We start from the raw sequence: 56,506 nt of genomic DNA, 5'->3' as shown, positions 1-56,506 counted from the left end.
TCTCGCGCGGGAACTCGGTCTTCTCCAGCAGCAGCACGCGCAGGCCGTGGCGGGCCAAGTGGAACGCGGCGGACGAGCCGCCCGGCCCGGCGCCGACGACGATGACATCCGCATCGTTCCCGGTGTCGGTCACAGCCGTCACACCTCCTAAGCCCGTTCTTCTTGCTTCCGTCTTGGCTCGTGAAAGTCTTCACAAAGTCACTCGGGGGAAGTCTAGAACCGAGAGGTCGCCGACTGTCAGTTAGGTGACCCTAATTTCTCACCCAGACCCGTCACCTAGATCGTCGCTTCGGACGACAGCATCCCTGATCGATGGGCGTTTCGCCGGACTAATAGAGATCATGGACCTGGGTTATCCACAGGAAATTTCTCCGGATCGACAGCTGGCGACGGCGTGACGATCCTCGGTCATCATGAACGCCGGACAGCCGGACCGCGACCGGCTCGATGAACACGCCACGGCCCAGCGCGGACTTTTCACCCGCGCACAGGCCATGACCTGCGGATACAGCGCCTATCGGATCCGGACGAGGATCCGTGACGGCGACTGGGTGACCGTCGTGCGCGACGTCTTCACCGACCGCGGGCGGGACCTCACTCCGATGCTGCGCGACACGGCCGCGCTCCTGTCCCTGCCGGGCGCGGTGCTCGCCGGGCCGTCGGCCGCCCGCTGGCACGGCATCCCGGTGCCGAGCGACGAGACCGTCGTGGCCCATCCGCAGCGGATCCGCCGGCGCGGGATACAGGTGCTGCACGAGGAGCCGGACCTCGCGGACGTCTGCACGGTCGACGGCGCCGCGGCCACCACCGTGCCGCGCACCGTCTACGACTGCGCCCGCCTGATGCCCGACGCCGTGGCCCGGGCGGTCCTGGCCACGGCCCTGGAGGAGAGCTGGACCACAGTCCCCGAGCTGGCCGGGCGCATCCGGGCCGCGACCGGCCGGCACGGCACGCCGCGGCTGATCCGGCTGCTCCGGCTGGCGGCCCACGGCGAGGAGCAGGCGGCATTGCGCCTGGTCAGGAACCTGCTGCAGCAGGCCGGCATCTGGGGCTGGATCGAGCAGGTGCCGATCGAGGACCGCTGGGGCCTCATCGGGCTCGGCGACGTCGTGTTCCCCGAGGTGAAGCTTCTGCTGGAGCTCAAGCGCGGCGACCTGATGCCGGAGGCGGCGCGGGAGGAGCGCCGCACCCGGCTGGCCGCCGCGGGCTGGAGCGTGTCGGAAATCACCTGGCACGACCTCACCACACATCCCGACGAGTTCGTCGCCGAGCTGCGGGCCAGCCTCGACCGGCTGGGCTCGTTCAGGTGGTAGCGATGTCAGATCCGGAAGCCGCGGTGCATCGCCACCACGCCACCGGTCAGGTTGCGCCAGGCCACCTTGCGCCAGCCGTTCGCGCCGACGCGCGCCGCCAGGCCCTCCTGGTCGGGCCACGCGCGGATCGACTCGGCGAGGTAGACGTAGGCGTCGGGGTTGCTCGACACCCGCTTCGCGACCTGCGGCAACACCTTCAGGGCGGGGCCCATGTAGGCGGAGCGGAAGGGCCGCCAGGTCGGGTGGCTGAACTCGCAGATCACCAGCCGGCCACCCGGCTTGGTGACCCGGGCCATCTCGCGCAGGGCGGCGTCGGGGTCCTGGATGTTGCGCAGCGCGAAGGAGATCGTCACCGCGTCGAAGGTCTCGTCCGCGAACGGCAGCCGCAACGCGTCGGCGGCCAGCAGCGGCACCGTCGGGCGCTTCTGCCGGCCGGCCTGCAGCATGCCCACCGAAAGGTCGGCGCCGACCGCGAAGGCGCCCGACTTGGCCAGCTCCAGCGTCGACACGCCGGTGCCGGCGCCCAGGTCCAGCACCCGCTCGCCCGGCTTGAGACCGAGGGCCAGCCGGGTCTCGCGGCGCCAGATGCGGTCCTGGCCGCCGGAGAGCACGGTGTTGGTGAGGTCGTAGCGGCGGGCGACGCCGTCGAACATGGCCGCGACCTCGTGCGGCTCCTTCTCCAGCGAGGCGCGCGTCATGAGTTCACCGGCGTCAGCGGGAGAGCGCGGCCGGTGCCGCCGCCGGGCAGGGCGATCGACGAGAAGTGCGACTGCACCCGGTCGTCGGTCGGGTCGTCCTCCGGCGTCCAGTGGACGCGCATGTGGCGGTATTCCGTGTCCCGCTGCGCGGGGATGCGGTCGGCGTCGCGGATCATCTGCACCAGCTCGGTGAGGCGGGAACGGTGACGGGCACCAGCCGAGGAGATCACGTTCTCCTCCAGCATGATCGAGCCGAGGTCGTCGACGCCGAGGTGCAGCGAGACCTGGCCGACGTCCTTGCCGGTCGTCAGCCAGGACGACTGGAGGTGGGCCACGTTGTCGAAGAACAGCCGGGCGACGGCGACCAGGCGGAGGTATTCCAGGCTGGTGGCCTGCGTGCGGCCCTTCAGGTGGTTGTTCTCCGGCTGGTAGGTCCACGGGATGAAGGAGCGGAAGCTGCCCGCGTAGCCACCGGCGACCGCCTTGTCCTGCACGTCCCGGATCATCCGCAGGTGCTCGATGCGCTCGGCGTTGGTCTCGCCGGTGCCCATCATCATGGTCGCCGTCGACGAGATGCCCAGCCGGTGCGCGGTCTCCATGACCTCCAGCCAGCGCTCGCCCGACTCCTTGAGCGGCGCGATCGCCTTCCGGGGGCGGGCGGGCAGCATCTCGGCGCCCGCGCCGGCGATGGAGGCCAGGCCGGCGACCTTGATCCGGTTGATCGCGTCCTCGATGGAGACGCCCGACACCTTGGCCATGTGCAGCACCTCGGACGGGCCGATGGAGTGGATGACCAGGTCCGGGTAGGCGGTGTGGACGGCGGAGAAGAGCTCCTCGTAGTACTCGACGCCGTAGTCGGGGTGGTGGCCGCCCTGCAGCATCACCTGCGTGGCGCCGAGGTCGACCGCCTCGGCGCAGCGGCGCAGGATCTCCTCGGTGCCGTGCGTCCAGCCCTCGGCGTGCTTCGGCGCCCGGAAGAACGCGCAGAACTTGCACGCCGTCACGCAGACGTTCGTGTAGTTGATGTTGCGGTCGATGATGTAGGTGACGATGTTGTCCGGGTAACGCCGGCGGCGCACGGCGTCGGCGGCCTCGCCGAGCTCGTGGAACGGTGCGTCGGTGTAGAGCAGCAGCGCCTCCTCCGGGCTGATCCGGCCGCCGTCGGCCGCACGCTGGAGGATCTCGCTGATCGCCGGTGTCTCCGTCACATCCCAGAGCGTACCCAGCGGGTGAGCCCCGTCGACCGGGCGTGCCTAGGATCACGGGAGTGACTGACATGCAGTATCGCCGCCTCGGCCGGTCCGGGCTCACCGTCTCGGTCGTCGGGATCGGGTGCAACAACTTCGGCGGGCGGATCGACGCCGACCGCGCGAACGAGGTCGTCAGCGCCGCGTTCGAGCACGGCGTGACGCTGTTCGACACCGCCGACGTCTACGGCAGCTCCCCCGGCGACTCGGAGCGGGTCCTCGGCGCCGCCCTCGGCAGCCGCCGCGACGAGGTGATCGTGGCGACGAAGTTCGGCATGGACGTCCGCGGCGCCTACGGGCCGGACTGGGGCGCCCGCGGCGGCCGGCGCTACATCGCCCGCGCCGTCGAGTCGTCGCTGCGCAACCTGGGCACCGACTACATCGACCTCTACCAGCTGCACGCGCCCGACCCGGCCACACCGATCGAGGAAACGCTCGACGCGCTCGACGACCTGGTCCGGGCGGGCAAGGTGCGGTATATCGGGCACTCCAACTTCACCGGCTGGCAGACCGCGGACGCGGCCTGGACCGCCGAGACCCGGCACCTGACGCCGTTCGTCAGCGCCCAGAACCGCTACTCCCTGCTGCACCGCACGCCCGAGCAGGACCTGGTGCCGGCGCTGGAGAAGTTCGGGCTGGGCCTGCTGCCGTACTTCCCACTGGCGATGGGGCTGCTCACCGGGAAGTACCGCCGGGGTGAGTCGGCGCCGGTCGGCTCCCGCCTCGACCGGGTCGGCTTCGCCAAGGTCCTGGCCGACGCTCCCTGGAACGCGATCGAGGGCCTGGAGGGGTTCGCCCGGGAGCGCGGCATCGACCTGCTGACGCTGGCCATCGGGGCGCTGGCCGCCAAGCCCACCGTCGCCAGCGTGATCGCCGGGGCCACCTCGGCCGAGCAGGTCAAGGCCAACGTGGCGGCCGGGTCCTGGCAGCCGTCGGCGGAGGACCGGTCCGCCCTGGACGACCTGCTCGACAACGCCTGAGCGACGGCCGCACCGCTCCACCAGGGGTGGTGCGGCCGCCAGGGATCACAGGGGCAGGTCCAAGGTGCCGACGATTGCGGTCATCGTCGGAGTGTCCGAGCCCCTCTCCGGCTCCACCGTGATGCCGAACTGGGGTTCCAGCTTGTCGATGTAGAAACGGCCGCTGCCCAGGGACGACAGGCCGACCGGCTTCGCGCCGGACGAAGAGTTGATCATCCACAGCTGGTAGGCCTTGCCGTCGTCCGGTTTGCGCATGTCCTCAAGGACCGCCACCGCGGCGTTGCGAGACGGCGAGAGCACCATCGTCACGCGGCCGCCGGCCATCTCCTTGGTGATCAGGCGAGCGTCGGCGGCGGCCAGCACCGCGTCGACCTGGGCGTTCTGCACGCGCATGTCGGAGACGCGCTGCTGGGACAGCGCCCAGGTGCCGAAGCCGACCCCCGTCGCCACGACCGCGGCGGCCACGCTCGCCACCGCCCAGCGGCGGACGAAGCCGGCCGTCGCGCGGGAACGGGAGGTGGGCGCCGCGCCGGGACGGGCCTGCGGGGTGACCGCGATCTGGGCCAGGACGTTGTCGCGGAGCCGGGGCGGGGGCGTCTCGGCGACCGGGTGGGTCAGCCAGGCGGCGGTCTCCCGCAGCTCGACCACCTCGGCCGCGCAGGAGGCGCAGCCCCGCAGGTGCCGGTCGAAGGCCGCGCGCTCGATGTCGTCGACGGCGTCGAGCGCATAGGCGCCGGCCAGGGCGTGGATGTCGACGGTCTCGGGCATCATGCCACCCCCAGGCAGTCCCGCATGCGGATCAGACCGTCCCGCATGCGCGTCTTGATCGTCGGGAGCGCGGTACCGAGCAGGTCGGCGACCTCGCGATAGCTGTTGCCCCCGTAGTACGCCAGCGTGATCGCCTCCCGCTGGAGGTCGGTCAGGCCGTCGAGACAGCGGCGCACCTGCTGCTGCTCGATGCGCGCCGTGGCGGTCTCGACCACGTCGTCGTACGGCGTCTCGGCGCTCACCGACGCCACCCGCCGGACCCGCTCGATCCCGGCCTGCTCGGAGCGCACCCGGTCGACGGCCCGCCGGTGGGCGATCGTGAAGACCCAGGCCGTGGCGCTGCCCTTGGCCGGGTCGAACTTCGGCGCGGTCCGCCACACCTCGACCATGACCTCCTGCGCGACCTCCTCCGACTGGGCGGGGTCGCGCAGCACCCGGCGGATCAGCCCGAACACGCGGGCGGACACCAGGTCGTAGAGCGCGGCGAAGGCCCGCTCGTCGCCGCGGGCGACCCGGGCCAGCAACTCGTCGGCGTCGACGCGCGCCTGCGGGATCGGTACCGCGACCAGCCGCTGCGTGGGCAGCTCCTCGTGTTCGGGTCTCATGTCGCTCATTCGAGGCCGCCGCCCGGGCGGATGGGTCTCATGCGTCGAAGTCGACCACAACACGTTCCGTGATCGGCATCGCCTGACAGGTCAGGACATATCCGGCGGTCAATTCGTCGGGCTCCAGCGCGAAGTTGCGGGCCATCTCGACCCGGCCCTCCACGAGCTTGGCCCGGCACGTCGAGCAGACCCCGCCCTTGCACGCATACGGGAGCTCGGGGCGCTGCTTGAGCGCGGCGTCGAGGATGCGCTCGTCCTGGGCCATGGTGAAGGTCGACTGCCGCCCGTCGAGCAGGATCGTCACCTCGGCGCCGTCGACCGGCTCCTCGACGGTGGTGCGGGCGGCCGGCGGCTCCTCGGTGACGTGGAACAGCTCGGTGTGCACGGCCTCGTCGGCGACCCCGCGGACGCTGAGCGCGACGCGCGCGTCGAGCACCATGCCGTACGGCCCGCACAGGAACCACTCGTCGACCGTGCCCGGCGGGAGCAGCGCGTCGAGGATGCGCCCGACGCGGTCCTCGTCGAGCCGTCCGGACAGCAGCGGCGACTCCTGCGCCTCGCGCGAGAGCACATGGATGACGTGGAGGCGCTCACGGTACCGGTCCTTGAGGTCGGCCAACTCCTCCGCGAACATCACGGTGCCGGCCGCCCGGTTGCCGTAGACGAGCGTGAACCGACTGGAAGGCTCCACCGCCAGCGCCGTAGCCAGCAGAGAGAGCGCCGGCGTGATCCCGGACCCGGCCACGACCGCGGCGTAGTGCCGCACCCGCTCGGCGGCGAACGCGCTGGTGAAGTGGCCGAGTGGCGGCATGACGTCGACCTCGTCGCCCGGGGCGAGCTCGGTCGCGGCGTACGTGGAGAACGCCCCGCCCTGGATCCGCTTGATCCCGACGCGCAGGACCCCGTCCGCAGCGAGCTGGGCGGGCGTGGAGCAGATCGAATACGACCGGCGGACGTCCTCGCGGCGCACCGTGAGGTGCTGCCCGGCCCGGAACTCGAAGACCGGCCGCAGCTTCTCGGGCACGTCGAAGGTCACCGCGACGGCGTCGTCGGTGAGTCGCTCGACGTCGACGACGGCCAGCCGGTGGAACTTCGGCCGCTTCTTGACCGGGCGAACGATGGGCGAAACGGTCATAAGGTCTTCACCGCGTCGAAGGGCTCGGAGCAGGAGCGGCACCGCCACAGCGACTTGCACGCCGTCGAGCCGAACCGGGACAGCTCCTCGGTGTCGGCCGAGCCGCACCGCGGGCAGCGCATGGTCAGCGTCAATGACACGGTCCGCCCCGGCGGCGCGATGCCGGCCTCGGCCAGCTTGGACCGGCCGGCGTCGGTGATCCAGTCGGTGCTCCAGGCCGGCGACAGCACCGTATTGACCGAAATGTCGGAAAATCCAGCCTCGCGCAGGGCGGAAGCGATGTCCGCCCGGATCGCGTCCATGGCCGGGCACCCGGAATAGGTGGGCGTGATGGTCACCGACACCCGCGAACCGTCGGTGTCGACGGCCCGCACGATCCCCAGGTCACCGATGGTGACCGCCCGCAGCTCCGGATCGGGAACCGCGCGCACCACGTCGGCAGCGGTCACCACGTCACCCCCGGATGCGCCCGGTGCAGCACCTGCATGTCGGCGAGCAGTCGCGACAGCGCCTCGGTGTGCACGCCGGAACGACCGCCGGTCGGCGCCCAGCCGTCGGCCGGCCGGGCCAACCCAGCCTCCGTCAGCACCTCGTCGATCACCGAGAGCCACGGCGCGCGCAGCTCGGGGTACCACTCGAACAGCTCATGGCTGTAAGGCCAGACGGCGTCGAGCGCCGTCCGCATCCGCCGCCGCGACTCCTCGGTGCCGTCGCCGAGCCGCACGACCCAGAGCGACGCATGATCGACGTGGTAGGCCGACTCCTTCCGCGCCTTCCCCGCGATACCCGCCAACCGCTCATCCGACGAGGACGCCAGCGACTCGTAGAGCAACCGCTGGTACACCGAGAGCAACAACAGCTTGGCCATCGTGACGGCGAAGTCCCCGTTGGCCAGCTCGACCAGCTGCACGTTGCGGAACTCGCGATCGTCGCGCAGGAACGCCAGCTCGTCCTCGCCCCGCCCGCGCCCCTCCAGCTCGCCGGCGTAGGTGAGCAGCAGACGGGCGGCGCCGAGCTGGTCGAGCGCGATGTTGGCCAGCGCGATGTCCTCTTCCATGTCGGGCGCGCGCGAGCACCACTCGGCCAGCCGCTGCGCCGCGATCAGCGCGTCGTCGCCGAGCCCGAGCGCCTTCTCGAAGGTGGTCATGCGTCCTCCGCTCCGGCCACCTGCCTGCGAACTGAGCCCCTGGTGCCCGGCCCCTCCGCTTCGCTCCGGACCGGTCATATGTGCTCGGCGCCTTCCGGCACGATGTAGAACGTCGGGTGGCGGTACACCTTGTCGGCGGCCGGCTCGAAGAACGCGTCCTTCTCGTCCGGGCTGCTCGCGGTGATCGCCGCGGCCGGCACGACCCAGATCGACACGCCCTCCTGGCGGCGCGTGTAGACGTCGCGGGCGTTGCGCAGCGCGAGCTCGGCGTCGGGCGCGTGCAGGCTGCCGACGTGGGCGTGCGCCAGCCCGCGGCGCGGCCGGACGAAGACCTCCCACAGGGGCTCAGACATTGATTACCGCCTTTTTCGCCGCATGCGCCGCGGCCGCCTCGCGCACCCAGGCGCCCTCGTCGTGGGCCTGGCGCCGGTGCTCGATCCGCTGCCGGTTGCACGGCCCGTTGCCCTTGATCACGCGCACGAGCTCGTCGTAGTCGGGCTGGGTGAAGTCGTGTGCGCCGCGTTCGGCGTTCCAGCGCAGGCCGGGATCGGGGATCCGCAGGTCGAGCACGGTCGCCTGCTGCACGCACATGTCCACGAACCGCTGGCGCAGCTCGTCGTTGGAGAACCGCTTGATCTTCCAGGCCATCGACTGCTCGGAGTGGGTCGAGTCGGTGTCGGGCGGGCCGAACATCGCCAACGATGGATACCACCAGCGGTCCACCGCGTCCTGGGCCATCGCCTTCTGGGCCGGCGTGCCGTGGGAGAGGGTGTGAAGGATCTCGTACCCCTGGCGCTGGTGGAACGACTCCTCCTTGCAAATGCGGATCATGGCGCGCGCATACGGCCCGTAGGAGCAGCGGCACAGCGGCACCTGGTTGACGATCGCGGCCCCGTCGACGAGCCAGCCGATCGCGCCGACGTCCGCCCAGGTCAGAGTCGGATAATTGAAGATCGAGCTGTACTTCTGGCGCCCCTCGATCAGCATCTCGACCAGCTCTTGGCGGGAGATGCCGAGCGTCTCGGCGGCCGCATAGAGATACAGCCCGTGGCCGGCCTCGTCCTGGACCTTGGCCAGCAGGATCGCCTTGCGCTTGAGCGACGGCGCCCGGGAGATCCAGTTGCCCTCGGGCTGCATCCCGATGATCTCCGAGTGCGCGTGCTGCGCGATCTGCCGGATCAGCGTCTTGCGATAGGCCTCCGGCATCCAGTCCCGCGGCTCGACCTTCTGGTCGGCGGCGACGATCGCGTCGAAGTAGCCCTGCAGGTCACCGCGGTCCGAGACGCCCTGGTCGGCGGCCTGCCGGAGGTCGCGCTCGGCGCTGTCGACCTGCTCGAGGAGCGGGGCGAAGTCGTTGCCGTACACACCCCAAGTGTTACAGCAACCGACCGCAGCTGCAAGAAGGTGTCACAGCCGCCCGACGCCCACTGGGGGTCAACTACCAGGGACTTTTGAGGCCGTATTGACGGCGAGGTGATTCGTGAGGCGAGAGACTGGGCACGCATCGGGTGAGGTCCCCCCACCCGCTTACGTCCTGTTAACGCCGGCAACACCTGCTCATGACCGGTGGTCGATGTACTGACGCCGACCGCCAGGGAAGGAACCACCGACCCATGCGCAAGCGCGTCGGATTAGTCGTATTCGTACTGCTCGTCGCCGGCCTCATGGTCGGCGTCCCGTACGTCTGGGGCAGCGGCAAGCTGGCCCGGCACACCTCGAACGCGGTCGCGCCCGCCGACCTGATCGTCGGCCCGACGGCCTCCGAGACGCCGGCCCGCAAGGCCAACCCCGCGGCGCCGACCGCGCCGACCCTGCCGCCCGCCCTGCTGCACCCGGCCCCGGTCGCGGTCGACGCCACCGGCTTCTGGTCGTGGACCGTCCTCGACCGGCGCACGGGCGAGATCGCCGGCTCGGCCAACGCGGCGACCACGCAGCGCACGGCATCGATGATCAAGGCCTGGCTGGCCGCCGACTACCTGCGCCGCACGGCGAACCCCAGCCAGTCGAACCTGCGCCAGCTCAGCGTCATGATCCGCAGCAGCGACAACAACGCGGCGTCGTACTTCTGGGGCCTCGACGGCAAGTCCGCGAGCATCACGCGGCTGATCCAGATCTGCGGGCTGACCGACAGCAAGTACTACATCGACTGGGCCAGCACGATGGTCTCGGCCCGCGACGCGGCGCGGATGGGCGCCTGCATCGGCGACGGGCGCGCCGCCGGCCCGAAGTGGACCGACTGGCTGCTCAACGAGATGCGCAACGTGTCGTCGAGCCAGGAGTTCGGCATCGTGCCGGCGCTGCCCGAGGCCGAGCGGGCGACCACGGCGGTGAAGAACGGCTGGATCGCTCGTAGCGACGGCAAGTGGCACGTCAACTGCCTGGCTGTCGGCACGGACTGGGTCCTGAGCGTCCTGACGGTGTACCCGTCGTCGAAGGGCATGGGCTACGGCGCGTCGATCTGCTCCCAGGTGACGCACCAGCTCCAGGCCTGACGCCCGCCCTCCCTTATGCCCCGCCCCTTATGCCCCGCGTTCTTGGAGTTGTGGTCGTGGAAATATCCGATATATGCGGAAATAGCCGGGACCGCAACTCCAAGATCGCGGGGCGTGGGGGACGCGGAGGCGGTCGCGGGCGGAGGGGCCGCGAGACCGAAGGGGCCGGAGGAGCCGTCGCGGGGCGCGGGCGTCGCGGGGCGCAAGCGTCGCGGAGACGCAGGCGTCGGTGGCGGGTCAGCCCTCGAAGAAGTACGGGCCGTCCGGCGGGAGCGCCGGAACCGCGCCCAGGTCGGCCGCCCGGCGGGCGAACTCGCGCACGCCCGCGACCTGGCGCTCGCCGAGTGAGAAGTCCAGCGCCCGGAAGTACTGCGCCAGCGTCGCCGCCGACAGCGTCTCCCAGCGTGCGGCGGCCTCGGCCACCTCGTCCAGCTCGGTCAGGCACAGCTCTTTCGATCGGAGGAACGCCTCGTGCACGTCCTTCACCAGCCCGGGGTGCGCCAGCGCGAAGTCGCGGCGGACCGCCCACGCGGCGAAGACGATCGGCAGGCCGGTCCAGTCGCGCCAGGCCTGGCCGAGGTCGGTGACCTGCCAGCCGTGCTGCGGCGCGTCGTGCAGCGCGCGCAGGGCCACGTCGCCGATGATCACGGCGGCGTCCGCCTCGTCCAGCATGCGGGCCAGGTCGGGCGGGCTCTGGAAGTACTGCGGCCGCACGCCGACGTGCGTCTCGAGGTACATCTGGGCGAGCAGCACGCCGGTGCGCGACGTCGCGCCGAGGGCGACGCGGCGGCCGTCGAGCCGCTCCAGCGGGACGGTTGAGACCGCGTTCACGGACAGCACCGGCCCGTCGCTGCCCACCGCGAGATCGGGGAGCAGGAGCAGGTCGTCGGCGTTGCGGAGGTACTCAACCACCGAGATCGGCCCGATGTCGAGGTCACCGGCGATGAGCGCGGCGTTGAGCCGCTCCGGCGAGTCCTTGTGCAGGTCGACGTCGATCAGCGCGCCCGAGCGCATGAGGCCCCAGTAGATCGGAAGGCAGTTCAGGAACTGGATGTGGCCCACTCGGGGCCGCTGCAACTCAGGCACATGGCCCATGGTGCCCCACCCGTGGCTGGTCAACCGCAGCGGGCGGCCATTCTCACAACGGCGTACCCTGCTCTGGTGCGACGCCCCCTCGCCGTGATCGCGGTCGCCTTGGCGCTGCTGGCCGGCTGCTCGTCGAAGCAGTCTCCGGCCAAGCCCGAGCGCGTCACGGCCGCGGAGGCGACGTCCGAGGCCCCGTCCCCGGCCCCGTCGGATCCGTCGCCGTCGCCCAGCGGGCCGCTCTTCAACCCCACCGCGACGGTCACGATGAACGTCAAGGGCTTCTGGTCGTGGGCGTTCTACGACCACGTGACGGGTCAACTGTATGGCTCCACGCCGTACACGACGAGTGACACCGCGTCGATGTCGAAGGCCTGGGTCGCCGCTGACTGGCTGCGCCGGCAGGCCGAGCAGAACAAGCAGCCCGGCTCGGCCGCGCTCGCCGAGCTCACCCGCATGATCCGCGACTCGGAGACCGAGAACACGTTCAAGTACCACGTCCAGAACGGCAACCTGAACTCGATCAAGCGCATGATCAGCCTGTGCGGCCTCACCGAGACCAAGGGCACGCAGAACTCCTGGAGCCTGACCCAGATGTCCGCGCGCGACGTGGCCCGGCTGGCCAAGTGCATCGCCGACGGCCGCGCGGCGGGTCCGAAGTGGACCGGCTGGCTGCTCAACGAGATGCGCAACGTGCGCGGCCCGGGCCGCTTCGGGCCGATCGAGGTGCTGCCCGCCGACGTGCAGAAGACGACGGCGATCAAGAACGGCTGGCTGTCGCGGGACGACGGGCAGTGGCACATCGCCTGCATGGCGGTCGGCGACGGCTGGAGCATCGGCATCATGGCGCACTACCAGAGCTCACTGGGGAAGGACTATGGGGCGAAGACGTGCCGGGAAGTGACGAAGCAGCTGCTGACCGTCCACTAGCCCGCCAGAGCGCCGGCCCGAGGAGCAGCACGGCGAGCACTCCCGCGGCGCCGCAGCCGAGCACGATGTGCCGCGGCTCGAACCGTCCCACGAGCACCCCACCAGCCACGTAGCCGACGAGGTTGGCGCCGTTGATCACCGCGCCGAACCGCGCGAAGAAGGTCCCGCGCACGGCCGCCGGCACCCGCCGGGCCGCGAGCACGCCCAGGAAGTTGTTCTCGGCCCCGTTCATGGCGCCGCCCAGCAGCCACAACGGGTACACCATCCACACCACCGTCGCGAAGCCCGACAGCAGGACGGCGATGGCGGTGACCAGGTGCAGCACCACCAGCAGGCGCCCCAACGCCTTGTCGGTGCGCGCGCGGGCCGCCGCCAGCCACCCGCCGGCCAGGAGCCCGGCCATCCACGCCGCCTCGACCAGCCCGAACTCGGCCGGACTCCCGCCGAGCGTCTCGCGGATGTAGAACACGCCGACCACCATGTCGACGTTGAGCGCGAGGACGAGCGCGCCGACGAGCAGCATCAACGGCCAGAGCATGGGTTCCTGGCGGATTTTCCATCCGGTGGTACCGCTGGAGGCCCGCTCCTGCGCCGTGACCCGGCGACGGGTCCTGAGCAGCAGCCCCGCCCCCACGACGGCAAGGTACGTGCCGGCGTCGATGAGCAGCGGCGCCCGCAGCCCGAACGCCCCCACGAGGACCCCGGCGAGCGCCGGCCCGACCAGCGACCCGGCGGAGTTGGCGGTCTGGGCGATGGCCATGGCCCGCCCGACCCCGTCCGGCCCGGCGACGTCTGGAAGCAGTGCGCTGAACGTAGGTGTGGTGATCGCGACTCCGGCGGCGAGCAGCATCGCCAGCCCGACAAGCACCCAGGTGCTGGTCGTGAAGGCCATGCCCGCACAGATGCCGACCTGGATGAGCCCGACGGTGGTGAGCAGGACGCGGCTGTCGACCCGATCGACGAGCCACCCGGCGAGCGGCGCGAGGGCGACGACAGGCAGCACGGATGCGATGAGCACCGCGGCTACGGCCGCACCGCCGGCGCCCCGCTCCTGGAAGGCGAGCACGAGCGACGTGGCGGCCAGGAAGTCCCCGAGCATCGAGACTCCACGCGCGGCCGCCAGCAGGTACACGTCACGGGGAGATGTGAAGGACATACTTCGAAAATAATCCTTCGCATCTTGCGTTGTCTATACCCCCTCCATGCCAACGTGAAGGCAGCGCCTACGGCCGGGGCACGACCCGGTAGCTCACGTCCACCGGGCGGGCACCGGCCGGCGGATCCGTCCGGTTCCGCCGCGCGAAGGGCTCCAGGACCGCCAGGATCTTGGCGTTGAGCTGCTCCATCTCCTCGGCCGTGACCACGACCTGCACCCCGGCGGCCGTGGCGGCCCGATACCACTCGTACGGCTCGTCCTCCCGCCGCGCCAGCCACTCGCGGGCGCGCTGGTCCTCGCGGTCGAGGTACATCTGCGTCAGCTCACGGTCGGCGGCCCGCTCCGCCGCGCCCCGCTCCGGCGGCGTCTCGATGTTCAGGCCGCGCAGCTGGCTCTGCCAGACGCGCTCGCGGCCGTCCCCGCGGCTGGGGGCCTCCTCGATCAGCCCCGCCTTGGCAAGTTCCCGCAGGTGGTAACTGGTGGCGCTCGGGGACAGGCCGCTCACCTCGGCCAGCTCGGTGGCCGTGGCGGGCTCCCCGGTGAACAGCCGGTCGACGATCGCGATGCGCGCCGGGTGCGCCAGCGCGCGCATGGTCGCCGCGTCGCGGACCTGGGCGCGGCGCCCGGGGTTCTCCTCAGCCACGCCACCCAGCGTAGAGCGGGTCACGGTGCGTACCGCACGGCACACATGTCTAGCCACATGCGCAGGAACTGTGATCCCTTAGGAGGATCTCGGAAAGTCTGACCTTTGCCTATCGTCTGCGCTGAAGATCTGCGGTTCGCGAGAGGAACAGCTGTGCGAGTTCGAGGGTACGGTCCCGCGACACCGTGCTGGGCGGTGCTGCACAGCGCCGACGCGGCCGCCGCCGCCGCGTTCTACCAGGAACTGCTCGGCTGGACGGCCACCACGGCCGAGGACGGCTCGACGGTCTTCCTGCTGCGCGACCTGGCCGTCGCCGGGCTGGTCGACGCCCCGGGCCGGCCCTCGATGTGGCTCACGCACGTCTCCACCGAGGACATCGAGGCCGTGGCCCAGCTGGTGGTGGATGCCGGCGGTACCGTCCTGAGGCCCGCGACCGACGTCGGCGCCCGCGGCCGCACGGCGGTCTTCGCGGACGCGAGCGGCGCGGTGTTCGCGGCCTGGCAGCGCGGCCGCTTCGCCGGCGCCCAGGTCGTCGACGAGGCGAGCGCCGTCTGCTGGAGCGAGGTCTGCACCGCCGACGTGCCCGCGGCCGTCGACTTCTACGGCAAGGTCTTCGGCTGGATCGAGCGCGCCGGGGAGACCGAGGCCAACATGGAGTACCACGAGTGGCTCGCCAACAACCGTGTGGTGGGCGGCATCAGCCTGATGGGCGAGCTGTACCCGCCCGGCACCCCGCCCCACTGGCGCACGATCCTGCAGGTCGCCGACTGCGCCGACGTGGTCGCCCGCACCCCGGAACTGGGCGGCCGCGTCCTGGCCGGCCCGATCGACGCGGGCGTCGGTCAGGCCGCCTTCCTGGCCGACCCGGCAGGCGGGACGATCCTGGTCATCGAGGTGATCCCGGAACTGCTGGCCGCCCTGGGCTGAGACACTCGGCCTCCGCCCCCGCGAGACCGGTCACGGATCGTGGTTCAGGACCGCCCGGAGCGCGTCAGCAGCACACCGAGCACGCCCCAGATGACGCCGGCCACGAGGTTGCCGCCCAGCTGGGACAGGATGATCGACGTCACCCAGACGAGGGCGATGCCGATCGAGAGCCAGCGCGGGAGGGTCGGCGCCCGCCAGGTCGCGACCGCCAGCAGGATCGAGCCGACCAGCCAGGCCAGGTTGGCCGGCACGGCGACCGCGCCGAACCACGCGTAGTCCGATCCTCGGGTTCTTCGTCGCCGGGGCGTGGACCTCCGGCCGGCTCGTCCGCCAGCGGGCCAACCAGGCGCTGCGGGCGAAGTCCCAGGCCGAGTCGGCCGCCGCGCGCGAGCGGGCCCGGATCGCGCGCGAACTGCACGACGTCGTCGCGCACTCGCTCTCGATCATCGCCGTGCAGGCGGGCGCGGCCGAGGAGCTGGTCCTGATCGAGCCGCAGACGGCCCGCGACCACATCGCCGCCGCCCGGCGGACCGCCCGCGAGGCGTTGACCGAGATGCGCCATGTCCTGGATGTACTGCGGGACGAGGCGCCGGCCCTGGCGCCGCAGCCCACGCTGGACCGGCTGCCCGACCTCGTCGACGAGGTCCGCGCCGCCGGCCTCGCGGTCGAGTTCACGACGACCGGCACGCGCGGGACCGTCTCCGCCGGGGTCGACCTCGCGGGGTACCGAATCGTCCAGGAAGCGCTGACCAACGTGCGCCGGCACGCGAACGCGGCCCGGACCAGTGTCACCGTCGGCTACGAGCCCCGCTGGATCGACCTGGAGATCCGCAACGACGGCGTACGCCCGGAGCGCCCCGGCGACGGCGGCCAGGGGCTGGTCGGCATGCGCGAGCGCGCCCGCCTCTACGGCGGCAGCGTCCAAGCCGCCGCGGACGGCGACGATTTCGTCGTGCGCGCCGTGAAGACCCACGTGAGCCGGGTCCTGATGAAGCTCGGGCTGCGCGACCGGGTCCAGGCCGTGGTCTATGCCTACGAGCACGGCCTGGTCACGCCCGGCGACGACGAGCTGGTGTAACGCTGAACCACCCGGCGGCGCTCGTTCACCGACGTTGCGTTACAGCGCGACGTCGATCACAGTCCGACGGAAGGGTTCACCGTGAGACTATCTCGTCGCAAGGTGCTGGCAGCGGCGTCCGCCGCCGCGGTCGGTGCCGGCGTCCTGGCCGCCGCAGCGTTACCGACGCAGGCGTGGGCGGCCGGACCGGAAAGCACGTACATCGTGCTCGCACCAAACGGTCAGTCAACCGCCCGGGCGGCAGGCCGGGTCGCCGCGGCCGGCGGCACAATCGTCGCGAACTACAGCCAGATCGGCGTGCTCGTGGTCCGCTCGACCAACCCGGCGTTCACGACCGCGGTATCGGGTTCGGGCGTGGACGCCGTCGCGTCCACCGCGGGTCTCGGTACGGCGCTCGACGACGGCGCCACCGTGGAGGTCGCCGAGCCCGCCGCACAGCAGGCCACGGGTGACCCGACCGGCGAGCCGCTGTTCGGCCTGCAATGGGACATGACCCAGATCAGCGTTCCGCAGGCGCACAAGGTGACCATCGGCAGCCCGAACGTGGTCGTCGGGGTCCTCGACAGCGGTATCTCCAGCACCCACCCCGACCTCGCCACGCAGATCGCGAAGGACAAGAGCGCGTCCTGCATCGGCGGCGTGGTCGACACCTCCGAGGCCGCCTGGAACCCGACCACCTCCGACCACGGCACGCACGTCGCCGGCACGATCGCCGCGTCCATCAACGGGATCGGCGTCGCCGGCGTGGCACCCGGGGTGAAGGTCGCCTCCGTCAAGGTGGTGAACGACGACGGCTACATCTACCCCGAGGCCGCGGTGTGCGGCTTCCTCTGGGCAGCCGATCACGGCATGCGGGTCACCAACAACAGCTACTACATCGACCCGTGGGAGTTCAACTGCCGCAACGATGTGCGGCAGCGCCCGGTCTGGACGGCCGTCCAGCGCGCGATCCGGTACTCGCAGAACAAGGGTGTGCTCAACGTCGCCTCGGCGGGTAACTCCAACGTCGACCTGCAGCACAAGTTCGTCGACAGCGGCAGCCCGAACGACGGCAGCTTCCCGGTCGAGGATCGCACGATCACCGGCGCCTGCATCGACCTGCCGGCCGAGGCGCCCGGCGTGGTGACCGTGTCGGCCGTCGGCCCGACCCGGGCGAAGAGCTACTACTCGTCGTACGGCCAGGGGGTCGTCGACGTCACGGCGCCCGGTGGCGACGCCCGCTTCCGCACCCGGGGTGCCTCGTCGACGGCGGCCGACGCCGTCCTGTCGACCACCTTCAACACCGTGACGAAGACCAACGGTTGGGGCTACAAGCAGGGCACGTCGATGGCCGGGCCGCACGCGGCCGGCGTCGCCGCGCTGGCGCTCTCCGCCCACCCCGACATGCAGCCGGGGGCCCTGGCATCCTTCCTGGAGCGCACCGCCGACGCGCTGCCCTGCCCCAGCGGCGTGTACAACCCGGTCCCTCTCCTGCAGGGCTACGAGGCGACCTGCTCGGGCGGCAACCGCAACGGCTTCTACGGTGCGGGTGAAATCAACGCCTACAACGTCGTGCGATAGCACCGGCGGTATCAAGGTGGGGTCGCCTGCCCACAAGGCGGGCGGCCCCACCCCCGGTCGACGCATCCAACGGCCCCGCGCCGGCCCCGCTGCGCGACATCATCGCCGCCATCCAGCCCGAGCAGGACGAACCGGCCCGGACCGAGTTCCGACGAGTCACACTCGCCGCGACGAGCCGAGGCGCGCGCGGAGCGCGGCGGCGATCTCACCCGCCGCGACGAGTTGGTCCGGCGTGAGCGCTTCGACGAAGAGTTCGCGAACGTCGCGCAGATGCGGCACCGTGGAACGTCGGAATGCTTCGGCGCCGGCGGGCACGAGCACAACCTCGGCTCCCCGGTTGTCGGTGGCGCAATCCTCGCGGCGGATGAGCCCGCGCCGCTCCATGCGGCCGAGGTGATGGGAGAGGCGGCTGCGCTCCCAGCCGATGTGCGCCGCGAGCTCGGAGGAGCGCATCCGCCGCTCCTGTGCCTCGCTGAGGGCGAGCAGTACGGCGTAGTCGCCGGGCGACAGCGAGGAGTCGCTCTGCAGCCGCGACGTGAGCTCGGACCTGAGCGCATCCGCCGTCTCGATGAAGTCGCGCCAGATCCGCAGCTCCTCCGCGGTCGGCAACTGGCGCCCGCTCCGCCGCTGCGCTGTGTTCTCCGTCATCCAAGCCTCCGATTGACATGTCAATCATACGGAACATAATTGACATGTCAATTGTTCGGACACCCGACGGAGACCCCTCGGTCGTGAGGTCGCTCTCCGGGTCCGCGAACTCCTCGGATTGGAGCCCACCCATGTCTGACCGCGTGTCTGATCTCGTGTTCGGCCTCGACACCTTCGGTGACGTGCCGGAGGACGACTCCGGTGCCCTCGTCTCCTATGCCGCCGCGATCCGCCAGGTCGTCGACGAGGCGGTGCTGGCCGACGAGCTCGGCGTCGACGTCATCGCCCTCGGCGAGCACCACCGACCGGAGTACGCGGTGTCGACCCCGGAGACCGTGCTCGCCGGGATCGCCACACGCACCTCGCGCATCCGGCTCGGCTCCGGCGTGACCGTGCTCAGCTCCGACGACCCGGTCCGGGTGTACCAGCGCTTCGCCACGGTGGACGCGCTGTCGCACGGCCGCGCCGAGGTCATCCTCGGACGCGGCTCGTTCACCGAGTCCTTCCCCCTGTTCGGCTACGACCTGGCCGACTACGACGTGCTGTTCGAGGAGAAGATCGAGCTGTTCGTGAAGCTGCTCGACGAGCAGCCGGTCACCTGGAGCGGCACCAAGCGCGCCCCGCTCAAGGACGCGGACGTCTTCCCGAAAACCGAGTCGGGGCGCCTCCGCACCTGGGTGGGCGTCGGCGGCTCGCCACAGTCGGTCGTGCGCACGGCGCGGTACGGCCTGCCGCTCATGCTCGCCATCATCGGTGGCCAGCCCAAGCGCTTCGCCCCCTACATCGACCTGTACCGGCGGGCCGCCGAACAGCTCGGCACGACCGCGCACCCGGTCGGCATGCACTCGCCGGGCTTCATCGCCGACACCGACGAGGAAGCCAAGGAGGTGTTCTGGCCGCACTACCGGGTCATCCGGGACCGGATCGGCGCCCTGCGCGGCTGGCCGCCGATCCGCCGGCAGGAATTCGACGCCGAGGTCGAGCACGGGTCCCTCTACATCGGCTCACCGCAGACCGTCGCCCGCAAGATCGCCCGCGCGGTCGGCAGCCTCGGCGTCGGCCGGTTCGACCTCATCTACACCGCCGGAGCCCAGCCGACCAGCGCCCGGATGCGCACCGTCGAGCTCTACGGCACGAAGGTGATCCCGATGGTCCGCGACATTCTCGCCGGCTGACCTGTCATGGAGAACGACATGAACGACAGCGCCCGGAGCGGCCGCCCAACGCTTGGCATCCTCGGCGCCGGCAAGGTGGGCACCGTGCTCGCCCGGCTCGCCCTGGCCGCCGGCTACAACGTGCTCATCGCCGGGTCCGGCGACCCCGCGAACATCGCGCTCACGGTCGACGTGCTCACCCCTGGAGCGGTGGCCACCACCGCCGTCGACGCCGCGGCCCGCGCCGACATCGTCATCCTCGCCCTCCCGCTCGGCAAGTACCGCAGCATTCCCGCCGACGCGCTGCGGGGCAAGCTCGTCGTCGACGCCATGAACTACTGGTGGGAGATCGACGGCATCCGCGACGACCTCACCGACCCGCGCACCTCGTCCAGCGAGATCGTCCAAGCCTTCCTCGCCGGCTCCCGGGTCGTCAAGGCGTTCAACCACATGGGCTACCACGACCTCGAGGACGAAGCCCGCCCCGCCGGCGAAGCCGGACGCAGCGCTATCGCGATCGCCGGCGACGACCCCGCCGGGGTTGCCGCGGTCGCCTCCCTCGTCGATGCGCTCGGCTTCGACCCGGTCATTGCCGGCCCGCTCGCCGAGGGCATGCGCTTCGAACCGGGCACCGAACTCTTCGGCGCCGACGTAGCCGCCGACGAGGTCCGGGCCATGCTCGACCGCTTCCCGGAGTCGGAACGCGGGCGGACCGTCACCCGCGCACGTGCCACGACGCCCGCGGAGGCGGCTCAAGGGTGACCTACCACCCGAACGGAGCCGGCAGCCTAACGCCGCTCATCGCCGAGCTCGTTCTCCCGCGTGCGGGTCTCGCGCCTACTGGTTCGCCGTGCTGCGCGACGACGCCGACCTGATCGACGGCGGCCAGGGTCCGGCCGTCAGGTAGCGCACCTCTGGGAGATGGCAGACCCATCTCGCCCGCGTCTCAAGGCGGCTGCCCGCGATCACGCGCAACGGCTGGTAGCGTCCGGCACCCTGCCCAGCGACACGGTGATCGGCCGCTGGTGGAAGGACGAGACCGTCGAGATCGATGTGCTAGGACTCACGGGTGATCGACCGGTGCTCGTCGGCGAATGCCGATGGCAGGCCAAACCGCAACACTGACGAACCGAGGCTCCCGAAAACGTCGCGCTATCGGCGACGTAGCAGGGCGCGAGTGTCGATTTCGATCGCGAACGGACCGTCGGCGGTCAGCGTCTCGCCGTCCTTCGCGACCGCATGCTCGACGTAGTGCTGACCGTCGAGGCGCAGCAGCCTCAACGTCACCGACTCCGGCTGCTCAGGTTCGACGAGCAGGTACCACTGGATCTGCGCAGCAGCGTAAAGCTGCATCTTCAGCACCCGGTCAGCACCCGCGTTGCCGGGTGAGACAACCTCGCCCACCAGCGCAACATCCGGCGCGTCGATCATCGTGACGTCCTCTACGGGGGTCACCACGAGATCGGGGATGAAGATCCGTCCACTCGCCAGGCGGACGTTCACCGCTTCGTAGACCCAGAGACCAGCCGCGTCGGCCGGCGTATCGATCAAGTTGGCCAGTCGCCTGGAGATGTGCTGATGGCGCGTGGTCGGTGCCGGGCTCACCAGCAGACTCCCGTCGAACAACTCGATCCGATTCGTGGTCTCGCCGAGTGCGAGGTATTCGTCCTCGTTCCACGGACCGACATGCTCAAGCACGGCCACGCTCATCGGCGACTCACCCCCTGATGGATCCTGCCACAAGGGTGCCACGCCGACCGCGCTGAAGGGAGCAATACCGGCTTCGACCGGACTCCGATGCAGCGATCCACCCCGACTGTCCCGAACCGGCCGGGCTGGAGCTGCCCCGGCTGCTCGACGCCCTGGTCGACTGGGGGTGCTGGATCGCGGGCAGGACGGCGCGCCAACGCGGCCGGCGGCGTTGCCTTGATCGGCACGCCGACCGCAACGCCGTGGGAGCCGGCGCTCACCGCCGCAATGGTTCGCACCGGACGCGCCGTCATGGAGGAGCGGATCCTCCCGCTGCTGCAGGATCTGTCCTGACAGCGTGGCCCACGCCTTCGTCTAGGTTGAATCTCGTCTTGGATGATTCCGACGCGGAGGATCGACGATGGCTGACGAGACGCTGCTCGACCGGGTTCGGCGACTGCGCGAGCAGGGTGGGTCACCGAAGCAGATCGCGAAGCAGCTGGGCATACGCCCGGCCGACGCCACCGCGTTGGTCCGCCGGCTCGCCACGCAGCAAACGTCCGACGACCCGGCCGACCGGGCCCTGCTCGGCTGCTGGATCAACCAAAGCTGGAGTGTCGGCCTCGGCATGGATCAGGCACCTGTGACGTGGGCGGCGCTCGACCCGCTCGGGAAGGATGCATCCAGCTCGAGCGGTTTCGCCAACATCCTGCTTGTCCGGCAGGATCGCGCCAGCCGGGTCGCCGCCTGCGGGTATCTGGTAGATGTGTACTGCCTGGGTATCAAGAACTCGGTCGGGCCAGTCGGGATGAGCCTCGGTAAGGTCGACGATTTCGTCCGGGACTACTACAGCGCATACGACGAGCCACCCGTGTCGATTCCGATCGAAGTCGCCCAGGCCTTGGTTCACGGCGGGGCGGCGTATGCCAAGGAGCTGGGTTTCGAGCCGCACGCCGACTTCGCCGCCGCGGCGCCATACCTCGGCGTGCCGGACGAGCCCAGCCCGATCCGCTTCGGGCGAGACGGCAAGCCGTTCTACATCTCCGGGCCGTACGACAATCCACGCGACGTCATCGCCACGCTGGAGGCCAACGTCGGCACCGGCAACTACAACATCATGACGCACGTGTAGAGACCCGAGGCAACACATCAGCGCCGTCAGCGGTTGAGCTCCAACGGATTGTCGAGGGGACGTCTAGGGTGCCCCGTTCGTTGCGGCCACGGTGCGTGAGGCGGCATCGTCGACGGCCAAAAAGTGCAGCCGAGTGGGGCGAAGCTCCGTGACGGTCGCCGCGTTCGGTGGGGCCGGCTACCCCTTCGACACGCGCCGATTTATGGGGCATCGCGGGGCGGGCACCAGGCCTAGAATCTGCGCGACTGCACTCATGGGGAGGAACCTGTGCGGCGTTTCAGCATGGCAATTGTCACGGCGACCGCAGCGGTGGTCGGCGCGACAGGGCTCTCGGCACCGGCCTTTGCCGCCGACCCACCGATCATCAACTGGGCCAACAGCATCGACTACGACCTGGGTCGTCTGCGGGTTTCGGTGACGTCCGACAGCGGCGTCGCCTCGATCCGCGCCCACATCGTGTCCTATGCGACGCAGCAGGAGGTCGCGGTCACCGACGGCTTCGAGATCGAGTCGAGCAACGGGGAAACGAGCACCTGGTTCACCACCAATCGGTTCCAGCTGGCCCAGTTGGGTGGCTACCGGGTCGACATCGAGGTCACCGACAACGACGGACAGCACACGTCGCGGACCGATGCCGGCAGCCTGGCCTACTTCGTGGCCACGTCATTCGACCGCGTCGTGGTCAAGCCGGCGACCGTGACCTATGCCCGGCGCGAGGTCACGCTCAGCGGGCGCCTGCTCGGCCGCTGGCCCGACGACGGCCACATCGCACCGCTGGCCGGCTTCCCCGTCAACCTGTCGTCGTATCCCGGCGACTTCGGCGTGGCCACCACCGGGGCCGACGGCACCTTCTCGGGGCCGCTGCACCTCGACGACGCCGGTTCCGTTTACGCCTACTACTCCTACGACAACGACCACATCGGCTACCTGAGCGGCAACTCCGCCGAGCTGCCGGTCGGCATCACCCCGACCTCCGCCCGGGCGACCGTCACGGCAAGCCGGGCCAAGGTCAAGGCCGGCGAGAAGGTCACCCTGACCGGCCAGCTCACCTGGCGCTCCCCCGACGGCTGGCAGCCCTTCGCCAACAAGCAGTTCGGTGTGCTGTTCTGCTACGCCGAGTCGGCGTGCCCCTGGTCGGACTACCCGACGACCGACGCCGAAGGCCGCTACCAGATCGAGGTCACGCCGTTCCAGACCGGCTTCTACCGGATCGGTGTGAATTCGGGCGATCCGTTCATCGCCTCGCCGAGCGCGCAGACGGGAACCATCACGGTGCTCCAGCCGGCATCGTTCTCGTCGTTCTCCGCCGCCCGCACCGAGGACGGCACCGGCGTCTCAGTGAGCGGGCGCATGCAGTTCAGCCCGTTCTCGCCGCAGACGGCGATGGTCGACATCCAGTATTCGCCCGACGGCAAGGCACCCTGGACGACGGTCCGCGTGGTCGAGACCAACTGGAGCTACGAGTTCAGCACCACCATCCCGTCGGCGCAGTCCGGGTTCTGGCGGGCAAGCTTCACCAGCCGGCCCGACTTCTACCAGACCGCGGTGAGCACCAAGGTCAAGGTCGTCTGACCAGCTCGACCCGGCCGGGCACCGGGAGCGCTGACCGCGCTCCTGGTGCCCGGCTTTTCTTGAATTCGGTGGAGTCCGCCTGCGTCAGCGCGTAAAGTGGTGGGCCGCTTGACGGGCGCGGTGAGGTAGGCACCGCAGCGGACGGCCCGACGCGCCGGGTCGGCAAACCCCGGATACGCGAGCGAGCAGCAGCTGAGATTCCCGCAAAGGAAATCACCGTGCCCGCACCGCAAGACGAGCTCGCCGCCGAGCGAGCGCACCTGGAATCGATCTGCGTGCAGGGCACGCCCGGCACCGGGAGCCCCAAACCGGTAATCTGACAAACTTCAGCCAGCCATACGAGTTTGTGGAACTGGTCTCGCACGAGCGCCTCGACTAGGTTGGGCCGGTCGATTCGAGGAGGCCGACGGTGCAGCCGAACCCGCCGTCATTCGGGCTGGACGACTTCAGTCTGGACGACCGGATGCGGCTCTTCAGCTACGTCACGGCGGACAACCGGACGGCCTACCTCTGGGTCCTGCGGTCTCTCGACGCCGCCCGCTCCAGCTATCACGTGGTTCTGCACACGTCCGAGGTGGCAGCCGCCATGGCCGGACTGGCGGCGACCTACCCCGACTGTCCGGATCCTGCCGGACTGGAGCTCCCGCGACTGCTCGACGCCCTGGTCGACTGGGGTGTGCTCGACCGTGGGCAGGACGGCGCCCGCGCAGCGACGCTGGCGGAGTACCGCAACCGTCACTCGGTGTATCAGTTCACCGAGGCCGGTTACCGCGCGCATCGGGCGGTCGAGTCGGTGCTCGCCGCGGGTGTCGGTGACAGTGCCCTGTCCCGGCTGGTCTTCGCCGACCTTCTCGCCGACCTCAAGGCCCTGGCCGCAGCGAACGCCGATGGCGACGCGGAAGAGGTCTACCGCAAGCTCAGCCGGCTGGACCGGGCGCTCGCGGACATCGCCGAACGCGCCGCACGCTTCTACCACATGCTGGGCGACCTGAGCCGCACGCCGGACGTGCGGCCTGAGGCGTTCCTCGCGCACAAGGACGCGCTGCTGACGCACCTGCGCGATTTCCACGACGAGCTCCAGCGGTATACGCCGCGCCTGCGCGAGGCGGTCCTCGAGGTAGAGGCCTCCGGGCTGGACCGCATGGTAGAGGCGGCCGCCGAGGCGGACGAACGACTGTTCGCCACCCCCGCCGAGCGGTTGGACGACTGGCGGCGCCGCTGGGCCGGCCTCCGCTCGTGGCTCGCGCCCCCGGGCGATGGCGTGCTCAGCGAGGCGGACCGGCTCGCCGGTGCGACGATGGCAGCGATCGGTGATGTGCTGGCCTTGCTCCGGCGGGTCACCGAAGCCCGTCGGGGCGGGGTCAGCCGCGAGTCGCAACTGCGTCATCTCGCCGCGTGGTTCACCCGCGTCGGCTCCGTCGACGTCGCGCATGCCCTGTTCGACGTGGTCTTCGGTCTGGGCGCACCCCGCCACGTCGGCGTCGCTTATGCCGACCCGGAACTCATCCCGACCCGCGTGTCGTGGTGGGAGGCACCACCGGTCGAGCTGTCCCGCACGCTCGTGCAGTTCGGCCGTGCTCCCGGACAGGGCAACGGCCGACCGGCCAGGCTCGACCGGTCTCACGGCCAGCGTGACCGGCTGAGGGAACGCCAACTCGCCGAGGAACGTCGCAGCGTGACGGCCGCGGCACGGCTTGTGGAGCAGCATGCCGGCGGGGACCTTGCCGCTGACGTCCCGCCGCTCGACGAACCGCAGACGGCGGTGTTGCGTCGGCTGTTGGATGTGGCGCTGGCGGCCCGAGTGGGCGGACGCGCTGACACACCACTGGCCGCAGCGGCCTACGGGGTGCGGCTCACGCTCACGCCTGCCCCGGGCCGCTTCACTACCGTGGTGACGACGACGGGGCGGCTGCATCTGGACGGATACGCGCTGAGTGTGTCGCCCGCGGAGCACACGGTGGCCAAGCGGGCTGAACCGGCGGCCGAGTTGGCGAGCGTGTCGTGAGGTTCGCGGCGAATGTGTCCGAACTGGACCTGGCCGATTACCAGCGCGCGGTACGGCTCGTCCTGCGCCACCCGCTGATCACGGCGACGTACCCGGACGAGCGGGCGCTCGTCCGGGTCCGGCGGTTCGCCGCCGAGTTGCGCCGCGACCTCACGGAGGCGTTCGGGTACCGGCTGGAGCTGCACGGGTCTACTGCCCGGCTGGTGCGGACCGCCGACCAGCTCACCCCTGACCGGCCGGCCACGACCCGCAACGGCCGCCCGTTCGACCGGCAGCGCTATGCGTACCTCGCGCTGTGCCTGGCGACGCTCGGCAGAGCCGGCGTCCAAACCACGGTGAGCGAACTCGCCGACGCCGTGTCCGCCGACGCGAACCGGATCGGCGGCCTCGGGCTCGACCCCGACTCGGGCGCCGACCGGCGGGCGTTCGTCGACGCGGTGACCTGGCTGGAGGATCGCCGGGTGCTCCAGTTGGCCGACGGGTCGAGCGCGTCGTGGGTCAGCGACCCCACGGCCGGCGAGGCGCTCTACGACATCGCCCGCGACGCGCTGGTCGCGCTTTTCCACCCGCCGCGGGTGTTGCAGCACGTCGACACCGTGCACGCGCTGTTGGAACGCTCGGCGACCACGAGCGGTAACGCCGAGCGGCGGGCGGCGGCGCAGGTCGCGCGTCGCGCCGTCGTCGAGTTGCCGATCGTGTACTTCGGCGACGTCGACGCCGCCGTCGCGAACCATCTGCGCGGCACGGCGCTGCCCGTCGACCTGCAGCGGCTGACCGGCCTGCGGGTCGAGCGACGCGCGGAGGGCGTGCTGCTCGTCGACACGCTCGGGTTCTCCGTGGAACGGTTCCCAGGCACTGGTTCCGTGGCGCAGGCCGCGGTGCTGCTTGCGGTCGCCCTGGCCGAGCGGGCAATGGACCCGGACGGTCGTCGGGTCAGGCGGCTGCCGGCGCCGGATCCTCGCGAGCGACAGGCCGCGCTCGTGGCCGCGGCGGACGCCGGACTACCAGCGACGGCCCGGATTTCCATAGACGATCTTGACCAGGTGGCTGACACGGACGATGCGGGCGGCACCGACGACACCGAGACCGAGTCCGCACGGCTGCCGTTCGTCACGGAGAGCTTCCTGCGCGAGGCCGTCGCGGCGATCCTCCAGCAGTACGGCTCGGCTTTCGGCGCTCCGTGGCACGCCGATCCCGACCGGCTCCGCGTCGAAGCGGTCGAGCTGCTGACCAGGTTCGGTGCGGTGACGCCGGTGCCGGGCGGTGTGCTGGTCCGGCCGTTGATCGGGCGGTACCGCGGCACGGTCGCCCAAGTGCGCCAACGGACCCTCTTCTAGGAAGATTCCATGACCAGATTCCTTCCGACCCGCGCCGGGATCATCAACCTGTGGGACTACCGCGACGAGGAGTTCGTCTTCGTCGACGGCTGGCTGGTGCTGCGCGGCCCGAACGGGTCCGGCAAGACCAAGGCGCTGGAGGTGCTGTTCCCGTTCGTGCTCGACGGGCGGATCGAGCCGCGCCGGCTCAACCCGTTCGCGGGCGAGGACCGCACGATGAAGTCGAATCTGTTGTACCGCGGGCAGGAGACCGCGCACGGGTACGTCTGGATGGAGTTCGGCAACGGCTCGTCGTTCGTGACGATCGGCGTCGGCCTGCGGGCGCACAGGCACAACGACCGGGTCACGCGGTGGCACTTCGTCGCCGACGGCCGCGTCGGCGTGGATCTGTCACTCCTTGACGCCGAGGACCGGCCATCGTCCCGCAAGGACCTCGTCGAACAGCTCGGCGCCGACGCGATCCGTGACTCGACGGAGGAGTACCGCCAGCTGGTCGACGCGAGGCTGTTCGGCCTCGGCCCGGCCCGCTACGAGCAGCTGCTCGACCTGGTGCTGACGCTGCGGAAGCCGCAGCTGGCGAAGGACCTCAACCCGGCGGAGCTGTCCCGCACCCTGCAACGCGGTCTGCGGCCCGTCGAGGACCACCTGCTCACCGAGGCCGCCCGATCATTCGACGACATGGAGGCCGTGGCCCGCACGCTGGAGGGCTTGGCCGCGGCGGACACCGCCACGTCCGCATTCCTCGCCGTGTACTCCACCTATCTGCGCACCCACGCCCGTGCGGCCGCCGACGCCCTGACCGTGCGGCGCGCCGACACCGGCCGGCGCACGGAGGAACTGGCCCGGGGCGAGGCGGAGGCCACGGCGGCGGAGGAGACCACCCGGACCACGCATCGGACGCTCCAGGCGGCCGAGGCCGAGCCCGGCCGATTGCGCGCCCACCTCGACCGTCTGAAGAGCTCCGCCGCCTACCGATCCCACGAGCAGCTTGCCGATCTCGAACGGCACGTCCACGACCTGGCGAGCGCGGCCAGCAACGCCGAGGCGTCCGTGCGCGACGAGGAAACCACCGAGCGACGCCGGCGCGGCGAACGGGAGAGCGCGGCCGTCGCAGCCCGCGACAGCCTGGGGCACGTGAGCCGGCTCGCCGACGACGTCGCCGCCGACGCCCACCTCGCCGGCATCGAGTGGGGCGACGGCGCCGCCGACGTCGAAGGGCTGCCGACCCGGCTCGCGGCCCGGTCGACCGCCCGCCGCGACGACCTGCGCGCCGTGCGCGACCGCTTGGCCCGGCTCGCCGAGGCCGACCGCGACCACGAGCGCGCCGCCGAAGCCGACCGTGCCGTGCGGGCGGCGTTGGACGACGCCGCGCTCGCCGAGTCGCAGGCCGCGGCCGCCGTCGAGAACGCCCACACCGAACTGGTCGACGACCTGCACACGTGGGCCGCTCGGTGGCTGCCGCTGCTCGAGCAGCTCGCCGTACCGCACCTGGCGGACGAGCTGATCGACGCCGTCGACCGCGTGTCGCTCAACGACGTCTACGCCGAGGCCGTGGCGGCACCGCTCGCCACCCACCGGGACACCCTCGCCGCGCTGGTCGTGGAGCGCGCCGCGGTCGAGTCCGAACACGGCGAGGTCACCGCCGAGCGAGGGCGGATCGCGGCCGAGCACGACGACGCCCCGCCGCCGTCCGCGACCCGCCCGGCCCACCGCGACGGCCGTGCCGGAGCGCCGCTGTGGAGCCTGGTCCGCTTCGCCGATCACGTGCCCGAGTCCGACGCGGCCGGCATCGAGGCGGCGCTGCATGCCGCTGGACTCCTCGACGCCTGGCTGTACCCGTCGGCCGACGACACCACCGACGCGCTCAGCGCCGGCATCGAGGACGCCTGCCTCAGCGCCGGCCCGCGGATCGACGGCCCCAGCCTGGCCGACGTGCTCGTCGCGGAGACCCAGGGGCATGTGGCGGCTGCACGGATCGACGCGCTCCTGGAATCAATCGCGCTCGGTGACCTGTCCACCCGCTCGGGTGTCGACGCGGCCGGCCGGTGGGCGCAGGCACACGGCGCCGGCCGGCTGGCCAAGGACCGGTGCGAGTACATCGGGGCCACCGCCCGTGCCATGCGCCGCGCCGCGCGGCTCGCCGACTGCGACCGGCGGCTGCGCACGCTCGAGTCCGACCTGGCGCGGCTCGATGAGGCACGCGCCGCGCTGCTCGCCGTCATCGACGAGGCGAATCGCGCCGGGAGGGCGCTGCCGACCCTGGACCGGCTGCGGGCGGCCCGGCGCGATCATGACCGGACGGCTGCGGCGCTCGTGGTCCGCCGGGAAGCGGCCGTGGAGGCGGGCGGACGCCTCGACGCGGCGGTCGCGGCACGGGCCGTTGCCGGGGCGGCGCTACAACGGGCCGTCGCCGAGCGTTCCCTGCCCGTCGCGCAGATCGACGCCGTCACCGACGCGGTCGCCCGGTTCGAGCGCACCGGCCTGCGCCTGGAGGCCGCGTACCAGGCCGCGGCGACCGCCGCCGAGCGGTCCGCCGAGGCCGGCGACCGGCACCACGAGGCCGTCGAACGGCTGGCGGCCGTGGGGGCCGCAGCGACCGCCGCCATCCGCCGGCACCTGGAGAAGGACGAGGAGCTGCGAACCCTGCGTGACGCCATCGGCGCGGAGGCGACGCAGATCCTGGCCGAGGTCGCCAGGGCCAGCGAGGACATCGCCGCCGCCGAAGCGGCCCTGGTCGCCGCCCGCGACGCCTACACCGAGGCGATCCAGCAGCGCTCCGCGGCGCAAGCCAGGGTCGAGCTCGGCCGGCAGGCCGTCACGACCGCACTGCGCGAGGCCCGGCAGGACGCGCTGCGGCTGCGGCCGTACGCCCGGCCGGACCTCCTCGGGCTTATCCGCTGCCCGCCCGACCTCCAGTGGCCCGCCGTCGAGACCGCCGGAGACGAACTCGATCCGGCCGTGGTCGCACTGCACGACGCCGTGCTTGCCGCCACCCGCGAGCTGACCCCGACCGAGACCTCGCTGAAGCAGAGCGCCACCCGACTCACCACGGCGCTCGCCGACCTCCAGGCCCAGCTGCCGGCCGCCGGCCTCGACCACCGTCCGGAGTGGGACACCGACGACGGTGTCATCGTCGTGCAGGTCGCCGATGAGCAGGGCCTCACCCCGGTCGCCCGCTTCGCCGAACGGATCGCGGCCGATCGGCGCGACCAGGAGCAGTTGCTCACCGAGGCCGAGCAGCGGGTCTTCGAAGACGCCCTGCTGGGGCAGCTCGCCGGGCAGATCCACCGCCGCACGATCGAGGCGCGCGACCTCGTCGCCGCGATGGACACCCAGATGCGGGCCCGGCGCATGTCCTCCGGGCTCACCGTCGGCGTCGGCTGGCGGCTCTCCGACGACCTCGACACCGAGCAGCGCGAGATCTGCAAGCTGCTGGAACGGGATCCGGCCCGGCTCGGCCCGGCGCAGCTGACCTCGATGCGGCGGCACTTCGCCGGCCGGATCAAGACCGCCCGGTCCGCCGCCCCGGAGAAGCCCTACCGGGAGCTGCTCGCCGAGGTCCTCGACTACCGGCAGTGGCGGGAGTTCGCGTTCGCCCTGCACCGGCCCGGCGGTATCGCGGAACCGCTGACCCGCGCCCGCCACAGCCAGCTCTCCGGCGGCGAGCAGTCCGTGTCGCTGCACCTGCCGCTGTTCGCGGCCGCGAACGCCCTCTTCGGTTCGGCCCGGCCCGACGCGCCCCGGCTGCTCGGCCTCGACGAGGCATTCGCCGGCGTCGACGACAACGGGCGCGGCGAACTAATGTCGCTGGCGAAGCAGTTCGAGCTGGATCTGTTCATGACCGGGTACGACCTGTGGGCCACCCACCCGGCGGTCACGGGTGCCGCGCACTACGACCTGTCGCATTCCGCGGTCGACCACACCGTCTCCGCCGTGCTGCTGGTGTGGGACGGCGCGATGAACATCGCCGACTTCGACGGCACCCTGGCGCGCGCGTTCGGCTCGCCGGAGACCCGCCATGCACCAGCACATGCCACCGACTGACCCGCCGACCGACCTGGTGACCGCGCCGGGCTGGCGGCGCCTCCTCGACGCGGCCCGCCGCAGCCTGGAACGTACCGGCGGCAGCCTCGACGGCAGCGTGTCGATCGCCGCGCCGACCGACGACGAACGGTTGGTCGTCATCGGCATCACCGGGGTGTACCGCCCGATCAGCGTATCGCGCCTCACCGTGCGCCTGGACGACTTGGACGCGCACCTTCGGGCCGCGCGCGGCGCCGGACTCGCCGAGGTCCTCGGCCCGCTGCGTGACCGCCCCGGCGAGCGTCAGCGTGCCGCTGTCCAGCGTGACGGGCTGCTGACGGTGGCGGCCGGCAGCCGCCACGCCGCGTCACCTTGGTACCAGGAATGGGTCGATGGGATGCGGCGTGACGGCACCCTCACCCGGATTGCCCGCGGCGGCGTCGACTTCAACGCGGTCGTCGCCGTCCTCGACGCCCTGCCCGCTGCCGAGGAGCCCATGCCGGCGTTCGCCGAGCGGCTGCTCGGCGACACCAAGGCTCTGGCCGACGGGCCCCTGCGGGGCCTGACGCTGCGCGCCCTCGCGGCCTGGCACCAGGTGCCCGTGCCGGCCGGCGCCGAGCAAGAGCGGGCGCTGTGGGATCTGGCCGGCGTCGTGCTCGACGACCTCGCAAGCCAAGTTCTCGTGCTCAACGTCCCAGCCACTGGCGGATTGCTCGGCTCGTGGCTGACCGACTCGGCCGCCGCCGGGGTCCCCGTGCGGGTGACCCTGTACCAGCTGCGACTCACCCCCATCACCCTGACCAGCCCGGAGGTCTTCGTTTGCGAGAATCCGGCGGTACTGCGGGCGGCTGTCGCCGGTACGTCACGGCCGCTGATCTGCACCGAAGGCGTACCGTCGGCGGCCGTCCACGCCCTGCTGCGCGCCGCCGGCCCGGACACGGTGATCCGGTGGCGCAACGACTTCGACTGGACAGGCGTGCGGCTGACCGGTGCCGCGCTCGCCCGCTACCCGAAGGCCGTGCCGTGGCGCATGGACACCGCCACGTACGTGCCTCACGCGGCGAGCGGTGTTCCGTTGATCGGCACACCAACCGCAACGCCATGGGAGCCGGCGCTCGCCGACGCGATGACCCGCACCGGCCACGCAGTAATGGAGGAGCGAATCCTCCCGCTACTGCTGAGCGATCTGTGCTGACGCATCAGGCCCACGGTCGAGAAAGTCGCGCACCGTAGTTCGACAGGCAGCCGTTGGTTCGAGCCGCATGGTGTCACCTGGTCGCCTGGTACGCCGACGGTAGCAACCGCGGTAGGAAGGCGGTAAGATACTCGGTATGAAGGTCAGCGTGAGCCTCCCCGAGGACGACATCAACTTCGTGGATCACTACGCCCGCGACCGTGGCACGACTCGGTCAGCCGTCATGCACGAAGCCGTCCAGATGCTTCGGCGCCGCGACCTTGCCATGGATTACGCGGCAGCCAACGACGAATGGGCGACCAGCGGCGAGGCCGACGTCTGGGAAGCCGTTACGGGTGACGGACTGCGGTGAGGCGGGGGGACGTCTTCCTCGCCGACCTCAATCCGGTGATCGGATCAGAGGCCGACAAACGCCGGCCCGTGATCGTTGTCAGCAATAACGCGGCCAACCGCAGTGCCGACTCGCGAGGACGTGGTGTCGTCACGGTCGTTCCAGTCACCAGCAACACGACGCATGTGTATCCCTTCCAGGTACGACTGCCAGCAGATCCCGCGATCGGCCTAACCGTCGAGTCAAAGGCCCAAGCTGAACAGGTCCGCTCGATCGACGTCAGGCGCCTCGGCCGGCAGCTCGGCACCCTTCCGTCGGCTTTGACGCGTCAACTGGACGAGGCACTCCGGCTACACCTGGACCTTTAGCGCAAGAGTCTCCCGAATCGGGGCCCAGGCCAGCGGCGCCGCAGCCTGGTGCAGCGCCGCACACGCAGCTTGGTGAACCTGGTCACGGAAGCGGTCCAGTTCGACCTCGCTGCCCGGCGGGAGGATGTCTATGCGGCGACCAAGTCTGGCTCGTCGCTTCCGGATGGCCGCACGGGCGGTGCCACCGCCGAGCTCTACGCCGCGCTGGCCGCGGACGCGAAGGCCGCCCCACGAGCAACACAAAATTCGGTGGTGGGGGGCGACGCGGACGCGTAACGTGGTTGGCCGCTTGACGGCCGCGGTGAGGTAGGCACCGCAGCGGACGTCCCACGCGCCGGGTCTGAGCCCGGATACGCGAGCGAGCAGATTCCCGCGAAGGAAATCACCGTGCTCTCACTCGAGACAGACCTGCAGACCGAACGTGACCATCTCGCCGCCTCACGGGCGGCGCTCAAGCGCATGCGCGAGCATGCCGAGGACCTCTACGCCACCGGAGACAAGGTCGCCGGGGACCCGTTCGCCGCCGAAACCCTCGGCCGACACCTGGCACGGCGGATCGCGGACCTCGCCGACAACCCCGACACACCGCTCTTCTTCGGGCGGCTCGACATCGACGAAGACCGGTTTCACGTCGGGCGCCGCCACGTCACCGACGCCGCCGGAGAGCCCATGGTGCTCGACTGGCGGGCCCCGCTGTCCCGCAAGTTCTACCAGGCCAGCGCCCGCGACCCGCAGGAAGTGAAGGTCCGGCGGCGGTTCGGGTTCGTCAAGGGAACGCTGACGAGCTTCGAGGACGAGAACCTCCAGGCCGGCGAGGAGCACGGGACCAGCCGGATCCTGCTGGAGGAGATCGAGCGGCCGCGTGTCGGGCCGATGCGCGACATCGTCGCGACCATTCAGCCGGAGCAGGACGAGCTGGTCCGGGCCGAGCTCGACGAGTCGATCTGCGTGCAGGGCGCGCCCGGCACCGGGAAGACGGCGGTCGGGCTGCACCGGGCCGCCTACCTGCTGTACCTGCACCGCGAGCGGCTCCGCCGAGCCGGCGTGCTGATCGTCGGGCCGAACACCGCCTTCCTGCACTACATTGCCAGCGTCCTGCCGACCCTCGGCGAGGTCGAGGTGCGGCAGTCGACGATCGAGGACCTGCTCAAGACCCCGGTCAAGGCCCAGGACACGCCGCGGGCGGCCGAGGTCAAGCAGGATCCGAGGATGGCGGCGGTGCTGGCGAGGCGCCTGCACGCGAAGATCAGCAAGCCGGAGGAGCCGCTGATCGTCTCCGACGGCTCCTACCGGTGGCGGATCTCCCCCGAGGCCCTCCGCAGGATCGTCGACGACGTGCGCCGCGAGGCCCCGCCGTACGCGATCGGCCGCGAGCGGGTCCGCGCCCGGATCGTCTCGCTGCTCATGCTGCAGTCCGAGGCGCGCCGCGGCGACTCGCCCGGCGAGGCGTGGCAGCGGCGGATGGGCAAGGCCGCGCCGGTCGTCGAGCTGCTCGACCGGGCGTGGCCGGCGGTCACGCCGGAGCAGTTGGTGTTCGAGGTGCTGACGGACCCGGCCGACGATCTTCTTTCCTCCGATGAGCAAGAAGTGATCACCTGGGCGAAGCCGCCCAAGACTGCCAAGTCGGCCCGTTGGACGGCCGCCGACGCGGTGCTCGTCGACGAGGCGGCCGGGCTGATCGACCGCGTCGCCAGCTTCGGCCACGTCGTCGTGGACGAGGCCCAGGACCTCTCCCCGATGCAGGCGCGCGTCATCGCCCGGCGCAGCGAGCACGGCTCGATCACGCTGCTCGGCGATCTCGCCCAGGGAACCGCGCCGTGGGCGACCCGCGACTGGCGCGATCTGCTCGCCCATCTCGGCAAGCCCGATGCCCGAGTTGTACCGCTGACGACCGGCTTCCGGGTGCCCGCCGCGGTCGTCGAGCTCGCCAACCGACTGCTGCCAGCGCTCGGCGTCAATGTCCCCGAGGCCAGGTCACTGCGGTCGGACGGCGCGCTGCACATCGGTACAACTGAATCGATCGAAGAAGAAACAGTGAAGGCGGTGCAGACCGCGCTCACCTTCGACGGATCGATCGGAGTCATTGTCGCCGACGCGTCGGCGGACGCGATCGCGGCGGCGCTGCGCACGAACGGAATCACGATCGCCGATGCCGACTCCGACGGCCGGGTCACGGTGCTCCCGGCGGGACTCGCCAAGGGCCTCGAGTACGACCACGTGATCGTCGTCGAACCGGCCGACATCGTCGCGGCCGAGGCGCGCGGGCTCAATCGGCTGTTCGTCGTTTTGACCCGAGCCGTTTCGCGGCTCGACGTCCTGCACTCACGACCGCTTCCTACACCGTTGGATGGGGTGTCGTGATCACCTGACGGGTGTCACTATCTCGAAACAGTGTGACAACCGGGAGGACGCGGAATGCGAGTAAGGGGTTACGCACCGGGTACGCCGTGCTGGGCGGAGGTGGCAAGCCCCGATCCGGCCGCGGCGCGCGCGTTCTACGGCGGGCTGTTCGGCTGGGCGTTCAACGACGACGGGCATTTCACGCTCAACGGACGGGCCGCCGCCGGCCTGCGCCAGGGCAGCAAGGCCGCCTGGATGATCTCGATCTCGACCGACGACCCGGCCGGCACCGCCGAGACCGTCGCGCACGCCGGCGGCACCGTCCGCGTGCCTCCGGCGAGCATCCGCGACCTCGGCACCGCGGGCGTCTTCACCGACGCCGGCGGCGCGTTGTTCGGCACCTGGCTGCGCAGCCGGTTCGTCGGCGCGCAGGTGTCGTTCGAGCCGGGCGCGATCTGCTGGTACGAGCTGGCGTCCCACGACCCGACCCGCGCCGAGACCTTCTACAAGGAGGTCTTCGGCTGGCACGCACTGGAGGCCGAGAGCGCCCCCGGCGACCCGTACTACGAGTTCCACCACAACAACGACACCGTCGGCGGCCTGGTCCCGATCGACCACCGCTTCCCCGACCACACCGTGCCCGACCACTGGACGGCGTGCTTCATGGTCGAGGACTGCGTCACGGCCTGCAAGCGCGTGACCGAACTCGGCGGCGCGGTCGCCCGCTCGCCCCATCCGGTCGCGGCGGGCTGGTACGCCCGCGTGGCCGATTCGACGGGCGCCTATTTCGCCGTCATCGAGCTCTCCGAGGATTATTGGATATAGCAGTACTGCTGCTGCTTGTTGATGGCGCGGTACGCGCAGTCGGCATACTCCGACAGCAGGAGGGTCGCCTCCTTGTTGCGGGCCGTCTGGGCGGCGATGACGCTCGCCGGTGGGTAGAAGCCGCCCTTCTCCGGTGACGTCGGGAACATCTCGAACGTGTATGCCCAGATGCCCTGCGTCGCCCACAGCCAGTCGATGATCGAGCCGTCGGTGATGTAGAGGCTGCTCGACTGCTCCGGGGTGTAGCCGTTCGTCTTCGCCATCTTCGTCCCGAGCGCCTTGAAGGTGGCCTGCTGGTCGGCGTTCAGGCCCTTCGCGGTCGGGTCCATCGTGTACCCGTACGGCCAGAGAATCAGCTCGGAGTACGTGTGGAAGTCGATCGACGCCTTGATCTGCTGGACGCCCTTGACCCGCCGGCTCAGCACGAAGTCGCGCAGGCGCCTCGTCTCGGTCGCCGAGAACGCCTTGGAGCCGTGGTAGGTCTCGGATGACGGGATGAAGGACGAGCCGCCGCAGCAGCCGAAGTTGTACCCCCAGTTGCGGTTGAGATCGGTGCCGATCGCTCCCGTGCCGGGCGTGGGCTGCCGGTTCTTGCGCCAGGAGCGGTAGGAGCCGGTCGCGATGTCGTACTCGCCGCCGTCCGGGTTCATGTCCGGCACGATCCAGATCTCGCGGGTGTTGACGAGCCTGGTGATCCGCGCGTCCTTGCCGTAGTTGTCGGTGAACAGCCGCACGAGGTACAGCGCCATCTCGACGGTGAGGTGCTCCCGGGCGTGCTGGTGGGCGTTGAAGAGCAGCTCGGGCTCGTCCTCGTCGACGGCCACGTTGTCGGAGATCTTCACGATCGGCATGTCGCGCCCTTGGTACGACTTCCCGATGCTCATCTTGCGCAGGATCGCGGGGTGGTCCTTGGCGGCCTGGTCGAGCTCCGCGACCATCTCGGCGTAGTTGTGGTACCCGGCGTCGGCCTTGGGGAAGTTCTCGGCCCGGTTCTGCGTGATCCGGTATCCGAGCCTGCGGATGGCCCGCGCCTCGGCCGGGGTGGCGGTGACGTCGGCCCGCCCGTCCTCCAGCGCGTCGATGGCGGCGCCGGTGGCGGCCACGCGGTTGCGGTCGTCCCAGGTGCGCACGCCGTCGACGAGGTACGCGCCGCCGGTCCGCTCGGGTGCGGCACTGGCCGGATTCACGGCGACGACGGCGACCAGGCCGACGACGGCGAGCGTGAGCGACGGAAGCAGCCTGCGGGCCATCGGGTCTCCTCGGGTGGCGTTTCACCCGAATTCTCACCCGCAGCAAGCCGACGCGTGGCGATTTGCCCGTTTTGAACACCTGCGCGATGCAGACACTCCCGCCCGGCGACCCGGGCGTTTCATGATCGATGGCAAGTTCTGGCTGTCATGGCAGCCAGAACTCTCCATCGATCATGGAAGAGAGCGAGCGTCGTCGCTAGTCGGTCTTGGCAGCGCCCGGCTCGTCGTCGCCGTTCAGCGCGGCCCGCAACCGGTCACGCTTCTCGGTGCGGCGCTGGGCCGCGCCGACCACCTGGACGGAAGCCTCCTCGCGCAGGCCCCTCAGCAGGAAGAAGGCCAGCACCGCGGAGACCAGGACGGCGATCATCAGCTTCAGCGGCACGCTGACGTCGAGCGGCACCGCGAGCGTCGCCGCGGCGACGGCCACGAAGAGGCCGAGGCGGGCGAGCGTGTACTTCAGGAACGGAGACATGGTTTGCCCAGCGTATCCCCACCCGGCGGAGATCACCCGCCGGGCACCACCGGTCGGATACACGACATCGACGGACAACCGGTGGCCGCCCAACAGGTCGTCGACGAAAGTCGCTCGTTTCCCGCGATGGACGACGGGTAGCGCTGGACCGTACGATGCGGCCTTTCGCACCATCCGCCACTCCAGTAACATGCCTCGATTTCGTCGTTACGGTGCGTTACCATCCCGTTGAGTCCTGTTCACGGTCGAATCGCCCCAGGGGTCACCTTCCCCACCCCGGGCGCGAATCCGCCCGGATCTCGATCCCAGCCGGCCTGGATTCGCACCACTCCAGCTGACCCGCTGACCGGATGGAGAGCCGGCTATGGACATGGGGACGCCGTCGGCGGCCACGCACGAGCATGCCAATTCGGCCTACCCCTGGGATTCGTTCAACCCGACGCAGTATGTGTTGGACAACTACGCGCGGCTCATCGAGGACGATCGCCAGATCTTGCAGATGGTGCGAGATTTCTTCATCACCCGTGCACCGAAGCCCGGTGCGCACGGGGTGGACGTCGGAGCGGGCGCGAACCTCTACCCGATGCTGGCCATGCTGCCGTTCTGCGACAGCGTGACGCTGTTCGAGCGCAGTCGATCGAATTTGGCCTGGCTGGGCGACCAGCTGCCCGATTTCAGGCCGATCTGGGACCCGTTCTGGGCGGTGCTCGCGGCCAAGGAGGACTCGCCCTACGGACTGGTCGACCCGCGGGTCGCGGCCGCCCGGGTGCGGGTGCAGCCCGGCGATCTCTTCCAGTTGGAGCGCGGCCGCTGGGACCTGGGCACGATGTTCTTCGTGGCCGAGTCGATGTCCGAGGAGATGGGCGAATTCGACGAGGCACTGGAGAAGTTCGTGCACGCGCTGCGGCCCGGTGCGCCATTCGCGGCGGCCTTCATGGCGCAGTCCCCGGGGTACACGGTCGGGGGAATCCGGTATCCCGCCGTCGCGGTGACGGCCGACGATGTACTGCGGAGCCTGAAACCGCTCGTTGAAGAGGTCACCGTCGAGCCGGTATTCTCGGGTGAGGTCATCAAGCCGAAATACCAGGGCATGATCCTCGCCCTGGGTCGGGCGGGAGCGGCGATCGACTGAAAAGCGCGTGGTGGGAGGCCCATGAGGATCCAGCCCCGGCAACAGTTGCTCGAATCGTGGCGTGCCGTGGCGCGCACCTCTTTGCAGAAGGGCACCTGGGTCTGGGAAGGCCGGCGCCAGCGCAATTCGATCAGTGATGCCGAGCAGCTGTTGTGCCTGATGGGCCCGGCGACCGAGGTCCCGACCTTCAAGCTCGACCAGCCCAACGAGACCGCCGAGGACGTCGAGCGCGCGCTGGAGGTCCTGGGTGACAGCGTCGAGGTGCCGCAGCGACTGGTGCAGGTCATCCAGGAATACCTCACGACCTACATCGACGAGGACGGACGCCCGACGTTCGGCGGCGGCGGCTACTTCACGTCCGTGGACGGCGCGCAGGAGCCGACCGAGGAGCAGCGCTCGCTCGACGTGGTGGACTCCTTCGCCATCTCGATCCGGCTGACCCTGGCGATCATCGGTTTCGCCAAGGTCTTCCGCAGGGTGCTCACCCGCCAGCAGCTGCGCGACGACGTCCGCCGCATCGAGGAGCTCGCGAGCCAGCGGCTGACCGGCGCCATGATCGGCCTGATGCGCAGCTTCACGGTGTATGTCCTCGACCCCGACTCGCCCGAGGGCGGCAACCTGCTGCAGATGATCAACCAGTCCCGCCTGTCGCGGAGCCGCATCCGGCAGGACTTCCAGGCCGGGGTCGAGGAGATCCGCGCCGGTCTGCGCGACGTGACGTTCGGCCTCGGTGAGGTGCCCGATCTCGACAACGACAACAAGGTCTTCGAGTGCGGCTGGTCCTGGGGCATCACCAAGGGCGCGCCGAGGGTGGACACGAACGCCGAGGGCATCCTGCAGCCGGCGGGCTACGCGCTGGCCGCGCCCTATGCGTACTTCACCGCGGTCGCGCTCGACTGCATGCAGCACCTGTTCTCGGAGCGCACCCGGCTGCTCGGCCTGCTCGACGACGAGCAGCAGCGCCTCGCCCGGGCGCTGCAGATCCGCTACGACCTGACGCTGTCGTACTGGTCGACGATCGCCCGCTTCGGCGACGACCGGTGGCCGCTGGAGAACGTGCCCTGGATGACGGTCGACGGCTCCCAGTCCGACTACCTGAGCCTGCTGGTCTCGTCGATGGTGGTGCTCGACATGAGCGTCAACCGGGTCGAGAACGAGTCCGACCCGGTGCGGATCGGCCAGGTGCTGGAGGAGCTGGCCGAACGCTCCCGCATCACCCGGCGCCCGATCTCCGACGACGATCCGGCGGTCGCCCTGCACCTGCCCGGGTTCCCGTTCCAGCTCGACGGCAGCGAGGAGGTCGGCGGCCCGATGCTCAGCTGGGAGCTGGCCGACTTCTCCACCCAGCTGCTCAAGCAGACGTTGCGCGTCGCCGGCCTGGTCAACCGGGTCGACCAGCGCAACGAGATGACCAACCTGGTCGACGAGGTGTGGGAGCACATCACCCGCCGGCGCATCGAGCAGGGCCCGGCCGCCGGGCTGTGGGACCAGCCGTCGGCCATCTATCCGGCGCTGCCCCCGTCCGACGAGGCCCCGTCCTGGTACTACTCGGAACGGGTGATCAGCTGCCTGGTCGCCGCGGCCAACCTGATCGACAGCCCGCCGCTGCGCAGCCCGGTGCTGATCAACCACGCCACCCAGCTGCTCGCCGAGGCCGACCACATCTACGACCAGGAGCTGTTGCGGATCTCCGCCGACGCCGGTCCGTCGATGCGCGAGGCGCTGAAGTCGGCCGGCGCCTCCCTGCGGCGGGCCCACGACGTGATCCGCACCCGCCCGGGCACCGCCGGTGCCCTGGCCGCCCAGGTGCTCGTCGACCTCGACCGGCTGAGCGCCGCGCGGCGCGACGCCAGTGGGGCCCGATGACATGCTCGTCTTCGCGACCTCGGACAAGGGCGGCACCGGCCGCTCGGTGACCAGCAGCAACATCGTGTACCGCCGGGCGCTGCAGGGCGGCGACGTCTGCTACCTCGACTTCGACTTCGGCTCGCCGACGGCGGGCACGGTGTTCCAGATCGAGGGCCTCATGCACGGCAAGCGCGGCCGCGGGCTGCACTCCTACCTGCAGGGCCGCATCGGCGAGCCCTACTCGGTCGACGTCTGGTCGGAGTCCGAGGGCGAGTCGCTGCGCCACCAGCCGCTGCGCTCCGGCCGGCTGGTGCTCTTCCCGGGCGACAGCGGCGGCGGCGAGCTGCCCAGCTCCCCGGAGATGGTGCGCCGCTGCGCCGACCTCTTCCTCAAGCTGGAGGAGGAGTACGAGCTGTCGCTGGTCGACCTGAGCGCCGGCCGCTCGCACGCGGTCGAGACCGTGCTGGCCGCGACGGCGGAGCCGCAGCTCCAGGCGATCACCAGCCGCTGGCTGGTCTTCCACCGCTGGACCCGCCAGCACATCATCGCCGCCGCCGACCTGGTCTTCGGCGAGCAGGGCATCCTGGAGACCGGCTCCCGGCTCGGCCACGACCGCGACGAGCTGACCCGGCAGATCCGCTTCGTGCGCACCGCGGTCGTCGACCCCAGCTCCGACGACCTCGCCGGCCTGCGCCCGGCGCAGGTGGCCTGGCTGGAGGACTGCAACTACGAGCTGCAGCGCCTGGCGGGCAAGCACGGCCTGGGCCGCACGCTGGTGCTCGGCAGCGTCCCGCTCGATCCCGTGCTGCAGTGGCGCGAGCAGCTCATCGCCGACGACGACGTCAAGCTGCGCCAGATCGCCAACCAGGAGACGCTCGACGCGTTCGAGCGGCTGGCCCAGCGGCTGGTCGACGACAACGCCTGGGAAGGGCTGTAGATGGGCGGTGCGGCGACGTTCCGGGAGGCGGGGGCCGAGCCGCGCAGCGCGTCGCTGCCGTTGTCGCACCTGTCGATCGAGGTCGGTCACCTGTACTTCGAGGACTTCCGCGACGGCCCCGAGCGCCTGAAGGCCCACTTCGCCCAGCTCGCGCCGTGGATCACCGCCGCCACCGACATCCACCGCCGCTCGATCACCGGCCGCTCGCCGCGGCTGAGCACCTGCTTCCTGATCGACGACTACTTCGGGCCGAAGCAGCCGCCGAGCGAGGTCCTGCCGATGCTGCTGGCCGCCGCCGAGGCCAACGGCGTGCGCATCGACTACGTCGCGCGCGAGTCCGCGTGCGCCGAGGCCGATGGGATCGAGCTGGCCCGGCTGGTCGAGGAGCGGATCGTGGCCGACCCGCCGCCCGGCACCAACGGCTCACGGCCGCCGGTCGGCGAGACCGGCTGGCTGAGCAACGGGGAGCGGTCGCCGTCGGAGGGCGGCGGGGAGGCGATGGGCGGGCTGCGGCGCTGGCGCCCGCCGGCCCAGAACGCGGCCAACCGGCACTCGATCTTCGTCGACGTGCAGCTCTGGGACGAGCCCGACCGGCACCGCCGCTGGTCCTGCGCCTACCTGGCGTCGGTCTGGCAGTTGCTGCGGCTGGGCCTGCTGCGCCACGAGGGCCGCGCCGTCGCGGTGCCGCGGCCGTGGGAGGGCGCGTATCCGGGCGAGTGGGGGCGGTTGCCGGCCGTCATGCAGGTCAATCCGGCGGCGGCGCCGTTCAGCGCGTACCGCTCCCTCTCCGTCCTCGGCAGCCGCTTCTTCGCCACCGAGCAGGCGGTGCGGACCATCCTGAGCCAGGTGGCGATCGAAGCGGGCCTGAGCGAAGACGTCGTGCGGCGGGGCGGGGACGAGGGGATCGTCCTACCGCTCGCCGCGGTCGATCGCCTTCAGTACGTTTTCATCGGCTGAGTGGATCGGCCGGGCCGAGCTGTAGAGGTCCTTGAACCGCAGGAGGCGGTCCTTGACCCGGGTCGCGCGCAGTTCCAGGCGGGTGGTGACGATCGTCGGGCGGATCGAGCCGTCGATGCTGGAGGCCGGCGTCGACTCGTAGCTGATGACGTCGTCGAAGAGGATGAAGTCGAACAGCGAGCTGCGCCGGGTGCCGGGGATCGCGCGCGTGTCGAGCAGCCGCACCTCGATGCCCATCTCCTTCTGCAGCAGGCAGTTCTCCATGAACATCGGGTCGTCGGCCAGGCCGGGGCGGTCGAGGATGAACACGCGCCGGATCCGCACCCCGCGATCCAGGGCGTCCCGTTGTACCTCGAGATACCGCTGTCCCAGGTCGCTGGTCCACAGGCTCCCGTCGACGAACCCGGAGCCCCGGGCATCGACCGTGGTGAGGCTGATCGCGTCGATGCTCGACCGGCAGTTGCCGGCCAGCGACAGCATCCAGTCCCGGTCCTCGCCCTCGTAGGTGACGTTCCCGCCCTCGCTGAGCTCCTTCAGGAACTCCGACATCCGGCCGATCTCGGCCTGCGCGAACCGGAACACCAGCTCGGGGGCCTGCGGGTCGATCTGCGTGGAGTGCCGCACGAGCTGGGTGACCGCGTCGGTGCGCAGCGCGGACGCCTCGACCAGGCCGAACAGCTGGGTCGCCTCGTTGATCTTCGCGAACCCGCCCTGCACGACCTTGTCGATCTCGACGAGCTTGTCGCGCAGCACGTCGTCGATCGCGGTGAACCGGCTGTCGACCAGCCCGGCGACCCGCTGCGAATGCTCGGACTCCGCCTTCTCCACCGAGTGCATACGGTTTTCCAGATCATGCATGAACTGGGTCAGAAACGTGTAGCCGCCGATCAGCAACGACAACGTGATCGCCCAGATCTGCGGCTCCTCGATCTGTTCGATCAAGACATTCGTCAGCAGGTAGGCGATCGTGCCGATGCCCACCGACAAGAACATTTTCTTGATGATCTTCGACTGCGCCAGCACGTCCCTCGGACGCGTGGTTCCCCCCTCGGTCACCGGCTGCCCTCCCCGAGCCGTTCGCCGAACAACGCGATCGTGTTCAGCGCCAACTGGTCCCTGATCCGATCGACACACGACCGCCATTGACGACTCATCCCGGGCCGGTTCTCGAGGCTGCGCCACAGCTGCGCCGCCGTCTCGCCCGCTGCTCCGCTCGTCGCGAGCCGCGCCTCGGGCATCCACAGGTGCAGCAGATGCTCGACCGCGGGCCGGAGCCGGGCCATGACCTTGACATGATCGTCGTTTCCCATGCGGCTGCTCTCGATCACGTGGAGCAGGGTGGTCAGCAGCCAGTCGTGCAGCGCGACATCGTCACAGAAGTCACTGATCGTGTCGACATCGACGGCGCGGCACTGCACCACCAACGTCCGTACCCCGCCGCTCGCCACCATGAGCGACGGCCCGTCCAACTCTCCCTCCGTCACCAGGGCCGCCCACCGCAGCTTGGTCCGGCCGGCCCGCAGCGGGGCCCGCCGATCCAGGACGGGCGACTTCTGCACCTCGTCGACCAGGCGCGTGCTGACGCTGGCCAGGTCGAGGACCGTCTCGTCGTGCTCGGCGTCGATGAAGCCGCGCGCCAGGCCGGCGGCGTCGAGCCGCTTGGCGATCACCTCGGCGCGGCCCGGCCGGGCCAGGTAGTGCGACCAGGGCAGCCGCCGCCGGGCGGCGCTGGCCTCCAGGCCGACCCGCGAGGAGGCCTGGAGCAGGTGACCGCCCGTGATCGCGACCCGGCTGGCGACGGTGCCGATCGCGCGCACGCGGGCGCCGTCGTGCGCGGCGAGCCGGCAGTCGACGCCGGTCAGCACGCTCGGCGAGCACACGTGCGCGATGGGCCGCTCGTACCGGCGGACTCGCTCGCCGCCGACCAGCCGGACCAGCCGCTCACACGCGTTGACCGGCAGCGCGGCCGAACTCTGCAGCAGCGCGGTGTGCACCTCGCCGAGCACGAGAAAGGTGCCGGCCGACGGTGTTTGCGACATTGGCACCCCCCACGGCTGTCCGTCGGCGAGATTCGATTCCACCTCATCACCAAGGATCTATGCAACCGCGCGTATTCACTTGATGACGACAATGGCCTACTGTCGTCGTATGCACACCGGACGCGGGGTCGTGGTGGTCGGCGCCGGGGTGTCTGGATTGACGACCGCGATTTGCCTGGCCGAGGCCGGGCACCGGGTCACGGTCCGCGCCGCGGAGTTGGATCTCGACACCACGTCATTCGCCGCGGGCGCGATCTGGGGTCCGTATTTGGCAAAAGATAAACGGATCTTCCCGTGGAGTGATGAAACCCGACAGATCCTTTTGGAGCTGACGGCCGATCCGGCCACCACCGGGGTGCGCGACGGGCACGGGCTGGAGGCCGCGCGGACGCCGGTCGACCCGCCCGCCTGGATGACCGCGCTGCCGGGGTTCCGGCCGGCGGCAGCCGAGGAGCTGCCGGACGGGTTCGTCGTCGGCTGGTGGTATTCGGCGCCGCTCGTCGACATGCCGGTCTACCTGCGGTACCTCCGGGGGAGGCTGGACGCGACGGGCACTCCCGTCGAGCGGCGCGCCGTCGACGCCCTGGCGGAGGCGGCCGAGGGCGACGAGATCGTCGTGAACTGCACCGGGGTCTACGCGGGCAAGCTCACCGGCGACGAGTCGCTCGTGCCCACCCGGGGCCAGATCGTCGTGGTCGAGAACCCGGGGATCGAGCGGTTCTTCTGCGAGCACGACGAGTCGGCGCTGCCGATCGCCTACCTGCCGCACGGGCCGAGCCTGGCGCTCTGCGGCAGCATCGAGCCCGGTCGCTGGGACCGCGAGCCGAACCCCGACGTGTCGGCCCGGCTCATCCGGATGTGCGCCACGATCGACCCGCGCGTGGCGACCGCGAAGGTGCTCGACCACCGGGTCGGGATCCGGCCGTACCGGCCGACCGTGCGCCTGGAGCACGAACGGATCGGCCGGCTGGACGTGGTGCACAACTACGGCCACGGCGGCGCCGGCGTGACCGCGTCCTGGGGCTGCGCGAACGCGGTCGTCCGGATCGTCGCCGGGCTGTCGTCCTAGGCCCAGACCTGCTGTGGCTCGGAGCGGCGCTCGGCCATCGGGGTCGGCTTGTCGTACTCGCGCACGATCTCGTACTTCGTGTTGCGCTCGACCGGCTGGAACCCGGCGTCCCAGATCAGGTGCAGCAGGTCCTCGCGGTGCATGGTGTTGGGCGTGCCGTAGCTGTCCGCGTCATGCGTGATCTTGTACTCGACGACCGAGCCGTCGAGGTCGTCGGCGCCGAAGTTGAGGCTGAGCTGCGCGACCGACAGGCCGTGCATGACCCAGAAGCACTTGACGTGCGGCACGTTGTCGAACATCAGGCGCGACACCGCGAACGTCTTGAGCGACTCCGCCGGGCTGGCCATCTTCGTGCGCGCCTGCAGCCGGTTGCGGATCTTGCCGTCCGCCGAGTCGACGAAGTCGTGCTGGTAGCGCAGCGGGATGAACACGGTGAAGCCGCCGGTCTCGTCCTGCAGCTCGCGGAGGCGCAGCACGTGGTCGACGCGGTGCCGCGGCTCCTCGATGTGCCCGTACAGCATGGTGGAGGGCGTGCGGAGCCCCTTGCTGTGGGCGAGGCGGTGGATGCGCGACCAGTCCTCCCAGTGGGTGGCGTGGTCGACGATGTGCTGCCGGACCTCCCAGTCGAAGATCTCGGCGCCGCCGCCGGTCAGCGACTCCAGGCCGGCGTCGATGAGCTCGTCGAGGATCTCGTCGGCGGGCAGGCCGGAGATCTTCTCGAACCACTGGATCTCGGTCGCGGTGAACGCCTTGAGGTTCACCCCCGGCAATGCCGACTTCAGCTCGCGGAGGACCTTCGGGTAGTACTTCCACGGCAGCGTCGGGTGCAGGCCGTTGACGATGTGCAGCTCGGTGAGCTGCTCACCCTCCATTTCCTTGGCCTTCGCCACCGCCTCGTGGATACGCATGGTGTAGGCGTCCTTCTCGCCCGGCTTGCGCTGGAAAGAGCAGTACGCGCAGCTCGCCGAGCAGACGTTGGTGAGGTTGAGATGCCGGTTGACGTTGAACATCACCCGGTCGCCGTTCTTCTCGGTGCGCACCTGGTGAGCCAGCCGACCCAGCCAGACGAGGTCGTCGCTCTCGTAGAGCGCGACACCGTCCTCCCTGCTCAGCCGCTCTCCGGCCGCGACCTTGGCCTCGATCTCGCGCTTCAACCCTGCGTCCACGACGCCAGCGTACGTCGGACCCTTTGTTCGACCCGCATTCACCTGCCTTCGCCGAAGCTGACATTGATCACCACTCGACGGTTCTCCCCTTCGTACGGTAAGAAAAAGTGGGCAGGAACACGGTCGGGCGGCAGACCGACTGATCGATCGGCAACGGTCGACCTTTGGGCATGGCTATCCGACTGGGGACGGTGGCGATGGTTGGGCTGGTACTGAGGGCTGCGGCATATCCGGGCGACGATTGGCAGGCACCGACATTGGTGCAGGTCAGTCCGCCGATCCCGGAGACTCCGCCCCGGCCTCGGATGCGGCTGCGGCGTGGGCGGCTGATCGCCGCCACCGTGGTCTGCACGGTGCTGTGCTCGCTGGTCCCCCGCCCCGCGTACGCGGACCCGGGCATGGGCATTCCGGACGGCGGCTCGCGGCCGATCGCCTCCGGCTCGCTCGTCATGCCGGGCGCCGGCACGGGCACCGCTCCACCGGTCAGCGTGTCGACCTCCGCGCTGCGCGGCCCGTTCGCGGCCAGGCTGGCCACCGAAGAGGCCGTCGTCACGCAGCTCGGCCAGCGAAAACTCCAGGCGACCCTCGACGTCGAGGCGGCGCAGGCGTCGCTGACCGACGCCGAGGACAAGCTCCTGCGCGCCGAGGAGCGGGTCGTCGAGCTGCGCAGCAAGGCCGACTCGGCCGCCGCCGACGCCTACAAGCACGCGGCCGGCCTAGGCCCCCTCGATCAGTACGCGCACGACCTCCACCAGTTCGGCATGCTCGCGCCGGGCCTCGGCGCGCAGCCGGGCGGCCAGGAGGCGGCCTACGACCTGCTCCGCGCCGAGCAGGAGGAGTCGGCCGCCCGCCAGGAGCTCGCGGTCGCGCGCACCGCGCTGCAGACCGCGCAGGGCATCTACGCGCCGATCGAGACCGAGTTCAACATCAAGAACGCGGCCTACCTCCAGCTCAAGGCCGAGAACGACCAGCAGGTTCTCCTGCTGGAGGCCGAGGAGGACAAGCGCGAGCAGGACCTGTACGGCAACGTGCCGGACAGCCCGAACATCGACGGCATGGTGGCCAACCCCAAGGCCCTGCAGGCGCTCAACTACGCGCTGGGCAAGATCGGCAGCTGGTACGTCTGGGGCGACGAGGGCCCGAACACGTTCGACTGCTCCGGCCTGGCCTACTGGGCCTACGGGCAGCTGGGCGTCAAGGTCCCGCGCGTGGCCAACGACATGTACCACGGGACCCCGAACATCCGGCCCACCAAGAACAAGCTCGGTGACCAGCTCCTCCCCGGCGACCTGGTGTTCTTCGCCAGCGACCCGAGCGACTGGCGCTCGATCTACCACATGGGCATCTACGTCGGGAACGGCCGCATGGTCCACGCCCCGACGACCGGCGAGAAGGTCAAGATCGGCCCGGTGAAGTGGTCGAAGCTCTTCGGCGCGTCGCGGATCTTCCCGGCCGTGCCCGCCCCGAACGCCACCCAGCCCCCGGCGACGACCCAGCCGCCGACCAGCACTCCTCCGACGTCGGTGCCGCCGTCGTCCCAGCCGCCGTCGTCCCAGCCGCCGTCGTCCCAGCCGCCGTCGTCTCAGCCGCCGTCGTCGCAGCCGCCGTCGTCGCAGCCGCCGTCGTCGCAGCCGCCGTCGTCGCAGCCGCCGTCGTCGCAGCCGCCCAGCAACCCGCCGTCCTCGCAGCCGCCGAGCGACCCACCGCCGTCCTCCGACCCGCCGGCGTCGCACGAGCCGGAGCCGTCGAAGCAGCCCGAGCCGTCCGTTCCGGCCTCGTCGGCCGCCGCGTCGAAGTCGGCCAGCCCGTCGGCGAAGCCCTCGGTGACGACGTCCAGCAGTTGACGCTCCTGATCCAAAACCCGACGCCATCCGATCCAGCGTTCCGTGACTCGATGTGGCACCGTGGACGCGTGACCGGCGTGGGGGACGCCGGGCTCGCAACGATGCCTGCGGCAGGCAAGGTCATGGAGGGCACTGATGGACGAGCGGGACAACCGGGACGCGGCACGCGGCGAGGCGGCACCTTCGGGCCCGCCCGGCGCTGAACCGCCCGCGTCCGCCGAGGCCGTCGACCTGCCACCGCTGCCGCCGCCTCCGCCCGTCGGGGCGGAGCTGCCGGAGGAGCCGGTCGACGAGGATCTGCCGGAGGCCTACGAGCCGCCGCCGGCCCCGGTCGACGGCGCGCTCTGGCCGGGCGCCGACCTGGCCGCGGGCGGTGCCCAGGAGGAGGCCGAGGATGATCCGGAGGTCGCCGCGCTGATGGCGGCGTTCGGCGACACCGGCGGCGCGTCCCCGACCGACACGGGCGACGCGGGCCTGGCCGAGGCGCCGCCGGACGACCCCGACTCCGAGCTGGGTGAGGCGCCGTCGACGCAGACGCCGACCTCGGGGCCTTCGGCTCCCACCGCGCCGGAGGAGCCGTCGCCGCCGCGCCAGCCGTGGAACACCGGCCCGTCGCAGTACTCGGCGTCGAACCAGCCCGACGACGCTCCTTCGGATGTCGGCTCGGCCGGCCTTTCCGAGGCCCGCGATCCTTCGTCCGCGGACCTCGGGTCTGCGGGCCTGGCCGAGGCTCCGTCCTCGGGCTTCAGCTCTGCCGGCCTGGCCGCGGCTCCGTCCTCGGACCTCAGCTCTGCCGGCCTGGCCGCGGCTCCGTCCTCGCCCGAGGATGACGTGATCGCGGCCTCGGTCGCCGCTTCGGGGCCGCCGGCGTACCAACTGCCGAGCTTCGAACCGGTCGCCAGCACGTACGGCCCGCCGCCCACCGACTCCACGCCGCCCCCGGTCAACGACACGTTCGAGGACTCGTCGGGCAGCGTGGGCGACCCGTTCGGCCCCGCGCCGGTGGAGGGCTTCGCCCCGGCCGCCGCCTCGGCCGATGATGACTCCTACCGCGCCTCGACCTGGGCCTCGGAGTCCTCCGCCGCGTCGATCTCCGCCTCGCCGCTGCCGTCGTCGCCGCTGGACGACGACTCGGGCCCGATCCCGCCGCTGCCGAGCCGCACGCCGCGGAACCCGGCGCCGGAGTCGTCGTGGGACGCTTTCGCGAAGCCGTGGACGGCGCAGCCGGCCGATCCGTCGCCGTCCTACCAGGTGCCGTCGGCCGAGCCGCCGGCGTCGACGTACGGCCCGCCGCCGTCGTCAGACCCTGCGTCCACGTACGGCCCACTGCCTTCGGACCCCGCGTCCACGTACGGCCCGCCGCCTTCGGACCCCGGCTCTGCGTACGGCCCGCCGTCCGATCCGGCCCCGTACGAGCCGTCGCCGGTCGTCCACCCATTCGCCCGCACCCGCCCGCCGGCTGCGGACGCCGCGCCGCCGGCCTACTCGGTTCCCGGTGCCGAGCCCTCCTCGTCGGCCCCGCCGGCCTACTCGACCCCGAGCGCCGAGCCTTCGCTGGCCGCGTACGGGGCGTCGGCCGCTCCCCCGGCGCCGGCGGAAGCGGCGGCAGTCGGTGGCGTCGCCGGCGCACTCGCGGGCGCGGCAGCGGCCCGGGCAAGCGCCTCGGTCCGCGGCGCCCAGTCGGTCAGCGCGGAGGAGGCAGCCGAGGCGATCCGCGCGCGCTCCGCGACGACCCCCGGCATCTACCGCGCCGGCACGATGACTCCTCCGTCTGCTCCTTCGGCTCAGTCGGTTCCGCCTGCTCCTTCGGTTCCTTCGGTTCCTTCGGTTCCTTCGGTTCCTTCGGTTCCTTCGGCCGAGGCGGCCGCCCCCGGCTTGGGCGACCCGGTGTCCCCGATCCCGGGCCCGGTACCGTCCCCGTTCCCCAGCCCGGAGCCGACCCCGGGCCCGGAGCCGTCCCCGTTCCCGCCGGCCCCGGCCCCGGAGCCGATCCCGTCGCCGTACCCGCCGACGCCGGAGCCGCAGCCGACCCCGGAGCCCGAGCCGGCCCCGCAGCCGGAGCCGGTCCCGCCGTCGCCGCTTCCCGAGCCGGAGCCGACCCCGCACCCGGACCCGAACCCGCTGCAGGCCCCGGAGACTTCGGCTCCCCCGGCGTACACGACGCCGTCCGCGGAACACCCGTGGGGCGGCGGCCAGTCCAACCAGCCCCAGCCGTGGCAGCCGGCCGCGGGCACGGCCCCGTCGTGGGGCCAGCCCGCGTCCCAGCAGCCTCAGCAGCCTCAGCAGCCCTGGGCGCAGCAGCCCGCCGCGGGGTGGCAGCAGCCGGGCCAGCCGGCTCAGCCCGGTCACCCCGGTCAGCCCGGTTTCGCAGGTCAGACCGGCGCGCCCGGACAGCCGGGTCAGCCGGGTCAGCCGGGCTTTGCCGGTCAGACCGGCGCGCCCGGACAGCCGGGCCAGCCCGGTCAGCCTGGTTACGCAGGCCAGCCCGGTGTCCACGGCCCGGCCGGCCAGCCGGGTTACGCGGGCCAGCCGCCCCAGCCTGGATTCGCAGGCCAGGCCGGCGTTCCGGGCCAGCCTGGGTACCCGCAGCCCGGATACCCGGGCCAGCCGGCGCAGCCCGGCTACCCGCGCCAGCCCGGCTACCCGCCTCAGCCCGGCCAGCCGGGCGGCTACGCAGGCAACCCGGGCTTCCCCGGCCCGCAGGGCACGGGAAACCAGCCGCCCCAGCAGGGCTACTCAGGCCACGCCGCCGTTCCCGGCCAGCCAGGCGTTCCGGGCCAGCCAGGCGTTCCCGGCCAGCCAGGCGTTCCCGGCCAACCGGGTACTCCCGGCCAACCCGGGGTTCCGGGTCAATCGGGCTATCAGGGCCACGCGAGCGTGCCTGGCCAGCAGGCCTACCCGGGCCAGCCCGGCTACGCGGGCCAGGCCGGCGTTCCCGGCCAGCAGGCTTACCCTGGCCAGCCCGGCTACCCCGCCCAGCCCGGCTACCCCGCCCAGCCCGCCGCCCCGTACCAGCCGAACAACCCGGCACAGCCCGGCTACCCGGCACAGCCCGGCTACCCGGCCCAGCCCGGCTACCCGGCCCAGCCCGGCCAGCCTGCTCAGCAGGGCTGGTCACAGCCGCCTGCCCAGCCGGGCTGGGCGCCACCCGGAGCGGGCCAGGCCACGCCGCCCGGACAGGCCACGCCGCCCGGACAGGCCGGCTGGTCGCAGCCGCCCGGTACCCCGCCGCAGGCCCAGCCGGGCTGGCCGCAGCCCCCGGCGTCGGGCCAGCCGTCCTGGGGCCAGCCCCCGGCCTCGGCACCCCCCGCCTCGGCGCCGCCGTCGTTCAGCCCGCCGGCCTCGGCACCGCCCGCACCGTCCTGGGGCCAGGCGTCCGCCCCGGCCGAACCTGCCTCGGCACCACCAGCGCCCTCCTGGGGCCAAGCAGCCGAACCCGCCTCGGCTCCGCCAGCGCCCTCCTGGGGCCAGTCGGCCGAGCCCGCGTCGGCCCCACCGGCGCAGGCGGCGTCCACTCCCTCCTGGGGCCAGGCCGCCGAACCGGCGTCGGCGCCGCCCGCCCCGTCCTGGGGCCAGGCGTCCGCCTCCGCCGAGCCCGCGTCGGCACCTCCGGCGCCCTCGTGGGGCCAGGCCGCCGAACCCGCGTCGGCACCCCCGGCCCAGCAGTCCTGGGGCCAGCCGCCGACCTCAACGCCGCCCGCGTCCCCGCCGCCGGCCCAACAGGCCTGGAACCAACCGGCGGCTCAAGGCTGGGCCGCGCCGCCCGCGCCCGCGCAGCAGGGATGGAACCCTTCGCCGGCCGAACCCCCAGCGCCCGCGGAGCCCTCGTGGGGCACGCCCCCGGCGTCGAGCCCGCCCGCCGCGAACCCGCCGGCGCAAGGCTGGGCCGCGCCCCCCGTGCAGCCCGCCTCGGCCCCGGCGTGGGGCCAGCCGGCCGAGCCGCCGGCCCCGTCCCGGGGGCAGGCCGCCGAGCCGGCCTCGGCACCCCCCGCGCCGTCGTGGGGTCAGGCCGCTGAGCCGGCGTCCCCACCCCCGGCCCCCGCTTGGGGACCACCGGCCGAACCCGCCTCCGCGCCGCCCGCGCAGCCCTCGTGGGGGCAGCAGCCCGCGCAGCAGTCGTGGGGGCAGCAGCCGGCCGAGCCGCCGGCGCCGTCGTGGGGTCAGGCCGCCGAGCCGGCGTCCGCGCCCCCGGCCCCCGCTTGGGGACCACCGGCCGAACCCGCCTCCGCACCGCCCGCGCAGCCCTCGTGGGGGCAGCCGCCCGCCTCGACTCCGCCCGCGTCCGGGCCCCCGGCGCAGCAGCAGTCGTGGCAGCAGGGTGCCGGGTGGGCGCCGCCGCCCGCGCAGCAGGGGTGGAATCCGCCGGGTGCGAACGCGCCGGAAGTACCGGATGCGGCCCTGCCTTCGTGGCCGCCGTCCACCCACGAGAGTCCATTCTCGGGCACTGATCGAGAGGGGAACGCAAATGCCGGTGGAAGCTTCCCGGCCAGCGGCGCGCCGAACCGCACCGGGCCGGAGCACCAGCAGCCCCCGGCTATTCCTCCGCCCGAAGAGGAAGTAGCGGAAAAGGAAGACGAAGAGAAGCCTGCCGAGGCCACGCAGCTGGTCGGCAGCGCCTCGGAAAGCTACGGGAAGTGGGCTCGCAACCAGCGACTCTCAGCCGGCACAGTCTATGGCGGGCAGGGCGGAAGACCTGTTTCAGCCGACGGCGGGAGTCCCCTGGAGAACAGCGGCTCGCTCACCGGGCACATTCTCAGCCAGGGCACGCAGGAAACGGACGACGACGAGGAGCCGTCGAAGTCCGGCAATCTGCGGGTGTACATCATCATCGCGATCATCCTGATCGTGCTGGTGGTCGGCGGCTATTTCACGGTCACCGTCGTCCGGGATTTCATGGACAGCACGTTCCAGACGGTGCCGCAGAAGTGAGCCAGGACACGGGATGCGGGATCTTCCGCGGAGATCGGATAAGCTGAACCGTTCTCCAATCGGAAGGTCCCACTCTCCTTGCTGCTCGCCGACGCCAGCCAGTACCCCTCAATCTTCGAAACCTCCGAGCACCCCGAGCCCGCCCGAAGCGGCTTCTCGGGGCTCGGACTGCCCGCCAAGCTCGTGCGGGCGCTCGCCCGGCAGGACATCACCGAGCCGTTCCCCATCCAGTCGGCGACCGTTCCGGACGCGCTGCGGGGCCGTGACGTGCTCGGTCGCGGGCGCACCGGCTCGGGCAAGACGCTCGCGTTCGGCCTGCCGGTCCTGGCCCGGATCGCCGCCAGCGGGCGGTCTCGGCCGCACGCGCCCAAGGCGCTGGTGCTGGTGCCGACGCGCGAGCTCGCCATGCAGGTCAACGACGCGCTGACCCCGCTGGCCAAGGCGCTGGGGCTGTTCTGCAAGACCGCCGTGGGCGGGGTGCCCTACGACCGGCAGATCTGGTCGCTCGAACGCGGCGTAGACGTGCTGGTCGCGACGCCGGGGCGGCTGGGCGACCTGATCAAGCGGGGTGCCTGCCGCCTGGATGCGGTCGAAGCTACGGTACTGGATGAGGCCGACCAAATGGCCGACATGGGCTTCTTGCCCGAGGTCACCGAGATCCTCGCCCAGACGCCGGAGGGTGGCCAGCGGCTGCTCTTCTCCGCGACGCTGGACAAGGACGTCGACGCGCTCGTCAACCGGTTCCTGGTCGACCCCGTGACCCACTCGATCGAGCCGCCCGTCGCGTCCGTCAGCTCGATGGACCACCACGTGCTGCTCGTGCCACCGAACGACAAGGTGGCGATCGCCGCCTCGATCGCGGCACGTCAGGGGCGGACGATCCTGTTCGTGAAGACGCAGGCTGCCGTCGACGAGCTGGTCGATCAGTTTGCGGCGGTGGGTGTACGGGCGGGAGCGCTGCACGGCGGCAAGACCCAGCGGGTGCGCACGCGGACCCTCGCCGAGTTCCGGGAGGGCACGGTCGACGTGCTCGTCGCCACGGATGTCGCCGCTCGGGGCATTCACATCGATGACGTGTCTCTTGTGGTACACGTGGATCTCCCGCGGGATCAGAAGGACTACCTGCACCGGGCCGGGCGGACCGCGCGGGCCGGCGCCGCGGGGACCGTCGTGACGCTGGTGCTGCCGCGGCAACGCCGGCGGGCGGCCGCCCTGCTGGCGAAGGCCGGGGTGACCCCGAAGGAGCTGCGGGTGCGGGCCGGCGATCCGGCATTGGCCGAGGTCACCGGGGCACGCCAGCCGAGCGGGGTGCCCGTGCGGGTGCCTCCGCATCGTCCGGCCGCGAGCGGGTCGCGCCGGCCGCGGACGGGGCCGCCGCGCCACCGATAGCGTTTTTTGTCGTACCGGTCGGATACCTTGCCGGTCATGACGGTGCTTCCACGAGCGTTCGCCTGGCAGAGGACCGACACGACCGGCGGCGAGTTCGCCACCCTGGACGACCGGCGGGGACTGCACGCCCGGGGCACGGCGTTCGCCGCCGACCGCGGGCTCTATACCTGCCGCTATGACCTGCACACCGACGAGGGATGGGCCAGCACCCGGTTCGAGGTGACGGCCGAGGGTGGCGGCTGGCTGCGGACGTTACGCATGGAGCGGGCGGCCGGCCGGTGGCGGGTGACCACGGGCGAGCAGGGCGACCTGGAGCGGGTGCTCCGGGGTGCCCCGTTCGCCGGCATCGAGGAGCCCGACCGCCTGCACAACGTGCTCGACGTCGATCTCTACAACTCGCCCCTGACCAACACGCTGCCGATCCGGCGCCTGGGCCTGCACCGGGCCGCCCCGGGCACGACGGTGACGATCGAGGCGGCGTGGATCCTGCTGCCCAGCCTGGCGGTGCTGCCCGTGGAGCAGACCTATGAGGTGCTGGAGGGCCGGCGCGTGCGGTATCGGTCGGAGAACTTCACGGCCGTGATCGAGATCGACGATGAGGGGTGGGTCACGGAGTATCCGGACCTGGCGACGCTCGCCTAGCCGCCGGCTGACGGGTCCGGCGACGCCGGCTTGCCCGCCAGGCGGCGGGCCTGGCGGCGCTGGCCTCGTCCTGGCCTGCGCGGAGCGCGGTGCAGGTCGAGCGGCGCCCACCGGGCTCCCAGGGGCTCCCCGGCGGCTCGACCGGTGGTCATTGCTGGTCGATCGCCGACTGCGGGCGGCCCTCCCACTTGGTCGAGAGAGCGATCGCGGTCCGCGTCCTGGCGATGCCCTTGACCCGGTTCAGCTCCACGATCAACCGCTCCAGGTCGCCGATCGTCGGCACCCGGGCCTTGCAGAGGAACGACTCCTCACCCGCCATGAAGTAGCACGACTCGATCTCCCGCCGCTCGCGCAGCGCTTCGAGAATGCCTTCGGTATCGCCGCTGCTGTCCTGGACGATGCCGATGACCGCCGTGACCGGCAGGCCGACCGACTCCGGCTGGACCTCCGC

General features: G+C 71.3%; 52 protein-coding genes and 1 pseudogene (1 of these 53 running past the window's edge). 31 read left to right on the top strand and 22 right to left on the bottom strand.

Features of this window, described 5'->3' with window-relative positions:
- Window positions 1–133, bottom strand: partial view of a geranylgeranyl reductase family protein gene (locus IEZ31_RS38240; RefSeq protein WP_190254980.1) — the beginning only. It extends 1,142 nt beyond the left edge of the window; the window shows 133 of its 1,275 coding nt (coding positions 1–133); it begins with the start codon at window positions 131–133; its stop codon lies beyond the left edge, outside the window.
- Between the two features lie 280 nt (window positions 134–413).
- Here IEZ31_RS38240 and IEZ31_RS38235 point away from each other — a divergent pair, with 280 nt between their 5' ends.
- Window positions 414–1,313: a type IV toxin-antitoxin system AbiEi family antitoxin domain-containing protein gene (locus IEZ31_RS38235; RefSeq protein ID WP_190254979.1), complete on the top strand. Its 900-nt coding sequence runs from the start codon at window positions 414–416 to the stop codon at window positions 1,311–1,313.
- A gap of 5 nt (window positions 1,314–1,318) precedes the next feature.
- On the opposite strand, the gene IEZ31_RS38230 is transcribed toward IEZ31_RS38235, so the two are convergent.
- Both IEZ31_RS38230 and mqnC read right to left on the bottom strand, forming a co-directional pair.
- Window positions 1,319–2,011, bottom strand: a complete 693-nt coding sequence (locus IEZ31_RS38230; RefSeq protein ID WP_190254978.1) for a demethylmenaquinone methyltransferase — start codon at window positions 2,009–2,011, stop codon at window positions 1,319–1,321.
- A complete protein-coding gene (mqnC, locus tag IEZ31_RS38225; protein WP_190254977.1) occupies window positions 2,008–3,219 on the bottom strand; it encodes a cyclic dehypoxanthinyl futalosine synthase in 1,212 nt (403 codons plus the stop codon). The genes IEZ31_RS38230 and mqnC overlap by 4 nt, the downstream gene beginning before the upstream one ends.
- A 68-nt stretch (window positions 3,220–3,287) precedes the next feature.
- On the opposite strand from mqnC, the gene IEZ31_RS38220 reads away from it, so the two are divergent.
- Window positions 3,288–4,238 (top strand): aldo/keto reductase, encoded by a 951-nt coding sequence (locus IEZ31_RS38220; RefSeq protein ID WP_190255006.1) that lies wholly within the window; start codon window positions 3,288–3,290, stop codon window positions 4,236–4,238.
- A gap of 45 nt (window positions 4,239–4,283) precedes the next feature.
- Here IEZ31_RS38220 and IEZ31_RS38215 read toward each other — a convergent pair whose 3' ends face one another.
- The 7 genes from IEZ31_RS38215 to paaA form a co-directional block, all read right to left on the bottom strand.
- The gene (locus IEZ31_RS38215) at window positions 4,284–5,009 is read right to left on the bottom strand and encodes an anti-sigma factor (RefSeq protein ID WP_229836272.1); all 726 of its coding nucleotides are present in this window, start codon (window positions 5,007–5,009) and stop codon (window positions 4,284–4,286) included.
- On the bottom strand, window positions 5,006–5,611 hold the full coding sequence (locus tag IEZ31_RS38210; RefSeq protein ID WP_190254975.1) for a sigma-70 family RNA polymerase sigma factor: 606 nt from the start codon (window positions 5,609–5,611) through the stop codon (window positions 5,006–5,008). Before IEZ31_RS38210 ends, IEZ31_RS38215 begins: the two co-directional genes overlap by 4 nt.
- Window positions 5,612–5,648: 37 nt before the next feature.
- Window positions 5,649–6,746, bottom strand: coding sequence for a 1,2-phenylacetyl-CoA epoxidase subunit PaaE (gene paaE, locus IEZ31_RS38205; RefSeq protein WP_190254974.1), 1,098 nt, complete (start codon window positions 6,744–6,746; stop codon window positions 5,649–5,651).
- Window positions 6,743–7,198: a 1,2-phenylacetyl-CoA epoxidase subunit PaaD gene (paaD, locus tag IEZ31_RS38200; protein WP_190254973.1), complete on the bottom strand. Its 456-nt coding sequence runs from the start codon at window positions 7,196–7,198 to the stop codon at window positions 6,743–6,745. Before paaD ends, paaE begins: the two co-directional genes overlap by 4 nt.
- Complete coding sequence (paaC, locus tag IEZ31_RS38195; protein ID WP_190254972.1) at window positions 7,192–7,893, bottom strand: 1,2-phenylacetyl-CoA epoxidase subunit PaaC; 702 nt, start codon at window positions 7,891–7,893, stop codon at window positions 7,192–7,194. Before paaC ends, paaD begins: the two co-directional genes overlap by 7 nt.
- A gap of 74 nt (window positions 7,894–7,967) precedes the next feature.
- On the bottom strand, window positions 7,968–8,246 hold the full coding sequence (gene paaB, locus IEZ31_RS38190; RefSeq protein WP_190254971.1) for a 1,2-phenylacetyl-CoA epoxidase subunit PaaB: 279 nt from the start codon (window positions 8,244–8,246) through the stop codon (window positions 7,968–7,970).
- Window positions 8,239–9,258, bottom strand: a complete 1,020-nt coding sequence (paaA, locus tag IEZ31_RS38185; protein ID WP_190254970.1) for a 1,2-phenylacetyl-CoA epoxidase subunit PaaA — start codon at window positions 9,256–9,258, stop codon at window positions 8,239–8,241. Before paaA ends, paaB begins: the two co-directional genes overlap by 8 nt.
- A 248-nt stretch (window positions 9,259–9,506) precedes the next feature.
- Here paaA and IEZ31_RS38180 point away from each other — a divergent pair, with 248 nt between their 5' ends.
- A complete protein-coding gene (locus IEZ31_RS38180) occupies window positions 9,507–10,385 on the top strand; it encodes a serine hydrolase (protein WP_190254969.1) in 879 nt (292 codons plus the stop codon).
- Window positions 10,386–10,622: 237 nt separating this feature from the next.
- Here the strand turns inward: IEZ31_RS38180 and IEZ31_RS38175 are convergent, their stop codons facing one another.
- On the bottom strand, window positions 10,623–11,480 hold the full coding sequence (locus tag IEZ31_RS38175) for a menaquinone biosynthetic enzyme MqnA/MqnD family protein (RefSeq protein ID WP_190254968.1): 858 nt from the start codon (window positions 11,478–11,480) through the stop codon (window positions 10,623–10,625).
- 66 nt (window positions 11,481–11,546) lie between these two features.
- Between IEZ31_RS38175 and IEZ31_RS38170 the strand changes: the two genes are divergently transcribed.
- Window positions 11,547–12,398 (top strand): serine hydrolase, encoded by an 852-nt coding sequence (locus IEZ31_RS38170; protein ID WP_190254967.1) that lies wholly within the window; start codon window positions 11,547–11,549, stop codon window positions 12,396–12,398.
- On the opposite strand, the gene IEZ31_RS38165 is transcribed toward IEZ31_RS38170, so the two are convergent.
- Both IEZ31_RS38165 and IEZ31_RS38160 read right to left on the bottom strand, forming a co-directional pair.
- Entirely contained in the window at window positions 12,310–13,554 is a 1,245-nt protein-coding gene (locus IEZ31_RS38165; RefSeq protein ID WP_190254966.1) for an MFS transporter, read from the bottom strand. The genes IEZ31_RS38170 and IEZ31_RS38165 overlap by 89 nt on opposite strands.
- Before the next feature lie 67 nt (window positions 13,555–13,621).
- The gene (locus IEZ31_RS38160; protein ID WP_229836268.1) at window positions 13,622–14,197 is read right to left on the bottom strand and encodes an ArsR/SmtB family transcription factor; all 576 of its coding nucleotides are present in this window, start codon (window positions 14,195–14,197) and stop codon (window positions 13,622–13,624) included.
- Window positions 14,198–14,392: 195 nt separating this feature from the next.
- Between IEZ31_RS38160 and IEZ31_RS38155 the strand changes: the two genes are divergently transcribed.
- Complete coding sequence (locus IEZ31_RS38155; RefSeq protein ID WP_190254965.1) at window positions 14,393–15,124, top strand: VOC family protein; 732 nt, start codon at window positions 14,393–14,395, stop codon at window positions 15,122–15,124.
- Window positions 15,125–15,168: 44 nt separating this feature from the next.
- Here the strand turns inward: IEZ31_RS38155 and IEZ31_RS38150 are convergent, their stop codons facing one another.
- Window positions 15,169–15,375: a hypothetical protein gene (locus IEZ31_RS38150; RefSeq protein WP_190254964.1), complete on the bottom strand. Its 207-nt coding sequence runs from the start codon at window positions 15,373–15,375 to the stop codon at window positions 15,169–15,171.
- 29 nt (window positions 15,376–15,404) lie between these two features.
- Here IEZ31_RS38150 and IEZ31_RS38145 point away from each other — a divergent pair, with 29 nt between their 5' ends.
- Together IEZ31_RS38145 and IEZ31_RS38140 are read left to right on the top strand one after the other, a co-directional pair.
- Entirely contained in the window at window positions 15,405–16,202 is a 798-nt protein-coding gene (locus IEZ31_RS38145) for a sensor histidine kinase (RefSeq protein WP_190255004.1), read from the top strand.
- An 81-nt stretch (window positions 16,203–16,283) separates the two neighbouring features.
- Entirely contained in the window at window positions 16,284–17,762 is a 1,479-nt protein-coding gene (locus tag IEZ31_RS38140) for a S8 family peptidase (RefSeq protein WP_190254963.1), read from the top strand.
- A 156-nt stretch (window positions 17,763–17,918) separates the two neighbouring features.
- Here the strand turns inward: IEZ31_RS38140 and IEZ31_RS38135 are convergent, their stop codons facing one another.
- Window positions 17,919–18,410, bottom strand: coding sequence for a MarR family winged helix-turn-helix transcriptional regulator (locus IEZ31_RS38135; RefSeq protein ID WP_190254962.1), 492 nt, complete (start codon window positions 18,408–18,410; stop codon window positions 17,919–17,921).
- A 143-nt stretch (window positions 18,411–18,553) separates the two neighbouring features.
- Between IEZ31_RS38135 and IEZ31_RS38130 the strand changes: the two genes are divergently transcribed.
- The 3 genes from IEZ31_RS38130 (at window position 18,554) to IEZ31_RS38120 (ending at window position 20,689) form a co-directional block, all read left to right on the top strand.
- Window positions 18,554–19,585, top strand: coding sequence for an LLM class flavin-dependent oxidoreductase (locus IEZ31_RS38130; protein WP_190255003.1), 1,032 nt, complete (start codon window positions 18,554–18,556; stop codon window positions 19,583–19,585).
- Between the two features lie 18 nt (window positions 19,586–19,603).
- Window positions 19,604–20,326: an NADPH-dependent F420 reductase gene (locus tag IEZ31_RS38125; RefSeq protein ID WP_190254961.1), complete on the top strand. Its 723-nt coding sequence runs from the start codon at window positions 19,604–19,606 to the stop codon at window positions 20,324–20,326.
- 159 nt (window positions 20,327–20,485) lie between these two features.
- On the top strand, window positions 20,486–20,689 hold the full coding sequence (locus tag IEZ31_RS38120) for a DUF234 domain-containing protein (RefSeq protein WP_190254960.1): 204 nt from the start codon (window positions 20,486–20,488) through the stop codon (window positions 20,687–20,689).
- A gap of 27 nt (window positions 20,690–20,716) precedes the next feature.
- Here the strand turns inward: IEZ31_RS38120 and IEZ31_RS38115 are convergent, their stop codons facing one another.
- A complete protein-coding gene (locus IEZ31_RS38115; RefSeq protein ID WP_190254959.1) occupies window positions 20,717–21,274 on the bottom strand; it encodes a Uma2 family endonuclease in 558 nt (185 codons plus the stop codon).
- A gap of 87 nt (window positions 21,275–21,361) precedes the next feature.
- Between IEZ31_RS38115 and IEZ31_RS59530 the strand changes: the two genes are divergently transcribed.
- The 12 genes from IEZ31_RS59530 to IEZ31_RS38055 all read left to right on the top strand — a co-directional run bounded on the left by IEZ31_RS59530 (window position 21,362) and on the right by IEZ31_RS38055 (window position 36,381).
- Window positions 21,362–21,607, top strand: coding sequence for a DUF2399 domain-containing protein (locus IEZ31_RS59530; RefSeq protein ID WP_190254958.1), 246 nt, complete (start codon window positions 21,362–21,364; stop codon window positions 21,605–21,607).
- 67 nt (window positions 21,608–21,674) lie between these two features.
- Window positions 21,675–22,385, top strand: a complete 711-nt coding sequence (locus IEZ31_RS38105; RefSeq protein ID WP_190254957.1) for a hypothetical protein — start codon at window positions 21,675–21,677, stop codon at window positions 22,383–22,385.
- A gap of 282 nt (window positions 22,386–22,667) precedes the next feature.
- A complete protein-coding gene (locus tag IEZ31_RS38100; protein WP_190254956.1) occupies window positions 22,668–23,957 on the top strand; it encodes a hypothetical protein in 1,290 nt (429 codons plus the stop codon).
- 409 nt (window positions 23,958–24,366) lie between these two features.
- Window positions 24,367–25,962 (top strand): TIGR02677 family protein, encoded by a 1,596-nt coding sequence (locus IEZ31_RS38095; protein WP_229836267.1) that lies wholly within the window; start codon window positions 24,367–24,369, stop codon window positions 25,960–25,962.
- Window positions 25,963–25,976: 14 nt separating this feature from the next.
- On the top strand, window positions 25,977–27,299 hold the full coding sequence (locus tag IEZ31_RS38090) for a DUF2398 family protein (RefSeq protein ID WP_229836266.1): 1,323 nt from the start codon (window positions 25,977–25,979) through the stop codon (window positions 27,297–27,299).
- 9 nt (window positions 27,300–27,308) lie between these two features.
- Window positions 27,309–31,343, top strand: coding sequence for a TIGR02680 family protein (locus IEZ31_RS38085; protein ID WP_190254954.1), 4,035 nt, complete (start codon window positions 27,309–27,311; stop codon window positions 31,341–31,343).
- Entirely contained in the window at window positions 31,330–32,517 is a 1,188-nt protein-coding gene (locus IEZ31_RS38080) for a TIGR02679 domain-containing protein (protein WP_190254953.1), read from the top strand. The genes IEZ31_RS38085 and IEZ31_RS38080 overlap by 14 nt, the downstream gene beginning before the upstream one ends.
- A 136-nt stretch (window positions 32,518–32,653) precedes the next feature.
- Complete coding sequence (locus tag IEZ31_RS38075; protein WP_190254952.1) at window positions 32,654–32,869, top strand: ribbon-helix-helix domain-containing protein; 216 nt, start codon at window positions 32,654–32,656, stop codon at window positions 32,867–32,869.
- Window positions 32,866–33,216 (top strand): type II toxin-antitoxin system PemK/MazF family toxin, encoded by a 351-nt coding sequence (locus tag IEZ31_RS38070; RefSeq protein WP_190254951.1) that lies wholly within the window; start codon window positions 32,866–32,868, stop codon window positions 33,214–33,216. The genes IEZ31_RS38075 and IEZ31_RS38070 overlap by 4 nt, the downstream gene beginning before the upstream one ends.
- Window positions 33,217–33,288: 72 nt before the next feature.
- Window positions 33,289–33,492: a hypothetical protein gene (locus IEZ31_RS38065; RefSeq protein ID WP_190254950.1), complete on the top strand. Its 204-nt coding sequence runs from the start codon at window positions 33,289–33,291 to the stop codon at window positions 33,490–33,492.
- A gap of 90 nt (window positions 33,493–33,582) precedes the next feature.
- On the top strand, window positions 33,583–35,577 hold the full coding sequence (locus IEZ31_RS38060) for a HelD family protein (protein ID WP_229836277.1): 1,995 nt from the start codon (window positions 33,583–33,585) through the stop codon (window positions 35,575–35,577).
- A 99-nt stretch (window positions 35,578–35,676) separates the two neighbouring features.
- Window positions 35,677–36,381 (top strand): VOC family protein, encoded by a 705-nt coding sequence (locus IEZ31_RS38055; protein ID WP_190254949.1) that lies wholly within the window; start codon window positions 35,677–35,679, stop codon window positions 36,379–36,381.
- Here the strand turns inward: IEZ31_RS38055 and IEZ31_RS38050 are convergent.
- Window positions 36,381–37,631: pseudogene (locus IEZ31_RS38050) on the bottom strand (M14 family metallopeptidase); the annotation flags it as partial. The gene IEZ31_RS38055 and the pseudogene IEZ31_RS38050 sit on opposite strands and share 1 nt — an antisense overlap.
- A gap of 196 nt (window positions 37,632–37,827) precedes the next feature.
- Window positions 37,828–38,103 carry a DUF4229 domain-containing protein gene (locus IEZ31_RS38045; RefSeq protein WP_190254947.1) on the bottom strand — a complete coding sequence of 92 codons (276 nt, stop codon included), beginning with the start codon at window positions 38,101–38,103 and terminating at the stop codon, window positions 37,828–37,830.
- 364 nt (window positions 38,104–38,467) lie between these two features.
- On the opposite strand from IEZ31_RS38045, the gene IEZ31_RS38040 reads away from it, so the two are divergent.
- From IEZ31_RS38040 to IEZ31_RS38025, 4 genes are read left to right on the top strand one after another with little or no spacing between them, the layout of a single operon-like run.
- The gene (locus tag IEZ31_RS38040) at window positions 38,468–39,235 is read left to right on the top strand and encodes an SCO2525 family SAM-dependent methyltransferase (RefSeq protein ID WP_229836265.1); all 768 of its coding nucleotides are present in this window, start codon (window positions 38,468–38,470) and stop codon (window positions 39,233–39,235) included.
- 21 nt (window positions 39,236–39,256) lie between these two features.
- Window positions 39,257–41,101 (top strand): SCO2524 family protein, encoded by a 1,845-nt coding sequence (locus tag IEZ31_RS38035; RefSeq protein WP_268241726.1) that lies wholly within the window; start codon window positions 39,257–39,259, stop codon window positions 41,099–41,101.
- A gap of 1 nt (window position 41,102) precedes the next feature.
- A complete protein-coding gene (locus IEZ31_RS38030; protein WP_190254945.1) occupies window positions 41,103–42,020 on the top strand; it encodes an SCO2523 family variant P-loop protein in 918 nt (305 codons plus the stop codon).
- Window positions 42,021–42,977: an SCO2522 family protein gene (locus IEZ31_RS38025; protein WP_190254944.1), complete on the top strand. Its 957-nt coding sequence runs from the start codon at window positions 42,021–42,023 to the stop codon at window positions 42,975–42,977.
- Here the strand turns inward: IEZ31_RS38025 and IEZ31_RS38020 are convergent.
- Together IEZ31_RS38020 and IEZ31_RS38015 are read right to left on the bottom strand one after the other, a co-directional pair.
- Complete coding sequence (locus IEZ31_RS38020; protein WP_229836264.1) at window positions 42,930–44,033, bottom strand: phosphatidylserine/phosphatidylglycerophosphate/cardiolipin synthase family protein; 1,104 nt, start codon at window positions 44,031–44,033, stop codon at window positions 42,930–42,932. The genes IEZ31_RS38025 and IEZ31_RS38020 overlap by 48 nt on opposite strands.
- Complete coding sequence (locus IEZ31_RS38015; RefSeq protein ID WP_190254942.1) at window positions 44,030–45,016, bottom strand: SCO2521 family protein; 987 nt, start codon at window positions 45,014–45,016, stop codon at window positions 44,030–44,032. Before IEZ31_RS38015 ends, IEZ31_RS38020 begins: the two co-directional genes overlap by 4 nt.
- A gap of 109 nt (window positions 45,017–45,125) precedes the next feature.
- Here IEZ31_RS38015 and IEZ31_RS38010 point away from each other — a divergent pair, with 109 nt between their 5' ends.
- Complete coding sequence (locus tag IEZ31_RS38010; RefSeq protein ID WP_190254941.1) at window positions 45,126–46,085, top strand: FAD-dependent oxidoreductase; 960 nt, start codon at window positions 45,126–45,128, stop codon at window positions 46,083–46,085.
- Here IEZ31_RS38010 and mqnE read toward each other — a convergent pair.
- On the bottom strand, window positions 46,082–47,251 hold the full coding sequence (mqnE, locus tag IEZ31_RS38005; RefSeq protein WP_190254940.1) for an aminofutalosine synthase MqnE: 1,170 nt from the start codon (window positions 47,249–47,251) through the stop codon (window positions 46,082–46,084). The genes IEZ31_RS38010 and mqnE overlap by 4 nt on opposite strands.
- 305 nt (window positions 47,252–47,556) lie before the next feature.
- On the opposite strand from mqnE, the gene IEZ31_RS38000 reads away from it, so the two are divergent.
- The 4 genes from IEZ31_RS38000 (at window position 47,557) to IEZ31_RS37985 (ending at window position 56,055) form a co-directional block, all read left to right on the top strand.
- A complete protein-coding gene (locus tag IEZ31_RS38000) occupies window positions 47,557–49,095 on the top strand; it encodes a C40 family peptidase (RefSeq protein ID WP_190254939.1) in 1,539 nt (512 codons plus the stop codon).
- A 135-nt stretch (window positions 49,096–49,230) separates the two neighbouring features.
- Entirely contained in the window at window positions 49,231–54,024 is a 4,794-nt protein-coding gene (locus IEZ31_RS58345) for a hypothetical protein (RefSeq protein ID WP_190254938.1), read from the top strand.
- 78 nt (window positions 54,025–54,102) lie between these two features.
- Window positions 54,103–55,413, top strand: a complete 1,311-nt coding sequence (locus IEZ31_RS37990; protein WP_229836260.1) for a DEAD/DEAH box helicase — start codon at window positions 54,103–54,105, stop codon at window positions 55,411–55,413.
- Between the two features lie 36 nt (window positions 55,414–55,449).
- Window positions 55,450–56,055: a putative glycolipid-binding domain-containing protein gene (locus tag IEZ31_RS37985; RefSeq protein WP_190254937.1), complete on the top strand. Its 606-nt coding sequence runs from the start codon at window positions 55,450–55,452 to the stop codon at window positions 56,053–56,055.
- Window positions 56,056–56,203: 148 nt separating this feature from the next.
- Here the strand turns inward: IEZ31_RS37985 and IEZ31_RS57140 are convergent.
- Window positions 56,204–56,506, bottom strand: a 303-nt coding sequence (locus tag IEZ31_RS57140; protein WP_229836259.1) for an Lrp/AsnC family transcriptional regulator, incomplete at its 5' end; no start/stop codon positions are given.

The organism is Dactylosporangium sucinum, assembly GCF_014647515.1.
In the GTDB taxonomy this organism is placed as follows: Bacteria; Actinomycetota; Actinomycetes; order Mycobacteriales; family Micromonosporaceae; genus Dactylosporangium; species Dactylosporangium sucinum.
Note: the sequence above shows the minus strand (reverse complement) of the source record. Positions and strands in the feature narration are given on the sequence as shown.

Excerpts from the sequence above, each read along its gene's own strand:
- IEZ31_RS38230 (WP_190254978.1), bottom strand. The coding sequence starts at position 2,011 with ATGACGCGCGCCTCGCTGGAGAAGGAGCCGCACGAGGTCGCGGCCATG.
- IEZ31_RS38080 (WP_190254953.1), top strand. The coding sequence starts at position 31,330 with ATGCCACCGACTGACCCGCCGACCGACCTGGTGACCGCGCCGGGCTGG.
- IEZ31_RS59530 (WP_190254958.1), top strand. The coding sequence starts at position 21,362 with ATGCAGCGATCCACCCCGACTGTCCCGAACCGGCCGGGCTGGAGCTGC.
- IEZ31_RS38125 (WP_190254961.1), top strand. The coding sequence starts at position 19,604 with ATGAACGACAGCGCCCGGAGCGGCCGCCCAACGCTTGGCATCCTCGGC.
- IEZ31_RS38000 (WP_190254939.1), top strand. The coding sequence starts at position 47,557 with ATGCGGCTGCGGCGTGGGCGGCTGATCGCCGCCACCGTGGTCTGCACG.
- IEZ31_RS38120 (WP_190254960.1), top strand. The coding sequence starts at position 20,486 with ATGGCAGACCCATCTCGCCCGCGTCTCAAGGCGGCTGCCCGCGATCAC.
- IEZ31_RS38035 (WP_268241726.1), top strand. The coding sequence starts at position 39,257 with ATGAGGATCCAGCCCCGGCAACAGTTGCTCGAATCGTGGCGTGCCGTG.
- IEZ31_RS38215 (WP_229836272.1), bottom strand. The coding sequence starts at position 5,009 with ATGATGCCCGAGACCGTCGACATCCACGCCCTGGCCGGCGCCTATGCG.
- IEZ31_RS38085 (WP_190254954.1), top strand. The coding sequence starts at position 27,309 with ATGACCAGATTCCTTCCGACCCGCGCCGGGATCATCAACCTGTGGGAC.
- IEZ31_RS38165 (WP_190254966.1), bottom strand. The coding sequence starts at position 13,554 with ATGTCCTTCACATCTCCCCGTGACGTGTACCTGCTGGCGGCCGCGCGT.
- IEZ31_RS38105 (WP_190254957.1), top strand. The coding sequence starts at position 21,675 with ATGGCTGACGAGACGCTGCTCGACCGGGTTCGGCGACTGCGCGAGCAG.
- IEZ31_RS38135 (WP_190254962.1), bottom strand. The coding sequence starts at position 18,410 with ATGACGGAGAACACAGCGCAGCGGCGGAGCGGGCGCCAGTTGCCGACC.
- paaC (WP_190254972.1), bottom strand. The coding sequence starts at position 7,893 with ATGACCACCTTCGAGAAGGCGCTCGGGCTCGGCGACGACGCGCTGATC.
- IEZ31_RS37985 (WP_190254937.1), top strand. The coding sequence starts at position 55,450 with ATGACGGTGCTTCCACGAGCGTTCGCCTGGCAGAGGACCGACACGACC.
- IEZ31_RS38030 (WP_190254945.1), top strand. The coding sequence starts at position 41,103 with ATGCTCGTCTTCGCGACCTCGGACAAGGGCGGCACCGGCCGCTCGGTG.
- IEZ31_RS38075 (WP_190254952.1), top strand. The coding sequence starts at position 32,654 with ATGAAGGTCAGCGTGAGCCTCCCCGAGGACGACATCAACTTCGTGGAT.
- IEZ31_RS38180 (WP_190254969.1), top strand. The coding sequence starts at position 9,507 with ATGCGCAAGCGCGTCGGATTAGTCGTATTCGTACTGCTCGTCGCCGGC.
- IEZ31_RS38045 (WP_190254947.1), bottom strand. The coding sequence starts at position 38,103 with ATGTCTCCGTTCCTGAAGTACACGCTCGCCCGCCTCGGCCTCTTCGTG.
- IEZ31_RS38235 (WP_190254979.1), top strand. The coding sequence starts at position 414 with ATGAACGCCGGACAGCCGGACCGCGACCGGCTCGATGAACACGCCACG.
- IEZ31_RS38115 (WP_190254959.1), bottom strand. The coding sequence starts at position 21,274 with ATGAGCGTGGCCGTGCTTGAGCATGTCGGTCCGTGGAACGAGGACGAA.
- IEZ31_RS38010 (WP_190254941.1), top strand. The coding sequence starts at position 45,126 with ATGCACACCGGACGCGGGGTCGTGGTGGTCGGCGCCGGGGTGTCTGGA.
- IEZ31_RS38100 (WP_190254956.1), top strand. The coding sequence starts at position 22,668 with ATGGCAATTGTCACGGCGACCGCAGCGGTGGTCGGCGCGACAGGGCTC.
- IEZ31_RS58345 (WP_190254938.1), top strand. The coding sequence starts at position 49,231 with ATGGACGAGCGGGACAACCGGGACGCGGCACGCGGCGAGGCGGCACCT.
- IEZ31_RS38220 (WP_190255006.1), top strand. The coding sequence starts at position 3,288 with ATGCAGTATCGCCGCCTCGGCCGGTCCGGGCTCACCGTCTCGGTCGTC.
- IEZ31_RS38210 (WP_190254975.1), bottom strand. The coding sequence starts at position 5,611 with ATGAGACCCGAACACGAGGAGCTGCCCACGCAGCGGCTGGTCGCGGTA.
- IEZ31_RS38015 (WP_190254942.1), bottom strand. The coding sequence starts at position 45,016 with ATGTCGCAAACACCGTCGGCCGGCACCTTTCTCGTGCTCGGCGAGGTG.
- IEZ31_RS38040 (WP_229836265.1), top strand. The coding sequence starts at position 38,468 with ATGGACATGGGGACGCCGTCGGCGGCCACGCACGAGCATGCCAATTCG.
- IEZ31_RS38025 (WP_190254944.1), top strand. The coding sequence starts at position 42,021 with ATGGGCGGTGCGGCGACGTTCCGGGAGGCGGGGGCCGAGCCGCGCAGC.
- paaB (WP_190254971.1), bottom strand. The coding sequence starts at position 8,246 with ATGTCTGAGCCCCTGTGGGAGGTCTTCGTCCGGCCGCGCCGCGGGCTG.
- IEZ31_RS38175 (WP_190254968.1), bottom strand. The coding sequence starts at position 11,480 with ATGGGCCATGTGCCTGAGTTGCAGCGGCCCCGAGTGGGCCACATCCAG.
- paaE (WP_190254974.1), bottom strand. The coding sequence starts at position 6,746 with ATGACCGTTTCGCCCATCGTTCGCCCGGTCAAGAAGCGGCCGAAGTTC.